Source organism: Ruegeria lacuscaerulensis (genome assembly GCF_013034745.1).
Taxonomy (GTDB): Bacteria; Pseudomonadota; Alphaproteobacteria; order Rhodobacterales; family Rhodobacteraceae; genus Ruegeria; species Ruegeria lacuscaerulensis_B.
This window is the reverse complement of sequence record NZ_WQGP01000012.1, coordinates 54,686-99,129: the sequence shown is the minus strand read 5'-3', so window position 1 is coordinate 99,129 and position 44,444 is coordinate 54,686. Positions and strand designations below refer to the sequence as shown.

The window sequence follows — 44,444 nt, the reverse complement described above, 5'->3', positions numbered from 1 at the left end:
CCATGCCGCTTTCGGCGGCGTGGTCGGCATAGTTCAGGCCGATGCAGATGAACTTGCCCACCTGGCCCACACAGGCCCCAATGCGCGGGTTGCCCTCGACCAACGGCAAGGTTGCCGTGTCGATAGCTCGCAAAGCATCAAGACCGGCATCGGACAACACCTCGCCCGAGATGTCTCCAATCGTGCCCGACAAATCACGGATCGCGCCGTTTCCATCCAGCAGCCCCGGCTTTTCCTGACCAGCCAGGCCATAACGCAGCAGTTTCATCTAAGTCTCTCCTTGCTTACACGGTCCAGCCGCCGTCGATGGCGAAAGTCTGTCCAGTGGTAAATCCACTTTCATCGCTGGCCAGATAGGTCGCCAGCGCTGCAATCTCGTCTGCGTGGCCAATCCGCCCCATCGGTTGCCGCGCGATAAAGTCTTTCAGTGCCTGATCGTAGTCACCAGTTGCCCGCAAACGGTCATGCAAACTGGGGCTGTCTACGGTTCCGGGGCAAATTGCGTTGCAGCGAATGCCCTGTGTTACGAAATCCGCTGCAATTGACTTTGTCAGCCCGATCACCGCAGCCTTGGACGTGCAATAAGAGAACCGGTTCGGCACACCCTTAATCGATGACGCAACCGAGGACATGTTGATGATCGACCCCCCGCCGGCCTCCAACATGCCCGGCAGCACCAGCTTGGCCAGCCGGTACATTGCCTTGACGTTCAGATCAAAACTGAAATCCCACTGGCCCTCGTCACAATCCAAGATCGAGCCCGCGCCCACAAAGCCTGCGCAGTTGAACAGAACATCCAGAGGACCGGTTTGCTCCACCGCTTCTGTCACTGCATCCGCGTCTGTGACATCCAGCTTCAACGCGGTGACACCTTCGAGTTCGGCCAGTTCAGCCAAGGTGTCGTCGTTGATGTCGCAAGCTATCACCTGAGCGCCCTCGGCCACGTACCTCTCGACGCTGGCGCGTCCGATGCCTTGCCCCGCAGCGGTAACCAAAGCTTTTTTTCCGGCCATTCGGCCCTGAGTTGGGTTCATATCGATCTCGATCATTAGTTCAGATGTTATGTGTTGGCCGATGTGAGCGATCAAAGCCAGCCGTCTTTAGCCTGGGTTTAACATTGGACTTCAGCCTCGCTCAGACCAGCAGTGCGTCAGCGCTCTGGAATTTGGCTTGGGCGGTCTTTTCTACCACGATTCCTCCCCACTATATTATTTAAATGCAAATCATACTTTCATTTATAAATCAACATTGACTTCTGATTACGACCCAAGCGATGATCGAACGCTCAGACTCATCGGCCTGACCAGGAGGGCAAAGTGGCAAATTCGTCCGAGAAATACCGCGCTCCAGCGTTAGAAAAAGGACTTGATATTATTGAGCTTCTTGCCCTTCACGGCGACGGAATATCACAAGGTGAAATTGCGCGAGCCTTGCAACGTTCGCAAAGCGAAATTTACCGAATGCTATCCACATTGGTGCGGCGGGGGTATGTCGTTCGATCGAAGGACGGTGATCTTTACTCCCTAAGCCTGAAAATGTTCGCTGTGTCCCAGGGGCATCCACCAATTGAACGCCTGATGGAGGTTGCTTCCCCCAAAATGCGCGCAGTCACCAGACTTGCCTGGCAGTCTTGTCACCTTGGTATGGAAAGCAATGGAGACATCGTCGTCGTTGCTTCGGTTTCGGCCCCAGGAAATTGGGTGTTTTCGTTGCGCGTAGGCACTGTCATTGGCCTAAGCAACACAGGTACTGGCCGCGTTTTGGCTGCGTTTCGAAGCGACCAGCAGATCGAAGAACTTCTGGATATGCATCGGTTGGCACAGGGAGAACCGGAAATCGACCGCAGTGAGTTCCTAGAGCATGTGAGCCGTATTCGGGAAGTTGGTTACGAGCGTATGCCATCTGCAACAGCAGTGGGCGTCACGAACCTTGCCTTTCCCGTCTTCGACCGTGAACGTGTGCCAATTTGTGTCGTGAACTGCCCCTATGTCGAGCGTATCGACAAGTTAGACGTGCCATCGTTGGATGAAGTACATCTGCTGTATCAGTCTTTGGCCGACGAGCTTACCAATTTCTACTCTGGCGAAAGCAGTTTACTGACCGAGCATTGACGGGAAAGGTCATGTGACCCCATTGAAGCTCCGCTGACCCAACAACGGACGCAGGGTACCCGGTGCAGTAATTGCGGCAGCCCTCGGCCGACTGCCGTTGACTTGTTACCGGCTTAAACCGACGCAAAGTTTCCTTCAGAAATCGCTTAGAAACGCGACTGCTCGGGCCTTTTTGTTTCTGGGGATATGGACACCGACGTCGGAGACGCGGCTACCCCACTGGCTGCTTCAGCGTGGGGGACGCTCTCGCGCATTTTGAGGCGGACAACGGTGAACATACCAGCGACCAGCATCAGCACCCAACACATCCATTGGACCGCTCTGTCACTGCCAAGAAGAGATCCGATACCCCCAAAAATTGGCCCGACCACGCTGCCGACGGTGTAAACAAACAACAAGGTGACAGCTGTGGCGCCTACATAAACAGGAACTGTACGGTCCATGGCATGCGCAACAAGGACCGAATAGAGCGGCATGATCAGTCCTCCCAGAAACACAGAGCCGATTATCATGACAACTTGCAGCACGAGCCCGCTTTCCCCGGCGATTGTAAACCCCTCGTTGCGTGAGGCAATTGACAGGATCATGACGGTCAAGGCGGCGCTCAGTGACATCGCTGCGATCATATAGCGGCGGTCCATTCGATCTGATGCGTGGCCGATTGGGAACTGAAACAGAATACGTCCCAAGTAGAAGGCTGCCACGACAAACGCGATCATATTTGCGCTCATCCCTGCGACCGAAGCCTGATAAGGCAAAACAGTCAGCAGCAGCGCCAACACGAAGCCGTTCACGAACACTCCGATGAACGCGGTTGGGGATTCCCGGAAGGACGCGATAAGGCGCAACTGCGCGTGCGCAGGCACACTGGGGGGAGAGGTTCGAGTCGGCACCAGAACGATGATCGCAATCGAATAAAGTGCGGACATCATCACAAACGCTTCGGACAAATCGCCCGAGAACAGTATGATAAAGGCCTGGCTTGCGACAGACGTCACACCCAAAACGATGTAGTAGATGGACAGGATGCGCCCTCTGCTATTTGCGGGTGCAGAGTCGTTGATCCACGCATCCCCAATGGAATACAGGCTGGCCGTCGCCAATCCTGTCGCAAATCGCGCCGCAATTAGGACAAAGGTGTTTTCTGAAATCGACAACAACAGGGCGCACAGGCTGCACAATGCCGCCGAGGCTGCAAATGCCCGTATGTGACCAATCCGGGCCAAAGGCCGAAAGATAAAGAAACACCCAAGCAAGAAACCCATAGAATAGCTTGCAGCGACGAAAGACGCTGCCTCTTGGCTGCCACCGGAATCCGCAATGCGCAACGACACCAAGGTGCCCAAAGCCGCCGTCGACAGGTGGATCATTCCAATGGACACAAACAACGAACGCAGAGACACAATGGATATCGTCATTTCAGCCTCATATTGGTTTGCAAGCTACGGACCCGACGACAGTTATCGTTGTCTACAGCTTGAATTTCACGCCGATAAGCAAACCGTGCTGTTCAACCTCATAGACGAACCCGTCTCCATCCTCGCGATCGACAGAGAAGTACCGGTAGCCACCGACCACATCCAAGGTGTCACTCACCCGATAGCCGAAGCCGCCGAACACATCCGAGGTAAAATCCGATCCCCCGCCACCAACGAATGCCCAACCCGTAACATACCAGTCTTCTGAAACACTCGATCGACCGCGAAGGCCAAAGATACCGTCAAGCCATTCGTCCCCTCCGCTGACCTCACGGCCTGGAACGGTTCCAGCCCTTAGCGAGCCGTCAATGGATACGTCATAATACCGAAAGCCAACAACCAGTTTCAATTCGGATGTTTGAGTTGCTAGTGCCACGTATTCTGTGCCAAGCGTTGCGATCAGAATATCCGTGTCGATAACGGCTGAGCTAAATGCCGGGCCAGGTGTTGAAGCGTTCGAGTCGAAATCGAAATATTGAAGATCACCGAAAATACCGAACCTGTCCTTTGTTGCTGATCCAGCAATCATGAAACCGATTTCCAGCTCGTCCAGCAAGTCACTGAATGACGCATCGACACCCAATGTCGGCGCTCTCGGCCCCGGAGATACATCGCCATTCAGACTAGGCATCCAAAGATATGGGGTCAGTCCGAAATCCCACTCGGATGCCGCCTCCTGAGCCTGTCCGGAAAGAGGTGCAAAAGTTAGCACCAAGGCGACTGCAGGTTTCCATGCTGCGATCTGGGTACGTTTTCCCAGATGGCTACTCCGGTGTGTTTCGGACAAATTTTTCCGATGCATGTTTCAATTTCTCCTCAACCAGCGTCATTTTGCATGTGACAGACTATTTGCGCCGTGGGCCGTCTGCACCTCGCGTAGGCCGGGGTTGCGGCCCCGATCGTTTCGGTCCACTCGATATGTGCGGCCATTTTCTCAAGTGTTTCCGGGAATGCGGTGGCCAACACTGTCACGCTGTCATCCCAACCCTGTTCTTCGATCAGCGTCTTACGGGCGCCTGGCTCTTGGTCCGCGTTATCCTGAACAAACTGATCTGCCTTGGACACTTCAAGCGGGTAGGTCGCCGCGACAAGGATCTGAATCAGCAGCGTACCCGGATAAAGCGCAACCGGAGCGGTAAGTTTCTGAAGCTCTTCCGCCGTAAACTGGGCCTCGTCCGCTGTTTCTGCCGCTTGCTCGGTCGTTGTGTTCTGCGCCGTTGCTCCGACGGGTGCAACCAACACGGCAGCGATCCATAGAAATGCCAAAAAAACGGTCGATCTTGTGCGCATCTCAGGGATTCCTTTTCCGAAATTCGCTGAAGCCGAGGACAAGGCAGTTACTGGCGCGACTGGATGGTCTATTCATCCGCCCACCCTCACAACTTGCAGCAGCCCGTCGATGCCGGTGCCAATTTTGCGACCCACAGGGAAACTGACATCCGATTCAAAACTTGAGTTTTCACTCAGGGCGGTGCCGATCAACTGCGCGATTTCAGGCGAGTCCTTAAATTTCGAATGTGCCAGTGAGCCCGTATTTTTGACTGCGCTCAGGTCGATTGCATTGACTCCCAGTTCGGCCAAATCTTCGGCTGGGATCTGCCCCAGACGCGAGACACCGCCGGCGACCCGTTGGCTGGCCCTGAGCGCCTTGTCATCTTGAGACACAAGCACGACGAACCGTCGATACTGTTCCGGAAACCTGCGAATTTGCGTCAGAAACAGATCTATATCTATATCGGGTGCGGCCAGAACGACGTTTTGGGCCTTCCCCGTCGGGTTCAGCCCGGTCGTCATTGAAATCTGCCGCCCGGCCTCCATGACCAGGAATGTGCCCATCGAATGAGCCACTAGATCGTATCCTTCAATGTTGCTGCTTTCCATGACGGAAAACATGCTGACCAGGTGATCTCGAGCGATCAGGGCGCTGTTTATGTCGTAGACATATTTGACGGTCTGCCCGCTTGAAGCCCAGGTGAACAAGATCGGGACCCCCTTGTATCCGGAATCTTCGACGAATTGGGCCATTTGCAAAACCGCGCTGGTCAGGTTCGTGTTATAGCCATGCACGAACAACAGCACTTCGTGATCATTGCGGGGCAAAGCTCGCACCGAACGGCTGACTTCTTGCCGGAATTGGGTTCCGTCACTGAACAACTGCGGTGCTGTGATCACGAAATGCTTGCGTGGGTCGGCAGGCAGGGATGACGGTCGTTCAATATTCCCTTTCTGATGATCCGGGGGGATGGTGACGTCGACAGCAGCAAAGCTCATGTCAGAGGCGCGGTCGCCTGAAAAGAACTCGGATGGGTCGTCAGACAGAGCGCGCGGCGTCGCAATGTAGATCCTATGGCGGGTGAGTTCCGGAACGCTGGAAACCGGTATTGCGGTTTCGACGCCCACAAGGTTTTGGGGCCCGCCGCACCCCGCGCAAACACTTAGCAGCATGACGATCAAAAAGCGCATTGAAACCAGTCCTGTTACAGGTCTGTCGAGTGGGGCCGCTATATTGGGCGCCCCCCGGAGGCGTCATTGGAACTGAATCTTTATGGATTGTTCGACCGGGGCCGACAGCTTTACACCCGTGGATTTATGGCGCGCAACGATCACTACGCACGCAGCGTTGACCAGCGTAATATCACCAGCCGATTGAACCGGGACAACACCACCGGCCACTCCGAAATATTGCCCAACAAAATCCAGCGGGTCGGTCAGACCATATACCTCACCCTCAATCTCGCCCACGCGAGCACCCGACTCCAAGGCCTTCACGCCGTTGGCCGAGAAGGGGATCTCTTGCCCGTCATTCAAGGTCAGAACACCTTTGCCCCATCGAACCCCAACAAGGATCGAGAAGCTTTGGCCGTTAAAGGTGATCTTTCCGGAAAGCGGCAGGTTTTCTCCGCAGGGGGCATTGGCCGTCTGCGCTGTGGCCGCAGGTATCTGAGTAAAGGAAAGCGCCAGGATGGCAACGGTATTGAGTGCTGTTTTCTTAGAAATAAACGGGATCATTGCGGTCTCCTACTCGGATTAGGGTTTCAAAGGATGTGTCTCGGGGGACTTATTGTTCGGGTGTTTGCCGCATGAAGAAGAACTCCTCGACAACAGCCTTGGTTTCGGGACGTAGGTTGACGATCCCGTCATAAGGGACACCGGTGCCCGGAGGCGTATCGGGGTATTTCTGTTTGCGTAGGAAATGCCGCTGGATCATGTTGACGAATTTCGCGCTGCCCCAGGCACCGATCTCGGTCGAGACGGGATATTTTTCCTGTGGGTCGCGAAACAGGTCGTAGAAATCCGCGAGGATCGCGTTTTCGATGTTTCCGCCGGGGATCGCCAGCTTGTATTGCTCTTTAACCACAGCCTCCAACTTGTCGATGTTGTAGAGGAACACATAGTCCCGGCGGCCATGCGCCTCGCCCTTCAGCAGCAGAGATGTCTGGTCAATACCGTCGATGACCCGATCGCGCGGGATGGCATCAGTGGCCCCAGCCACACGCGCTAGCGTTGTGAACAGATCGGTGACATGGACCATATCGCCAACAACCGATCCGGCCTGGATCATCTCGGGCCAGCGAACAAAGGCGTCCACGCGAACGCCACCCTCGGTCGTGGCACCCTTGCCGCCCCGGAAGATCATGGGCGTGTAGCCTGACTGAGGCGCGTATTTTGTGAAATGGCCGTTATCGCCCATGATGATGACGATGGTGTTGTCGGCGACGCCCAACGTCTCCATCTCGGCCAAAAGGTCGCCGATCCAGCTGTCCACCAGCTTCATTTTCTCGACATAGTGACCGCCATTGGGCGTCGTGTATTCGCTGGTTGTCGTGCGCGGTCCGGTTAACGGATAAAGCGGCCAGTATTGCAAGAAGAACGGCTCGTCCTTGGCGGCAAGGCTACGTAGCTGTTCCATTGCCTGCTCTTGATATCGCACGTTCATTTCATGGTACTTGGCTTCGTTCCAACGTTCGCCCGGTTCCATATGGACCTCGCGCACGTCCTCGTTGCGCACGCCTTCCACTCCAGTGGCCAAACGCGAAGCGTCAGTGCGCAACCAACGATCCATCGTATAGAGATCGTCATAGTTGTTGTCGCCGATCCCAATCGAGACCTCCTCGTCGGCTGCATCGTCGTGATAGATCGTCAACTGACCCTGCTGATGGATCGGAAAAGCCGCAAAATCGAAACCTTGGTAATTTGGCCAGGACTCGCGGATATCGCCCATGTGCCACTTTCCGATATGGGCGGTGTTGTATCCGGCATCTGACAGCAGTTCGGCCAGTGTCACCTCATCTTCAGCTAGGCCGAAGCCCGCTAACTCGACCTGCGTGTTGCCCATCCCATTCCGATGCGGCTGTCGGCCGGTCATAAAAGCCACGCGGGTTGGTGTGCAGGAAGGTTCCGTATACATCCGCGCCAGCCGCATACCTTCGGCGGCGAATTGATTGATCGCGGGGGTCTTGTAGCCACGGATCATGTTCAGGGTTTCACTGCCCAGATCGCCAAAGCCGATATCGTCAATCAAGATATACAGAACATTCGGTGGCTTGCCGTCATTAGCGTCCTGAAATTGGGCCAGTGCTGCGTCGATTTCCTGATCTTCGCGCGCCCATTCTTCGCCGTTCTGCGCTTCGAGAATGTAGTATTCGGCGTCCCTGACGATCGGCCCGCTCTGCGCGCCGACTTGCGTGCCGGTCAACACCGAAATACCTGCGATCAGCGCGGTTGCGAGGGTGTGGCTATTGCGCGGCTCTGTCATGCTATCATCCCGTTTTCTGATCCAAGAACCCTGATCGCCCTGCGGGTCGGAAACTTCCGAAACAGCCTGAACCATCAGATGGTTGTGCAGACAATTGGATGATGCAAAACGCCACCGAACAATGTAACTTGGGGCGTGTAACCGTTACAGATTGTCTGTGAGGCGACCCGCCTATGGCTGAGACCGAAATTGACAGAGAGGAAAAGCAAGCCGCTCTGCGTCGCGTTGTTGAAAGCGACGAATTCGGCGGGGCCGAACGCCTGAGGGCTTTCCTGACCTACGTGGTCGAACAGGAACTGGCCGGGCGACCAGACATGATTTTGGGAAAAAGGATCCTGGAAGAGGTGTACCACAAAGGCCCATGTGCCGATGGTGCGCCAGAAAACGTGGTCAGGGTCGATGCCACCAGATTGCGCCAAAGGTTGGATCTTTACTATGGCACCGAAGGTCGAGAGGACCCGGTGCGTATTTATATCGACAAGGGGGGCTACACCCCTCGTTTTGAACTGAGGTCTAAGACGACCGAGCCGGCCCCTCGGGCTCGTCCCGCATTTCGGGTAAAATGGGTTCTGGGAGGCACTCTTGTTGCAGGGCTTGCGGCAGCGGTCTATTTCAGCTTCTTGCGCACGGACACAACCCCTGAGGCGCTATCGCCTGAAGCACGATCCGCGTTGTTCGAAAATAATCCCACCAACCTTTTGGCCAGAAACATGACCCAAGAGGCGCGGGGCTTGCTGTTTCCTGCGCCCGAACTGGTACGCGTTTCAGCAGCGCTGGACATGTTCGAAGAGGCAATGCGACTGGACCCGAACTACTATGGCAGCTACGCGGGGGCTTCGCAGGCGTCGACCATTCTGGCCGGGCTGTCCTCCAACGCGGAGATGCGTCAGGCCTATATGCAATCAGCTAATGAATTGGCGGAACGCGCGCTCGAACTGGATTCGACCAAATCATGGAGCCATTCCGCCAGGGCCTTTTCGCAAATGGTACGTCGCGATTTTGCTTCAGCGCAAACCTCCAGTCGCCGTGCCTTAGAGCTTGAGCCCGATGACCTATACGCGCTTGAAATCGATGCCATAATTTCGGTGTTTTCGGGCGATTTCGAACGGGCGATAGCCAACGCAAACCCAAAACTTCATCAACATCGCCCCGGGCGGGGGCTGCCTTGGCGCAACACATTGGGGAATGCGTATTTCCACGCGGGTGAATACCAAAAGTCGATCACTCACCTGACGCAAGCGGTCCGCTCTGGCGGTCCCATAAGCGAGATCAACACCGCCCATCTTATCGCTGCCTATCAGGCATCTGGACAGCATGAAAAAGCTAGGGAAATGGTTGTTGCGTTTCAAACGTCGTGGCCGGAAAGCCGTGTTTCGCAGGTCCTAAAAGCCTTGTTCGAGGACATAGCCGATGCCGAACGTGTTTTGCGACAATTGGCGGCTGCTGGATGGATCGATCCGGTCTCGCGATAAGTCCATTCGATTGTAGTATTGTTTTCTTTTTTGATTGCGTGGGTTGAGCTAGCGAGCGGAGACGTGTCGCGGCCAGTTACGATCACGCGGACTCCGCCTACATGCTTCGGAGCTATGTCGATCGCGCAAACATGGTTTGGGCTTCACATAGGCAACAGCGGGCACACTTTTTTGCCGAAGAACAAAAGGGATAACCGAGATCGTAGAACAACCAGCATCCGCTGCAAACCCAAAGGTTTAACTCCGCCTTTACTTATCGATCTTGCTGATCTTTGTCCCCTTAAGACTAGTTCCCGCCATCAAACCTTCCTGACCGAACACTATTGGAACGATATCTCCTTGAAGGTCATTGGTGCCCATGGAAGCAGACCAGCCTTGATCACCACCAACCAGTGTCGGTCCGGTGCCTGCCTCCCAGCCATTGTTGTTGCGAAAATATTCAAGGGCAGCGTCGTTCATGAAGAACATTGCATATGAGAATTGCTGAACACCCGCCTGAAACCCGTATGAGGCACCCGCAATATTGTAGTAGCCCGTTGTGACCCCATTCTCGCGCATAGCGCCTTCACCGAATTGACCTCCGACGACCAAGCCACCTGCGGTGACTTTCGGAAAAATCAAAATGGCTATCGCTTCTTCGGACAAGTCTCTGGCTTCGGATGAGTTGCTGTACAATTGATCAAGTGCCGCACTTGCCCCATTGTCGATTTCGGACGCGGTCAAACCACTGGTCGTGTCCAAAACAGCCTCGCTTGCAGTTTCAGCGACATCACCTGCCTTTTTGGCCGCGTCGGAAACGCCTTTCGTCACCTTGTCCAGAAGGTTTTCCGCATATGCGGATTGCTCGGTGGGAAACCCTAAAATGCCAACAAACAAAAATGCGGCGAAAAATATGAAACGCAACATCTTATCCTCCCTGTTCATCCGAAGTGACTTGGCAAAAAAGCACATGCTGTCACAGATAGCACAGCTGACTTCGGATTAGTTCAAGTATCTATTGCGCAGCTTTTCCAGATCCTGATCTGTCAGCCCAAGGCCCTCATGCAGGTAATTGTCGACCGAACTGTAAGTCTCGTTCACACTGCTATAGAAGTTATTCAAATACTCCATTCGAACACCCAACGAGGGCCAGACCGCTTCAGGGGTCATGCTCGTGCCGCGTTCAGCGTTCACTTGATCAGCAATTTTCACGGATGCGTTGCGGGCATCCTTGAGAACGTTGCTCATCATGAAATCTGCCTCGATGTCTTCTTGGGTGACGCCCAATGCGCTCAACACCAAGGCAGTGGCAACACCGGTTCTGTCTTTTCCACCCGAGCAGTGATACAGCACAGCCTCCCCCTCCGGTTGCTCGATCAGGACGTCAAACAAAGCACGAAATTCTTTTGTGTAGTCAGTGGCGATATATCCGAAGGCCTCGAAAAAGAGAGTGTCCGTTTGCGTCTCGGTCGCCGTCCCTGACTTGATGCTTGCACGCATGTCTTCGATCATCTGAGCCTCTTGTTCCATGACCGGGAAATTGTAGCGTTCAGGCCCTTGTCCATCCGGCCACAAAACAGGGTCAGCGGTCGATTCCAACGTGGTTCTTAGATCCACTATGGAAGTAACCCCCAGATCCTCGACAAGAGCCATTCCGTCGGCACCCATACGATCAATTTCACCGGAACGAATAAGTTGCCCGGTTCGAATGCTGCGCCCGTCTTTGGTCTGCAATCCGCCTAAGTCCCTGGTATTGGCCACGCCTTCAATCGGGATGGCGCGATCCTCGGAGGCTTGCGTTTGCTCAGCATCCCCCAACCCGCATAAGGCGAGAGCTACGATTGCCGCGCGTACAATGGTCATTTGTTTCTCCTTCCGGGTGGTCTTAGGGTGATGATGGGAATGACCGTCAAGGGTTTGGTGAACCTCAGGTTTGGGTCACGTTTCGACCTTAGAAATCAAACCGAACGCCGACGAAGGGACCGTCAAAGGTCAAATCCGAAATCGCCTGCGAATTACCGATGTTCCAATCGAGATACCGATAGCCCAGCACCAGGTCCCAATTGTTGATCTTATAATTTGCAGCCAAGCTAAGCTGAGTTGTCAGGTCACTTTCTCCGGCACCGATATCCGCATAGTAGGACATCCCCCAACGATCACTGAACTGGCGTGTTCCACGCAGACCGGCCACAACGTCCCAGTTGTTGATCTTACCCGACACACGTTGCGAGCCGCCGGAGACTTCGATGTCAACGGTATTGTCTAGGTTCAGGCTTCTTACCCCGCCTAAAACTGTGAAAAGGGTGCCTGGCGCATCAACCAAATCGTATCCAACCGAGCCCGTAAATACGGTCCCTTCGACATCGACATCCGAAGAGGCAGGGATACCCGGACCGACGGCACTATTTTGATCGTTGCTCAGGTTGAGATACAGGGCATCGACAAAGACCGAAAGCTTTGCGCGTCGCGCTTCGACAGCGCCCATCAACCCGAAGTCGAGATTGTCCAGAATGTCGCTGAAACTTACATCGATGCTGTTCCCAGTGGTTGTTTCACCGCTCAATGCGGGCGCCCAGAGATACAGGTAGGCGGTAAAATCCCAGGTCGGGTTATCTGCCTTCGCGGGCAGAGCAAATCCGGCCCAAAACGCGCAGGCAATCGCAGACAAGCGCCATCTCTTTCCGGCGAAAAAGGTACTGTTCATTTTCAGGGCCTTTGTGAAATTTCTAAGTGCCGAGGGGCGCAGAGGTGCAAGCTCTGCGCCCGGCTGAGTGGTTTATTGCCAGCTCATGAACACGTCGCGTGTTTCCTCGCTTTCAGGACGCAAGTTCTCAATACCGCCGTAGGGAATGTCTTTACCAATTTCCGAGTTGGGATATTTGGCCATCATCTTTTGATGTCGCTTGACCATGTCCTGGAACGAGGCACCGGCCCAAAGAGAATACCCAACTAGCGGATGTTCTTCGCGCGGGTCCCTATAGACATTGTAGGTCGGCGCAGCAGCCCCCGGAGCACCCGGCGCAGGCAGATGCATCTTGAATTCCTGTTTGACGATCGACCGCAGCACGGGGCCTTCGTAGACGTAAACATAATCACGCCGCCCATTACCTTCACCCTCCAGCAGCAATGCTGTTTGGTCGACCCCGTCAATCACTCGGTCGCGCGGAATGAATTCTGTCGCCCCGGCAATGCGCGCGATCGTGGTGTAAATATCCGAGACGTGGAAAATGTCCCCTGCAGCGCTGTCGGCTTCGATCACACCGGGCCAGCGAATAAACGCATCCGTGCGCACCCCGCCTTCCAGATGTTGAGTTTTGCCGCCGCGATAGATCAATTGGTTCAGGCCAGAGGTTCCTTCGTAATGATACATCAGGCCATTGTCGGCCATGATCATGACGATGGTATTGTCGGCCTCACCGGTTTCGTCCAGCTTGGCCAGAACGTCTCCGATCCATTCATCTAAAAGCTGCAACTTGTCCGCATGAAACCCGCCGTTACGCGAGAGGGCTTGATCCGGGTACACAAAGTTCAACGGGTAAAGAGGCCAGTATTGCAGAAAGAACGGCTCATCCAACGTCGCAACGCGCTCAAGCTGCTCCATCGCCTGCGCCTGATAGCGTTCGTTCATCTCTTCATATTTGGCCTGTGTCCACTCTTCGCCCGGGGCCATTTCAACCTCGCGCGCGGGCCCGCCTGCTTCGGCCTCAACCCCTGTCACCAAGCCGTAGGGTTTAAAGCGCTCGTCCAGCAAAAATTGGTTGTTCTGACCCGAGGCATGGTATCCCAACATATTGTTGGCCTGCATTGCCTCGCGGGTCATCAGGCTTAGCTGCACCTGTTGGTGCAGCGGAAAGGCTGCGTAGTCGAAACCCTGATTGTGGGGATAGGCCTCTTCGATATCGCCTTGATGCCACTTGCCAACGTGAGATGTGTTATACCCCACCTCTTTCAGAATCTCGGGAAGCGTAACTTCGCTGGCAGGCAGACCCTCACCAACCAGAGCGACCTTGACCTCTTCAACCCCGGCCCGGATCGGATGCCGACCGGTCAACATAGCTGTACGTGTCGGTGTGCAGGACGGTTCAGTGTACATCCGCATCAGCGACATGCCTTCGCGGGCAAAACCGTTGATATTGGGTGTCTCGATCCCCATCACATAGTTCATCTTTCGCTCGCCCATCTGGCCGAAGCTGATGTCGTCAATCAGAATATACAAAAAATTTGGAGGCTTACCCCCGTTGGCCTCACGAATTTCAGCAAGTTTGGCGTCGATCTCGAGATCCTGCGCGTCCCACTCCTCTCCAAACTGAGCACGCAAAAAGCTGAATTCGCCGTCGTGTACAATTGGGTCGCTTTGCGCAACAACCTGCCCCCCGGTTAGGAATGTAAACATGGTTGTGGCCAACGCCATATATCTCAAACTAATCGTCACTGCAGGCTCTCCAGTTGATGGTTACGTCTTGCAACGCCGCCACAAGAAGGTCGTGGCATTGGGCCGATAATGATTGATCGGACTGATGTGCCAGCTCTGTTAGGCGTCGGTACTCGGGCGGGGTGACAAAGGTCACAACCCTTTTGGAACGGGCGTCGGCATTTGGCAGACGTGGTCTGCCCATGCGAGACTTGGAAGCTTGACGCGACACTTGACTTGGCCCCCCTCCAGTTTGTTTTCTTTACCGGTAAACTGTCAGGATGCTGAAATGGACCACATCAAAAATCGGCCAAATCCGCAGGAATTCGATGCCAGCGCCGCTGAAGCGGCCCCTTCTGCGATCGTGCTTGACCTGATGCATCCTAATGATCTTGCCGCGATGACGCCCTGGGAAATGGACTTTCGCCAGCTTGACCCCGGCCCTTTGTCCACACAAATCGCGGTGCGCTCTAGCCCGGCATGTTCTGTTTTGAACATCTCTCTCAGCGGTGCGGTTCACCAACGGGGCGTCTCACCCGACGGGTGGAGCACATTCGGCATTTCCCGCAGAGGTACAATAGACTCCTGGCAAGGATGTGCGCTCGACGACGACGCCTTTCTGACTTTTGGAAACAAAGATGGCTTCGACGGCGTGTCTACGGGACGTTTCTTTGGCAATGTCGTTTCTTTCAACACCCGGCGGTTCCAGAAGCTCGCCCAGTGTTGCGGATATTCTATCGCAAGCGAAGGCCCGGCGCTGCGACTACAGATTTCCGATGTTAATGCGCGCAGAATGGATTGGCTGGAACGAGAAATCGCAAATCTGTTGAAACACTCGGATGAGCCGTGGAGCGAAGATGTTGAAGAAGCGCTGATGATCAAAGTGTTAGCCATCCTGACCAGCAGCGCAATTCATCAAGACAAGAGTTCAGCCCAAACCAGACGCCGCGCGCTTAACCGGGCTTTGGAGATGATGAACGACAATGCGCTGGAGCCCGTTTCCATCGAAGACCTGTGCGCAGCAACCGGCGCGTCATTGCGCACCCTGAACCGCGCTTTCAACGAACGCTTCGGGTATGGTCCAAAAGCATATTATATGCGACTGCGATTGGACGGTGTTCGCGAAGATCTACTGAACGGGGCTGGAGCGAAATCAATTGCCGATATAGCCAACAAACATGGGTTTTGGCACATGGGGCAATTCGCCCGAGACTATCGGCTGTTTTTTGGCGAATTGCCATCGGAGACGCAGATGAGACGCAGTGCGTGACGGTCTTCAAGCGCCTCGGCATAAATTTTGCGGTTAGAGCTTGAACACACGGGCCCGGTGATACCCACCACCTGACACCCAGCCCGCGACGCTCTAAAAGGGACACCATGAACATGTTTCCGGTGGCAAGCACCAACAGGGGAATTCTGTGCGCTTTGAACCTGTCAACTTATTCGTCCGGCTCGGCGGGTGGGGGCAACAGGTTCATCTCGGTTCCGGTCAGTTGGGCGATCAGGCTTTCAAGAGCAAAGTCGCCTGGGTTGGCGCGACTGGCAGCCGCGATGAGTTCTTCGACCTTTTCCTGCTGCCCGGAAACCGCTGCGATGCGGATACGCATGATCCAGGCGTCGACCAGCATGGGGTCCATTTCAACGGCGCGGGCAAAGGCCTGATCGGCGGCGGGAAGGTTGCGGGTGGTCAACGCAAAGCCACCCAGTTGCAAATGGGTTTCGGGAAAGTCCAGCCGCGCAGCCATCGCGTTTTGCCACTCGCCAATCGCCGAACGGAACGCGGCCGCAATCTTGTCAGGCAAATGCGCGATGGGTGCATTATAGAGCCCACGCGCCGCCGCGGTCCGGACATTGCGGCTGGGATCATCCAGCATGGGCAACACTCGCTGTACCCGCTCATGACCGGGCAGGCTGTGCATGGCTTCGACAGCGGCGGATCGGATCACGGGGTCTGCCGCGTTGACCATATCCGAAATGCGCCCGATCTGTTTGGGGTCGCCGGTCTGGCCGATCAGCCAGATGGCAGTCGCCCGGATCAGTGCCGGGCTGCTGGCACTAAGGGCCAGGTCCACCAGATCGTCCGAGGCCAATGTGGGATTGATCTGCGCCCGCGCCAAAACCTGCCCGAAATGCGGCCCGCGGTTGGAACTGTCTGGGAACCAGTCGCGCAGCCGTGCTGCGGCCCAGTCCGGGGTCTGATCGGTGTGGCAGCTGGTGCAGGCATCCGGCGCGCCAGTCTCGGCGCTCAGATCCGGGCGGGGGATGCGGAAGGAATGATCGGCCCGCCAGTCATTGCCCATATAGACCTGCTCTGTCATGTGACAGGACCTACATTGCGCCCCGGCACTGTCTTCTGGGTGATGGTGATGGGCGGGGCTGTCGAATTCGGCCGGCGGCAGGCTGGGAAAGCGCGGGTTGCCATCGGGGTTATGACACTGTGCGCAGACGGCGTTGCCATCAGCTATGACTTCGGCGCTATGGGCATCGTGGCAATCGGAACAGGTGACGCCCTTTCCATGCATTTTCGATTGCAGGAACGACCCGTATACATAGACCTCATCCCGGATCTGACCATCGGGGTAATAGAGGCCGGGCCGCAGCAGCGATAGGTTGTAGGCGTCGTGATAGGCGGTCCCCGGTTCAGGGTTGCCGTCAAAGAACGCCTCGCGTCGGGAATGACATCCGGCGCATTGTTGGATCAGCCCTTGCGGTGTCGACAGGTCAGCCGAGAAGCCAAAGTTCAAGGGGGGCTCGCCAGCGCCCTGGGCCCATCCCACATGATCACGACCGGGGCCATGGCAGGCCTCGCAGCCGACGCCAATCTCGGCCTGAGTGGTCTGATATGTATCCGAGGCCGGGTCGTATCCGGTGTCGTACCCGGTGGCATGGCAGACGCCACAGCGCGCGTTCCAGCTTTTGTACGGCCCCGTCCAGTGCAGCGCGTCCGAGGGTGGCACGTTCTGATCCGGGTAAAGGTGGAACCATTCGGACTTTTCCGTATCCCAGACCACGTCGAAGCTCTGCAACCGGCCGGGCTCGGTTTCCAGCAAGTATTGCTGCAGAGGTTCGACACCGACAACTGAATGCACCGGGTAGTCGGTTGTCACACCGTCGCGCTCAGTCACGGTAACGTGGTGGGTGCCGTCTGCTTCAATCCGAAACCGCGCGGTCATGTCGCCCAACGTGAAAGTTGTCCCGTTGAAATCCGCGCGGATGTTGTCGTGTACGGCCTCGGTCCAGGCCCCCGCGTGGTGCGAGCCTTTCCAGGCAGCAGCCTCGGCGCGGTGGCATTCGGTGCAGGCGTCCGAGCCGACATAATCTGCGCTTTGGGCGATAGCCGGCACAGCAGGGCCAGTAAGGGTTAACAGGGCAGAAATGAGCAGGCGCATCAGAGTCCTTCGGTCGGTCAGGCAGAGCCCGTGGGATTCAGCGCGGGCAAATGCTGTGCCGCGCGGGTCAGAGTGCCCGAGTGCCGGGCAGCGGACAAGGCCGTTGCAAGCGAAGCCCAGGTTGCCCCCGGCTCGCTGTCTGGCGGGCCATAGGCGGCGGCACCGATATTGGTCAGGGCAAGCTGGACGTCTTTGTGCCGACGCGGATCGGGACCCTGTGTCATCGCCGCCCATCGGTCCAATGCACCATAGATGTTGTGAAGATCCCGTGCCTTGACGGTTTGCATCAGGTCGCGGAACAGGCTGGCCTCGGTCGGGGGTGGTGGGGACGTGTCGCGCTTGCGGGCTCTGTGGCGGATCAACCCGATGGCAGCCAGCGTTCCCAGAAGCACGGCGAAACCCACATAGATCAGAGTCGCCCGGTCGGAATCGGCCACGCGCGGCAGGATCGGGCCATCGACGTTATAGGGGATGGCCTCGACCGACGCGGTCTCGATCTGTCCCGTGTTTGTGTTGAACCAACGCAGCTTGATGACAGGCAGGCTGCTTTGAGCGCCGCTTTCCGCCAAATAAACCGTGCGTTCTGAGCGAGTACCGACGGTCTTTCCCCGATTCTCCCGGTCCTGCACCGTCGGGCTGTCAGGATAGGCCGCCAAACCGGGCAAAGCGCCCGTGGGCGCAAGCGCGGGCAGCAGAATAGCGCTGCTTCCCGTAATTTCAGCAGTGATATTGCGGGTCAGAGTATCGCCGGGTTCCAGAGCCTCGGCTGATCCCTCGACGGTCTGCGTCAGGCTCAGCGTTTCAGCGGCGATGAAAGGGTCAAGCGACTCGGACCCGTCCGGCACCGTGGCGGTGAAGCTCTGTGCAGCCAGGGAGAGCGTCGTTTCAACAGGCGCGTTGGTCTCGGGGTCGGCCCATGTAACCGTGATCTCCAGCGACGGAATCCCGAAATTTCCCGCCACCATCGGCGTCACCTTGTAGCGTCTGCTAACACCCGACCAGTTGCTGGCGCCCACACGCTCAGTCACGGGGCCCGACCCGCCTTCAGGCAACGAGATCATCAGGTTCGGCTGATCAAAGGTCGGAAACACCGGAGGGCTGGGCATGTAGGTCGGCACCAAAACGGTCACCCGCATATCCAGCGCCTGACCGGGCACGACGTCCATGGCCGACATTTCGACCCGCGCGACGGGCTCGGTTGGCGTGGCGGCTTCACTGCCGTCGCGGGCGTCTTCCTCGGCCTTGATCTCGGCGTTGGATTTGAAACCTGGAAACGGGTCTTGCGCCGCCGCGACATCGGGTACAATTGATGTGCAAAGAGCTGCTAAGACAGGCCAGAGTTTCATTGCTCGCCCTCCGCAGCCGCCTGCGTCGCTTCCAGCAAGAAGCGACTTTTCAGGAAATCCCCAGTCTCGGTATCAACAGAGTTCATCCATTGTTCGGCGCTCTGCAGCCCGACAGCGGCGTCCTCTTGCGGCAGGTCGACCTGAAGCTCCTGACCTTTGTTTTCCTCGTTGTCATAGGTCACGTCATCGGCGCGCAGCTCGGTCTGGTCCTGCGTATCCTGCGCCTCTTGCGCGGCTTCGACATACGCGACGATCTGTTTTGCGATCTCCAGATTTTCAGCAGCACCCGGATAGTCCGGGTCGCGCGTCAGAGCGGTTTCGAACGACCGAACCCCGTCACGGTAAGCCCGATTTCGGATGTTTGACAGACCCTGGATCATGGCAGCCTGTGCGGTATCCACACGGTCCAGCACCTGCACGGCTTCGGCATAGCGGCCCGCCCGGTACATGGCCCATCCGCGCCACAGCGGGTCACCGAACAGTTCAGAGGCGCGCGTATAATCCTTGCGATCATAGGCACGCTGCCCCTGCTGGTCAGGCGTCCAGAACCAGTCAGCCAGGCCGTCGGCGCGCGCCTGCCCGGGCGCCACCAGCATAAGTGCAAAGACCGCGGCACCCCAATGCATAGTCCAGCCCCGCCGGAACCACAAAAGCAGCAACAGCGCCGCAGGCCACGCCAGCAACGGCCCACGATCAAGCCACGGGTCATCAGAGTTTTCCAGCAGACTTTGCCGGTATGAGGCATTCAGCGTCCGGTCCAGACGCCGGATATCGCTGCCGTCGGGCTGCACCGCGATCACCCGATTGCCGAGCGCATCCAGCCCCCGGTCGCGCGTGCCTTCGGGCAGCATGGACAGAACCGCGACCGGCATCGGGGCGGTTTCGACCGCACTAACATCCGCCGGATCAAGACCATCGGCCACCAGCAACAACGCACCACCGCCTTCGTCCTCGATCAGGGCTTGAGCGCGGCTCAGGGCTTGTGCAAAATCCGCGCCCTCCTTGGGCATCACGTCTGGCGAAAGCCCTTCGAGATAAGGCAGGATGATCGAGGCATCCTCGGTCATTGGAACCACCACATGCGCGCTGCCTGCATAGGCCACCAACCCCGATCGCCCCCCTGCCCTCAGGTCTAGAAAATCGCGGATCTTTTGCTTGCCGCGTTCCAGACGGCTGGGTGCAATATCGATGGCGTCCATCGATTTGGTGACTTTCAGAACCACTGCCACCGGCGCGGATTGCGCCACCAGAGGGTTGGGTTGCCGTGACCAAGTCGGTCCTGCAGCCGCCGCGGCGAGCAACAACAAAGTCAGCGCAACCCCATCTATGGGCCGAATGCGGTGCGCCTGATTGCGTCCGACTTCCATCGCAGCTTGCAGATGCGGTGCGATGCCCTGAGACAGGGTGTTACGCCCGGACCGACGTCGTCGGGTGAGCCACCATAATCCGACGATCACTGGCACCAGCAGCAGCCAGAGCGGCCGTAGAAAATGGAACACCGACATGGCCAGTAGCAGATCGCTCATGCCTGCGCCCTCCCACTACGGTGGCCCAACGACAACCATCCCATCGCGGCGCAACCCAGCAGCGCAGCCAACCCCAGTGGTATCCACGCCAAAGACTGGCGCGGGCGATAGGACAGAGTTTCGACCTGACGCGGGCTTTGTTCGTCGATTCGGGCATAGATGGCGGTCAGGGCGGACTGGTCGGCGGCAAAGAAGTACTGACCACCGGTGCGGCGAGCGATGTCTTCAAGCGTTTTGACATCCACCTTGTCCTCGCCCGAAGCTTCGGGATCGCCAACGCCGATGGTCATGATGGTCACGCGGTTGTCTTTGGCAATCTCGGCTGCGTTCACTGGGTCCATCCGGCTGGAGGTGTCGCTGCCGTCGGACAGCAGGATCAAGACGCGTTCGTCAATCTCACTGGCTTCGAAGGTATGGATCGCCAGCCCGATAGCATCGCCAAGCGCCGTTTGGGGTCCGGCCATGCCAACCTGCGTGCGGTCCAAAAGATCGGTGATCGTCTGCAAATCCTCGGTCAGCGGCGCCTGCAAATACGCCTTGGACCCAAATACGATCAGCGCCACCCGGTCGCCCTCTCGCCCCTGCACAAAAGCGCGTACAACATCCTGAACGGCCGAGAAACGCTGCCGTTTCTCGCCTTGTGCATCCGTGAAATCCACAGTGTCCATCGAGCCAGACACGTCGATGGCAAGGATCATGTCGCGGGCTGATTTTTCGATCTCGATGGGGCGACCGACCCGTTCTGGCCCGGCCAGTGCGATCACGATCAACCCCCAGCAGAACGCTGCCGTGATCATCTGTATCCGCGTTCGGGCCAACACCACAGATCCGGTGCGTGGTTCCTGCCCCAGCGCATGCGAGACCTGACGGAAGAAGGGCACCCGCAGCGCCGTCACGCGTTCTCTGTGCGGTGGCGCGAAACGCCAGATCAACCAGGGCAGTGGCAGAAGCAGAATAGCCCATGGAAACGCCAGTTGGATCATGAGGCCACCTCGCGCTTATGTGCCTTGATCCAGCGGGCGACGCGCGCGGTCAGATCCGGCGAGGCTCCGGTGTTGCCGTGATAGGGTGCATCAAGCAAAAGCGGGCGCAGAGCGTCATTCCACGATGCACCCTCGGTGCGTTCCAGAAAGGCGATCCAGTCCATTCCCTGTAATCCGGCTACCAAGCGCCGATCATAAGCCACCAGCGCCGTGCGACGCAGGATTTCGGCGACCTGCGCGGGGTCATCCGCGGCCTGCGCCAGCTCTGCCAGCGCTGCGCGGCGATAGGCGTTGACGCGGTACCGGGTAATCATGCGCCACAGCACAAGTACCGCCATCGCTGCTAGAAGCGCGCCCACAACGGCCCAGCCGACCGTTTGCGGCATCATCGACACGGGCGGCGGCGGATCTGGCACAACCAGTTGATCCAGCAGGTCGACCAGCGAAGTGCCGGTGGGGATTTCCGTTTCGTTCATTTCGGTCCCAGCCCCATCAGATGCCGGATCTGCGGCAGGGTTTCCTCGGCCGCTGTCAGCGGCAGAACGGGCACGCCGAACCTGCGCTGCCAATCCAGAACCTGCGCCACGCGGGCGCTGGCGAATTCTCTCAGCGCCGCATGTTGTATTGAGTCGGATGTTTTGATTTCAGCCTGCAACGCTCCGTCCGAGATGATCAGTGACAGATCGCGAGGCAGGTCCTTGGCGAAGGGATCCGTAATCAGTCCCAAGATCAGGTCGTTGCGCCGTGACAGGCCTGAGACCAACCGTTCGGTTTCTGCATCAATCACATCGAAATCACTAAGCACCACAATCAGATGATCGCGGGGGGCGATCCGGGCAACAGCGCGCAACACATCGGTCAGGCGGATTGGATTGGTTTTAGGGGCCTCGGCGTGCAGTTGTGCATTTGCCTCAGCCAGAATGGCGACAAAGCGCGACAGCGTGGCCCGACTGCGCGCCGGCTTAATCTCGGCGATTTTGTCGTCGGTGAAGACGATACCGCCCACACGGTCGCCCTGATCGAAAATCCGGTAGGCGGACAGGGCCGCCGCCTCGGCCGCAGTGATCGATTTCATGTTCAGGACCGAGCCAAAGAACATCGACATGCGCTGATCCACCACGATCAGTGTCGGGCGGTCGCGTTCCTCGGTCATGACCCGGATATAGGGCTCACCGGCGCGGGCGGTTACTTTCCAGTCAATCGCGCGGATATCGTCTCCAGGCAGGTATCCGCGCAGCTCTTCGAAATTCAGCCCACGCCCGCGCAGACGCGAGGCATGGCGGCCATTCAGCACCGAGTGCACAGGCTGGCGCGGTAAAAACCGCAGCGCCTTGGCACGTGTCTCAAGCGCCCGCAAATGCGCGATATCAACCCGCACGCGCGGGTCATCGGTTGCGGCGGGCGGGGGCTTGACGCGCCCCAGCCGAAGGGAGGCGTTTCGGTTCATCATCTACGCCTCACGGCAGGGCGACCTGCATCAGGATTTCGGCGATCACTTGATCTGCGCTGATGCCTTCGCCATGGGCCTCATAGCTCAACCCCAACCGGTGCCGCAGCACATCGGGGGTAATGGCGCGGACATCCTCAGGGTCGACATAGTCGCGCCCGTTTAGCCAGGCATGGGTGCGGCTGCATTTATCCAGCGCGATCGAAGCGCGCGGGCTAGCGCCCACCTCGATCCAGCGGCGCAGATCGTCGCTATAGGCCTCGGGCGTGCGGGTAGCCTGCACCAGATCGGCGAAATAGCGGTCGATAGCGTCCGAGACATGGATTCCGCCGATCTGGGACCGGGCGTCAAAGATCGCCTGTTGCGGGATTGGGGCGGGTTTTTCGCCTTTTGCTTTGCTCTGGGCGGCGATCTCTTCTGCGCGGACCAGCCGCACGACCTCAACCTCATCCTCGACCGGAGGGTAAGTGATGAGCACATGCATCAAAAACCGGTCCAATTGCGCCTCAGGCAGGGCATAGGTGCCTTCCTGCTCCACCGGGTTCTGGGTCGCCATGACCATGAACAATGGGGCCATCTTGTGCGTGGTCCCGCCCACCGTGACTTGCCGTTCCTCCATTGCCTCAAGCAAGGCGGCCTGCACCTTGGCAGGGGCACGGTTGATCTCGTCGGCCAGCACGATATTGGCAAAGATAGGCCCGGCCTCGAACCGGAATTCGCCGCCCTTTTCGGTCTGGTAGTAGACATCCGTGCCAGTCACGTCCGAGGGCAACAGATCGGGTGTGAACTGGATGCGACTGAAATCGCTTTCCAGGTTCTTCGCCATCGCCTTGATCGCGCGGGTCTTGGCAAGGCCCGGCAAACCTTCGACCAGCAGATTGCCATTGGCCAGCAAACCAATCAACAGGCGCTCGATGACGTCGCGCTGGCCGATAATGGCCTGACCCATGCGTTCGCGCAGGGCGTCAATATGCGTACGCGGGTTGGGGGTGTCATTCATTCCGGCCATACTTTCGCCCAATCCTCTTTCATGTCGATGATGACCCAGCCGCGGGCGTCCGCCTCATCCAGCCCGCGCACCAGCTTGCCGATATGGCTGTCGCGGTCATAGGCGTATTCGCGGTCGGCATCCGTATGATGCACGATCACGCCAAGCGCCGGGCCGTCGCCTGCGGTGGCATATTCCAGCATCTGGAAATCGCCGTCCGAGTTGCCGCCCACAAAGATCGGACGCCGCCCGATATGCGAGTCGATCCCCACCGGTTTGCCCGCCTTGTCATCCTGAAAGGCGATGCCGGGGCCTTTCATGACCACTGGAACGCCATCCACGACCTCATAGCTGGTGGGCGTGACCGAGCCGACGATGCGGTTGATCGGGATGCCATAGGTCTCGCTGGCGAAGGCGCGCATGAAATGCAGGCCACCGCCCGAGACGATCCAGGTCTGGAACCCTTCGGCCTCGAGGTAATCCAGCAACTCGAGCATGGGGGCATAGACCATCTCGTTATAGGGCCGGTTGGTGTCCGGGTGCCGGGCGGTAGCGATCCAGTCGGCCACATCGGCCTGAAATGCGTCCACCGACAGACCCGAATGGGACACGTTCAGGATTTCCATTAAACCAGCCTCTCCCCCGTCGGCGACGGCGGCCATATCGCCTGCAGCGGCAGCCTTTAGGACATCCGAGGTCAGGATCGACGGGTCCGCCTCAGCCTTTTCCTTCAGGCGGTCGAGTGCGTAGATAAGCTGAAAATAAACCGGCTGTTCACCCCACAGCGTGCCGTCATTGTCAAAGGTCGCAATGCGGGCCTCTTCGGGGACGAAATCGGAAGAGTTCGGATCGCTCACCCGTTCGACAAAGTCGATAATGGCGGCTTTGGTGGCGGTGTCGTTCCAGGACGCCAGCGGATCGGCCAGCGCGGGAAAAGAACCAAACGGCAAGGCAGCCACGGCAAAAACATAGCGTTTCATGAGAAATCTCTTTTGGTGCGAAAATGGCGCGGCATCGCTCCGCGCCATGAAGTTTTGTCCGGTCTAGGCCGTTACTGACTGCCGGCTGTTTGCAGGCTTCTCAGGACCTGATCAATTGAGAAGCTGGCCGGTTCCTGACGTGGCGGGTAGTCCTGGAACGTGCCAAGGAACTGCGCCACAATGGCCTGCGCGGGTACGAGCAGATAGGTGCGGTCCAGACGCCAGCGGGAATAGCCGATGGATTCGTCCTGCGCCCGTTCGAACGGGTCGGAATACAGGTCGATGATCTTGGGCAGACGCAAGAAGGTCAGCGGTTCCTGCCAGACGTCGAACCCATGGGCGCGCTGTTCGGCAAAGACCACTTTCCAGCGGTTGTACCGCAGGTTCACCAGATCGCCGCCATCCGAGAAATAGATGAATTCGCGCCGCGGCCCGGTGTCGGTTTCGCCCCGGAAATAGGGCATGAAGTCATAACCATCCAGATGGACGGGCTCGTTTTCCTCGCCAAAGGGAGCTTCGGTCAGCATCCGTTCCTTCATGTCGGGATCGCCAAGGGCGGACATGAAGGTGGGGAACCAGTCCAGATGGCTGATGACCTGATTGGATTTGCGGCCGGGTTCGATCACGCCGGGCCATTTGATCATCATCGGAACGCGATAGCCGCCTTCCCAGTTGTCGTTCTTTTCACCCCGGAACGGCGTGGTGCCGCCATCGGGCCACGAGAACACCTCGGCCCCGTTGTCGGTTGAATACATCACGACGGTGTTGTCCGCGATGCCCAGCTCATCCAGCTTGTCCAGCATCTGGCCGACCATGCCGTCATGTTCGACCATGCCATCAGGATAGACGCCCAGCCCGGTCACACCCTGACTTTCTTCCTTGAGATGCGTGTGGATATGCATCCGCGTGGTGTTGTACCACAGGAAGAACGGCTTACCCTGATCATGGGCGCGCTGCATGAAGTCCAGTGCCCCGGCTGTGACTTCCTCATCTATGGTCTCCATCCGTTTGCGGGTCAGCGGGCCGGTATCCTCGACCGAACCGTCCGCTGATGACCGGATCACACCGCGCGGGCCGAACTGTTCGCGGAAGGCCGGATCTTTGGGATAATCCTCGTTTTCAGGCTCTTCTTCGGCGTTCAGGTGATAGAGGTTGCCGAAGAACTCATCAAATCCGTGGTTGGTGGGCAGGTGTTCGTCCAGATCACCCAGATGGTTCTTGCCATATTGCCCGGTCATATACCCCTTGGAGCGCATGTATTCGGCAATGCTGGGATCTTTCGGCGACATGCCTTCCTTGGCCCCCGGCAGACCCACTTTCAGCAGACCTGTGCGAAACCCTGACTGACCCGTGACGAAGGCCGCACGCCCTGCTGTACAGGACTGTTCCCCGTAGCTGTGCGTGAACAACATCCCTTCATTGGCAATCCGGTCGATATTGGGGGTTTCATACCCCATCATGCCCTGATTATAGGCGCTGATGTTCCAATACCCGATATCGTCGCCCCAGATGACCAGGAAATTCGGCGTGTCGTTCGCGCCCTGGGCCAACACCGGCGCGCCCAGAGCGGCCAGCGCCAGAACCCCACCGCTGAGCGGACGGGCGGCCCGTTTGACTAATTGTCGGAATAAAAGCAATGTTTGTCTCCCTGAACTCGAAATAACCGGGGGTAGTGCCTTCGGCTTGTGGACATGGATACGATGTCACGCCCCCCGGCTGCCCAAGACGCCTCGGGCTGTGTGATGACAACTTACATCCTGTCCACGCGTATCAAGTGATAGCACATTTCACGCCAGAGCCGTGCAAAAATTTATATACCTCAATAATTTGCTCCGTCTCCAAAGTAATACATAGATAAAATCAGCATTAACGATGTCAAAACTAAAAACCGCCACCACGACCGCAGCCGGGATGGGACATTTGCCGGACCGGCTGCAAAGCTGCGCCGGACCGGCAGCGGTTGAGCGAGTCTTTGAACGAGCCAACATTCCGATTGATGTGCTGAACGATCGGTTTGTGCGAATCCCGCTATCGGCAATGGTCGGTGTTTTTGCCGAGGCTGAACGCGTGTCGGGCCACCCGTTTTTCGGATTGCATGTCGGGCTTGGAATGTCCGGGGCGGAAATTGGTCCGTGGTTCGAATTTGCCGGTCAGGCCCCTACGTTGCGTCAAGGGATTCATCGTCTTGCGCGGGCCATGCCCCTGTTCCAGAACGGCCCCCGCGTTTGGTTGGTTGAAATGCGCCGCGGCGGAATCATGCGCTATTTCGTCCCGCGCGGTGATGACGTCCCCATCTGCGCCCACAGCGACCACAACATCCCTTTGATGCTGGGATTTGTCCGACGCTTCCTTGGTTCTAGCTGGCGACCGCGGTGGATCGAAATTGACTACCCCGACCGAGGCCAAGGGGATGAATTACGCGATTTGTTGCAGTGTCAGCCGCTTTACGGCCGCTCGGCGCTGTCCCTGCCGCTGACCGCTATTGAGTTGGATACGCCGCCATTGCCACACAGCATGACTGGGGCGTCGATATGCTGGGCGGATGTTCAGGCAAAAATGACAGCGCCCGGCAGCGACTTCATTATCGCGTTGGAGGCCTGCATCCTGCTGGATATGTTTGAAGGCACCCCTGAACTGGACTCCGTTGCACGTCGCATGAGCATGAGTAAGCGCACTCTTCAACGGCGCCTGACGCTTGAAGGGCAGTCCTTTCGAAAGTTGCTGAGCAAGGTCCGTCATCGCCGCGCCTTAAGCTTGTTGCGCGATACGGATTTGGGCTTGACCGAGATCGCCCACAGGCTGGGGTATAGCGACATGGCCAACTTTACCCGAGCGTTCAAAACTTGGGTGGGATACGCGCCATCCATTGCCCCGCGCACCAAGGCAACTACGGGCACCAATTCATAAACGACAAGGGGCAGTCGGGGCAGTCGGCACGGCTGATACAATTGATACAACATGCGACACAACCCGGACACCTAGACCACATAGCTTACCACTATTAAACGGCAGATCGACTCAGTGGCGGCCTCGTTGTGCACGCACCCGCAGGAGGATGGCGGGAAGATGCCCTCTGATCCCATTTTGCCAGCTGGTTTGGAGAGGAACGCTTCGTGATTTGGATTTCGCATAAGGCAAAGGACGGCGACACGCTGGCTTCGATCGTAAAGCAATATAAAATCAAGGATCAAAACGCGATCCTGAAATATTCCAAGAACAAGAAAGTCTCGGTGCGTCTGAAGAAAGGTGAAGCGCTCAAAAAGGGAGAAGTCGTTTGGGTTCTTAACCCGAAAACAATGGCTTATGTGGTCTCGGACGGTAAGCGCAATGTTCTGCTGGATGAACGCGGTTACAAAGCTACGGTCAAAGAGGTCCATCGCGTAATGGACCGCGCGCTGGAACATCAACGGATCAATTTTTATGCTGCCTGTGATCGTCACAATGCCCAGATCGAGATCAACAACCAACAGCGCTATGTCTACACGTTCATCAACGCGGTAAGCCGCGCCGAAGATCCGCGCCCCTACTACACCAAAGCAGCGGCGGCCTACAAAACATTGGCAAAAACCGTCAGCGGGCGCGACTACAAGGGGTTCAAGAAAGCCCTGGTCGCCTGCGACGCGGCTGTCGTGAACTACAACAATGCCGTCATCGCATGGGTTCATGGCCTGATTGATGCCACGGCGAAAAAGATCAAACAGGCGGGATATGTGCGAGCGGCGGGTGAATTCGCGACCTGCGCGCTTATTCTGACCGCCTGCCCTCCGGCCGGGTTGGGCGCAGGGATCGTTCTGAACGCCACAGCCGCCACCGTTACAGGGTTGGCCTTTGACGGCTACGACGCCATTGGCCGTGAAATCGCAGGCGAAAAGCAGATGTCGACAAAAGAAATCAGCGAAAGAATGGTGAAGAATGCGATCACCGGGGCTGCTGCAGGGTTGATCGTGGGTGGGGTAGTCAAGCTTGCGCGCCCCTATATCACAACCAGTGCCCTTAGCCCGGCCTTTTTGAAAACGTGGTCGGAACGCGCGGCACCCAGACTCGTGCCCAAGGGCATAATCAACGCCGAATTGAAGATAGCGGCCAAGGTTCTGGAAAAACGCGGCGGGCAGCTTGGCCTTGAAGTCTATGTCCGTTCGGTCGCGCCCGAGCGTCTGCTGCCTCTGGCATTGCGCCGTTTTGCAACCCAGCTTGGAACGTCAGCAATGCTGAAGGTTCTTAGCAAAATGGAACTTGAGAAACTGCTTCTGCCATGGCTCAAAAGCGGCCCCAAAGAGCTTATGAGCGAGGACAACGTCAAATTGGGCAAGGCTGCGGCGAAATTCTTAATGGATGCTGGCCTGGGTAGTTCGTTGATGGAAACCTTGCTCAAACGGAACATGGATAAGTTCCGCGAAATCCTGCGCGTGCTGATCATTAAGGAAATGGAAAAAGCCGAGAAAGCCGCGGCGTGATCTTTGTCCGTCCGTGACAAATCACTTAGGCTTGGCTACCAGCCCAAAGCGGACTGGATGCATCACATCAGAACGGAAACGTAGTTTTCGACACTGGCTTTGTGCAGGCAGTAGGCCAGCAACAGAAAGAAAACAGATGCAGGAACAGCCAGTTCCAGCCCTTTCCGGATGGACTTAGAAGAGCCGTCTCCGGTCGTTTTCAACCCCGGAATAGAAGACTTCCATTCGACCGGAAACAGCTCTGTCAGATATTTGTTCAGCTTAACCATGCTCAACTCTTTAACAACTACACCTGCAATTTACCGGGGGCCAAATTAACCCAATGTTAATCCGTGAACTTCCCCCGTTTTCGGCTGTTTTTTGATCCAAATCTGCGGATAATTTTTTGAAAACGGCTTGAATTGTTCCGCTTGGCGCGACGATCAGCACCTCAAACACCGCAAATTACCCTCAAATTCCCGCATGCACGATTCAATAAAACTGTCAGCGGGGATTTTTTAGATCGTCAAGCTGAGGCGGCCAGTGCATACTGACCGCCTCATTGGATTTTGCCTTAAACAATTGAGAATACGGAGTCTTCGTCGGTGCCATCCACGTATATCGTGAAGCTTGCCGGGCTTCCGTCTGCCACGTCACCGTCACCGGTCGGGTCGACGCCATCCAAGGCGTCTTCCCCTGCCGCCAAGGTAAAGTCCAAATCAAAGTCATCGACTTCGATTGTTGTCAGCGTCTGGAAGTTGTTGATCCGTAGCTTGTCGTTGTTGTCGACGCCATCAAACGCGAGGTAGAGCGTGTCATAGGTGCCACTGGGCAGAATCGCGACATCTTCGACCGTCTTGTCGGTTGTGGTCATCTGGGTCAGGTCAATCCGCCCGCTGTCGATCAAGACGGGTGGAACGACGCTGGTATCCCAAGCCTCCCAAACCAGATCCAGTGGATCATTGCCCTGTACGCCACCGCCATTGCCGGTCACGTCCAGCTCGAACCCTGTGGTTGTTGCCGAGTTGATGTTGGTGATCTCGATGACCTCGTTGATCTCGATATTCCCGTCGCCCATTCCAAAGCCACCGCCACTGTTCGGGTTCAAGCGATAGTCGCCATCGCCTGCTTCGGTATTGAAAGAGGCCCCCAGATTGTATGAGGTCTGCCCATTGGTCATACCTTCAACAACACTCCCGGAACCACCGTCGAACGTAAGATTGCCGAGGTTAGTAAAGATAAACTCATCTTGCGGCGCACCGGCGCTGACCGCGTCAAAATCGAGGTCCAGCAGGTCCGAGGGCGGATCAAGAAGCATGGTGAACTGGTAGGATCCGGTATTCGAACCAGCACTGTCGTTCAGTACCAGAGTGTACAGATCCTGATCATCCAGCGTTCCGCCGTCTATCGTCCCCGTGACGGTTTGTGTCATCGGATCATAGACCGAGTCGACATAAACCTCGCCGCCCGGCGCATCGGGATCGCTGTCGTACAACATGAAACGCGCGGGGACGGCTGTCACCGACAACGTCGCCTCATCGGCACCTTCAAAATAGTCGAACGTATCCGACGTGGTGTTGTTTGTGTCGGACGAGAATGAGACCGGGGCACCCACTGTGTTGCCTTCGACGTCATTGTCACTGGCTTCATCCGCAACCGGAGAATTGCCCAGATAGGGGCTGTCATCCTTGACGTCAATTGTCACTGTCAGCGCCTTGGAGCCTCCATTTCCGTCCAGCACATAGACGGTGAACATTTCCTGTTCGGTTACGCCGTCCGTGTCATGTTCGGCAGAGCCAGTCAGCGTATACGTCACCGTTCCGTCATTGTTGATCGCCAATGTCCCATAGAGCCCCGCGATCTCGTCGCCAGGGGTATAGTTCATCGCGGTTGATGTGCTGGACAGAAACGGCATGTCATTTGCGTCCGGGTCACTGATGTTCAGGTCAATCGTTTGGACAATGTCTGAATTGCTCCCCGAGTCTGGTATTGTGTTCGGTTCGGGCTGTGTTCCAGTGGACAAGCCACGTTCATAGACCGTCGCCGACCCGTTCGAACCGTTCGGGCCGTCATTCTGACCCTGAACCTCAATCGTGACCGTCGCAGAGTCCGAGGCGCCCTCTCCGTCATAGGCAATGTAGTCGAACTCGATATAGGCGGTTTCGCCAACGCCTAGGCTTTCAAACTCACCATTGGGGTCATAGTCGAAGGTGCCGTCTGCGTTGAAATCGACCAAAATACCGGTGTTGCCCGCAATGGGGTTGCCCATGTCATCCACGCGCGTCAGGGCGCTGCCGATATCTGTAGACAATTCAGCAGCAATCAACGGCGCGTCATCGACATCTGTGTCATTGCCCAACACAGTTGCCATACTGGTTTCACCCGCGTCTTCGCTGATGGTCCGTGTGTCGTCCACAGCGTCGGGCGCCTCATTGCCGGGCAAAACAGTGACGCGGACAACGCCCGTATCTTCACCGCCATTGCCATCGCTGACTGTGTATTCGAACGTATCGATGCCAAAGAAGCCTTCAGCAGCGGTGTAGACCAACTCGCCAGTGCCCGCATCCAGTTGAACTGTGCCACCGGTATCGGTCGTGATCATCAACCCGTCGCCCAGTGAATTGTCCGAGCCACCTGCCGGGCCGGCTTCATCCGCGATGTCTGCAATTCCGATGACCTCAAGGTTATCTTTGTCGGCTGTCGGCCAGATATCCACATCCGTGTCGTTGAACACGACATCAATACTGACATTGTCGGTCGTGTCCTGATCGAACTCGGCCGCATCATCGACCGCGTCCGGGTCATCGTTTTCGCCGACGATCATGACGCTGACCGTTGCCTCGTCCCCGTCCTGGCCGTCGTTGGCCTCGTAGGTGAAGGTGTCGTAGACGATGGCCCCTGCCCCCAACGAATCGAACCCGTTGGTCAGCGTGAAGTCACCATCGGCTGCGTCACTGAGCGTTGGGTCGGTGCCATCGGTGTCTATATACAAAACGCCATGATAGCGGGCGTCATAGGTGAAGGTTCCATTCGTCTTAAAGTCGAACAGCGGGTTCTGAGGATTGCCGGTGATACTGGCCGCCAGGCCATCCCCATCGGTATCCGTATCATTGTCCAGAACACTGTTGCTTGGATTAACCTTTAGAACATCGTCTTCGTTGACAGAGAATAAACCGATGTCGTCCATTGCATTAGGAATAGCCATTATTTTGCCCCCAAAATAAAAACAAAAGCGGTCTTGGCCGCACAAGCTGCCAAGCCGTACAGCGCGCAATTCGCCAAACTCGTGACGCGCAAATTTTGTGACTGTGCCGTTCAACATCTGACGCGATGTCAATAAACTCCAGTAAACGGCACCCTGTTGGCTCTTTAGGTCTAATTACCCAGCCTCGCCCCGAGAGTATCAAAAAATCCATTTCAATTCAAATGATTGCAAGCGCAGGTCGAGTTGACAGGCCTTGCAAATAACGCTTGCTCTATACGTTACAAACCATTCAGGGTTCGAATAGGCCCAATCCGAATACCAAGCCAAATTAGGCGCTTACCCCAAATTCCCTGTATCCGACCATCTGCAATTTCGCGGTGCTTCTCAATCTATCCCTGGTTTAGGACTGCCGAAGCTATAGCCTAATTTTTGTCACAATTTTGCCCAATTTTTGCCGAATTTCTCGAATCGATAGCCTCAAATTGATTCGAAACATTACGCATTACTTTATGCCTTTCACACGTCGTGAAATGTCTAGTCAGTATTGCTGTATGCCGTGCCTATTTTTCGCGAATTCAATTCGGAATTCAGCCCCCATATCTGAAGGCTCAACCTTCAGCGTGGCCCGATAGCCTTCGAGGATCGCGGCAATGATCGCAAGACCCATTCCAGTGCCGCCTTCTTCGCGACGCGTTGTGAAGAAGGGCTCGGTTAGCCTGTCCGCGTCGTGTTGTGAAATCCCTTCACCGTTATCCAGAACCCGCAGGACACTATCAGAATAAGACAAGACCACCTCGGTAGCGCCGTGAGACTTCGCATTCTGAGCCATGTGCAGCAAAACAACCCTCCCGTGCTCTTGCGATAATGGCAGCAGCGCATCCTGCCCCTCGGCAATGCGAACTTCCAGCCCGTCTACAGCGGGCAGCATGTCAGGCAACAGGCCCGGACCCGATTTCGGGGCTTGCCGCAATTTACTCAGCTCACGCAACTGGCCCAACAGAGTGTTCATGCGCGCAGCTTCGGTCTGGATATTGTCCAGCAGCCCTGCGCGATCTTCCGGCGACAGGGCAGGTTCGGACAAAAGCTCGGCGGCTCCAGCGATCGAGGTGACTGGGGATTTCAGTTCATGCGTCACGTGATCGGTATAGATCGCAATCTCGCGCGATCGCGCCTGCAACGTATCGGCCATCGACAACATGCTTTCGCCAAGATCGGCCAGCTCCCGCATCCCGTAATGTGTAAGCGGGTCCGAGACAGGGGTATCCCCCGCGGCCACTCGGCGCGCCTCATCCCGCAGGCCCCGAACCGGACGAGACATCAGCCGGTGTAAGAGCCACCCGATTACTGCCGCGCCACTTAGCGTAAACAGTGCCATGATGATCAAAGCGTCGCGCTCGCGATACAGAAACTTGCTAAGGTTCAGCGGCGTGCGGGACAGCAGCACAACCCCGATCACGCGGTTCCGGGCCAGAACGGGATAGGCCACGAACACCCGAAACCCCGTGTCGCGGCTGATCGAGGTCAGCGGATGGCGATCAAACTCATCTGCGCGCGCCCGCAATGTCGTCCCGACGCGACCAGTCAATGCTTGCTGCACTTCGGGCAAATCGGCGAATGTGCGCAACCCGGCTTCGCCATTGCCCTGCCCCACATGATCCAGAAAAATCACCCCGGCCAGAGTGCTCTTGCCTGCTGACCGGGCCAGATCGGCCATACTCGGCAAAACCGTTTCATGGCGCGGATCGGACAGTCCCCCGACCGCTGGTCCGTCCGGCAGAGGGGGCAGAACCCGGTCGCGGCGCACGTTGATCTGGGCCCGGATGGGGCGGACCTCGGCGGCCCAAAACTCTTGCATTTCGGGCGCAAGTTCGGGGCCGATCTCGGGTCCGTCCATGGCCTGAAAGCGGGTGCGATAAATCTCGGCGTAGACTGCAGCCTGTTTCAGCAGCACCTGTTCGGTTTCCCGCACAAACTGGTTCGAGGTTAGCTGCACCGTCATCATGGCCGCCAGCGGTATTGAGACCAAAGCTACACAGACCAGCGCAACGACAAACGCCATCGACGGGCGCCATTTTCGGCGGATCGCGCCTATCCGTCGCACGTACATGCGCCCAGCTTGATACCGACGCCGTGGACCGTCTGGATGATATCGGCGCACCCGACCTGAGACGCTTTGGCCCGAATGTTACGCACGTGGCTATCAATCGTGCGCCCGGATAATTGCGTGCTCGTCCCATACAGTTTTTGGGCCAGCGCATTTCGGTCATGCACCTGATCGGGACGCTCTGCCAGAGAATACAGCAACTGAAATTCGGTCGCCGTCAGATCGACCGGCGTGGTCTCGATGCGGCAGGTGTGACCGGCCATGTCCAGCTCCAGCCCGCCGGTGCGCAAAGGGCGCGAGGCCGAGCGGCGACCACGGGACAGGATTGCCTTGATCCGCAGCACCAGTTCGCGCGGGCTAAAGGGTTTGGCGACAAAATCATCGGCGCCCAGTTGAAATCCCAGAACCCGGTCGATTTCGTCATCTTGTGCGGTCAGAAACAGGATCGGCAGATCCGATCGCGCCCGAATGGCCTTGCAGCATTCAAACCCATCCATCTGAGGCATTCCGATATCCAGCAGCACCAGATCGATCGATTCACGTCCGACATGGGTCAGCGCAGCCTGCCCGTTCGCGGCTTCGGTTGTGCGCATACCCGCCCCTTTCAGGGCGATGCGGATCACATCGCGGATCTTGGGATCATCATCAACAATCAGGATATGCGCTTCCATAGGAAGGTTCTGACAAGCGATCCGGGCGATGTCCATATCAACCTGCATGATCAGCGACCTCATACCCGTCGCGCCCGCCGAGGACGCAGACCCAATGCGGTCATAGCTGCGACCATGATCAGACCCAGAATCGCCTGTGGCTCGGGCGAGGATGACCCGGCAAAGCCCTGCGACGGATAGGCCGCGGCCGTCACACCGGACACCACCGGCAGGGGCACATCAGCTTCGACAGCCTCTTGCCCGCTGTCATTGACGATTTGCTGCGACACGGCCACGAATGAGGTATTTCGAGTTTGCAGCGAATAGGCCAGCCCAAGACGCGTGATCTCGGCATCCGCCTGCCCGGCGCGGTCCCCGACCGCGATCTGTCGTTCCAGCACGCCGATCCGGTCGCGGGCCCAGATCAGCGGCAGCGCGGCATCGCCCTCGGTTTCGGTCAGTGACAGCTTGACCGGCATCTGCGCGGGGCGGCCCTGCACAAGTCCTTTCAAAGTGATTTCGCCCTCAAAAGCACCGTCGTAGCGCGCCATCACACGCAGGCCATTGCCCGCAAACAGATCCGGCAGACGTGCCGGCGTAACATCCTGTACATCCAATCCGCCCCAGTCGATCTGCAAGTCAGTCAGCAGAGGGGATTTGAGGTTTGCAGCCAGAGTCTCTGCCACCTCAAGCGCGTCTTCGTCCAGCGCGACATAGCGGGAATAGCCGCGCCCCTCTTCCGCCATGGCATCCAGAAGATAGCGGTTCACGGCGTTGCCCACCCCGAAAGCATAGATACGGGCCTGACCGATTTGGCCGCGAATGGTTTTAAGAACCCGCGCCTCATTGCCGATATAGCCGTCGGACAGAAAGACCACGATGCGGATCGCGCCCTCGGGCGTGTCGGTCGCAAAGGCAGCGCGAACCGCAGTGTCGATTTCGGTCCCGCCCCCCGTAGACAGGCCGTGCACAAAATCGCGTCCCTTGCGGATATTCGACGGGGTTGCCGGGGTCGATGTGTTCGAAAAATGCCGCGCCGTGTTGGAAAATGGGATGATGCGGAAATGATCCCCCTCCCTTAGCCCCCGCAAAGCCCCATCCATAAACCGTTTGCTGGCCTTCATCGGCTCCCCGCCCATCGAGCCGGAGGTGTCCAGCACAAAGACCAATTCACGCGGGGTGGCTGTGGCCTCGTCCGGGACCGCCGGGGGTTCGATCAGCACCGACAGGAAGCCACCGCGCTCGTCATGATGGGACAGGCTTGCCGCCTGCAACTCCGCCCCACCCAGCGTATAGCGCAGCACCAGATCGCGGTTGTCCATGACTTTGCCTTCGGCAAACCGGGCAGTCAGGCTGTCTTGCTCCTGATCGATCAGCAGCGGATGGGTCGGGCTGTGAAACCCCGATAGCTCAACCCCAGCAGTCAGAGAGACATCCAGCGAGACCCGCTCGGACGTCACAGTATCGGGCAGGTCCAGCCCCGCGACCGGAGGATAGGCGGGGACCGGGCTGACAGACCACGTGGCGTTTTCCAGCGGAATGCCCTCGGCACTGGCCAGCTCAGGCCGAGGAGTGTCTAGCGGGCTTTGATAGCGCGGGCCGACGATCAGAGGGATCACCATCTCATGCTGGCCGTCGATCTTGGGCACCATCTGGACGTAGCGCAACGTTACCTCGACCGGACGCCCCGGCATCAGGTTGGCAATCCTCTGCGTGAACATGTTGGGGCGGTGCTGGGTCAACAGCGCAGCCGCCTTGCCCTCGGACGCGGCCTGATCGAACTCTGCCTCGGCCTGTGCTTTTTCACGGATCACGGCGCGTACCAACTCATCGCCTACGCGCATCTCCATCCCGTAAACGGCGGCTTTTTGATTAAGGGGGAACAGGTATTCGGCCTCGACCGGAACCATCGCTGGGTTCTGGAACGTCTGCCGCAGTTCAACTGTCGCCATATCGCCCTGAACGGTGACATGCAGGGCGCTGTCCAGCAGGGGCAGATCAAACACCCGGTCGCCTGCGTGAACGACAACGCGCCCGGCCACGTCGGCGGGGTCGGGTTTGGCCGTCGCGATCATCGGCCAGAAAAGTAGGATCATCACTGGGAAAAGGGCACGCATTTGGATCTCCTGAGCAAGGGTTACAAATCAAGGGCGGCCAGAACCGCAGCCTCATAGGCGGCGCGGTCCGGATCTGACATGGATTTCGGGGTAATGCGCTGGATCGAGCGCCATTCGCGGGATGAGCCGTTCAGCCAACTCCAGACGGCTTCGCCCACACCTGCCGTGCGCTGACCATCGCCCGAGACAAAGCTGACTGCGACGGTCCAGACCTGCCCGTCTGGGCCCGTTGCTTCGTAAACCGAGCTGGGCAGAGGATCGAACCGGGTGCCTAGAAACCGCACTTGGTAGCCCATACCAAGCAGGCAGGTGGCCGGCGAATGTAGGTGGCGAAGTGGGGATGTGGTCCGCACTACATTCACCCCCATCGGGCCGAACTGCACCTTGCGCGCCGTGCCGCCATAGGTGGCGAAATAGGCGCGTTCAACGTCAGAGAGTGCGACCTCTTGCGCGGGATGCCCAAGCAATTGACCGGGCAGCTCGGTCGGGGGCACGGGTGCCGATTGATCGACGGGCGCACGCGGCGCGCTGATGATTGCCAGAGACAGACCCAACGCCGATACAACCGCTGGGAAATGCAGGACGCGCGGCAGGGAAAACGTCGTGATCCGCGCGGGGCTGAGCCGGGCCGGTTTCGGACGGTACAGCAGCACAATGGTCAAGGCGACCAGCGCCAGTGTCCCCAGCCCGATAAGGCTGTGCAACGTAGGAGCCATCGTGTCGATCCCTTGCGCCAGTCCCGCCGCCAGCAGGGTGATGCGCAGGCCATTGCCCAGCACCGTTGCCGCTGCGATCAACAGACCTCCGCCCAGCGCAGGCAAAAGTGCCGGACGGTAGAGCGCATTCAGGCAGGCCCAAAGGCTGACAAGCTGCAACAGCCCCACCGCGCCCGAGCAGGGCAGATCGACCAGAACATCCACGCCACCCACACGCAGCCGAACTCCTTCGCATAGCAGGTCCGGGAAAAAGGGCGACAGCATTGCGCACGCCACGTGGGCGGACATCACCTGCAACGGAAACCCTGCCACCCGCTCAAGGATCGGTCCAAGCGGCAGGCAGAACAGAAACAGCGCCGCCAACCACATGGGCGACAGCGCAATGCGTCGCTGATCCAGTCGCAGGAAAACGGCCAACGCAAAGACATCCAACGCCAGAGCCAATGCGCTGAGGATATTGACGGCCAGCACCTGCCCCCCCAAGCGAACGCAGGCCGCACCCAGGAAGACGGCAAAGACCCGCCCGCGCCGGTCCGGCCCCTGCGGGCGAGAACTTGTCAGAGACAGAAGCACCAGACCGGCCAGCAGCAGGCCGTACAGCGCGCCATAGGATTGGTAAGACGGATCGCGCCAGCTTTGGATCAGCCACAGGACGGGCTCGATCGCCAATACGGCGGATGCAAGGGCCAACCCGGCCCACAGTAGGTAAGATCGGTTATGTTCCATACCGCCTTGTCACACCTTGATGTGCAAACCAGCGGCGGATGTTGTGCAGGATTTGTGCAGATCAGGCGGGGGTGCCGCCTTGGGTCATGACTATGCCCGACGCTGGGCGCCAACCCAAACAGGAACTGGTTGATCGACCGCTGTAGCTGCCCGCATGGATTGAACCGCCAAGGTGGCCCAGCTACGCAGTTGCAACAAAACCATTGCACCTCCGATCACAATGGTCGCGCCGATCAAAGGTGAGGCCGCAACCTCGTAACTTTGCGTGCCGGCGACCCAAACGGCGAAACCCAGACGCGTTACTGCGACAGCATCTGTCACGCGGGCTAGTTTGGGCAGAAAATACGTGGACACAGCCGTCGCGAACACGATCATCGACATATATAGCAGCCCGGTGAACACCGGCAGGGGCATCCCGAAACGTGTCACCTCGATATGGGAGTACAGGACATATCCGGCAGCAAACGCCAGAAACGCAATCGCGTAGAGTCGCCTTTTCTGACTGTCGACATGTCCAATGATGCGCTTCACAGCAAAGACCCCCTGAACCTTCATGAAGATCTTTGTGCGCCCTGATTTTGCGGATCATCTGACCTAATAAGGGCGGAAATTTGGCTTTATGCCGCGAACCCTGCGAAACCGCTAATAGGATGCCGAGATCATGTCCGCGTAGTTGTCTGCCAGCATTCGCGCATCGGTGCGGTCGAATTTCACCGTCGGCAGGGCTTGCATATCAATCAGCGCCGCGTTGTCGAACAGTTTGGCCAGATCGACATCAAGATTTATCTGCGTCTCCCCTGCCCGCGTCATGTCTGCCGGAACCAGCACCGAGACCTCGCGGGCGTTCTCGGAAAACCCAACATGATAAACCAGCGGAGAAATGGCTCCATCCACATCCAATGCACCCTCGAAGAGAACGAATTTATACCCAACTTCCCAGTTCCACGCCATCTGGCTGTTGGGGTCCAGATCGCCCCGCGCAAGGATCGACCCGTTGGCGTCCGGGTCCACGCCGATCAAAAAGCGCAGTCCCTCGATCCGGCGCAGTGGCACATCGGACAGAGTGATCACATAAGATCTGTCCGCATTGTCGAACCGGGCAAGGTAATAGCTGTCGGGCTCCACGAACTCTTCATCGCCCGAGGTCAAAACCAGATTACTGAGGTAAAACCGAAAATCTCGTACCCGAAACGCGCCGGGTCCAGCGGGGTTGTCATACATGAACTGGTCGAAGGTCAGCGGGGCCCCGTCCATGGTCGCCCGCAGCGTGACGGTGACATCGGTCGTGCGTTTGGGGCCAGGGACGAACACAATCCATCCGATGGCAAGCAACACCAACAGACCAAAACCGGACATTGCTTGCAGGCGGGACATCATGAGCCTCCTTCAAACGGATTGGAAAAGGCAGGGTCGGTCAGAAAAACTTCGTCGGTCAGCGTATGTAGAAAAGCGATGATTGCGTCGATTTCCTCGGGTTTCATGCGCAGGCCCACCGTATCCGACGGGGTGTCAGGGGCGTTATCGGCTTCAAGGATCAACGGGCTGAGCGTGTCGCTGACGACAATGCCGTCATTATAGTGATTCATGACATCTCGCAGCGTCTCGAACCGGCCGTCATGCATATAAGGAGCGGTCACGGCAATATTGCGCAGGGTTGGAACTTTGAAGAACCCTTTGTGAGCAGGGTTTCCCGTGACCGCCATCAAACCAGGTGCCAGCGTGTCCTCTGGGTCGAGCCCATTGTTCGAGAACCCGTCCAGCGCGTCCCGAAACCCCGAGGTCAGGAACTGACTGTGGCAATCAATGCAATTCCCGCCGCGCAGGGACACTTTGGTGTCGGGATGGGCCATGAACAATTTGCGCCCATGTTCTTCTTGCGCGCTCAGCCGCACTTCACCGCGCAGGTATTTGTCGTATTTGGAATTGTCCGAGATCAGCATCCGCATGAAACTGGCTAACGCCCGGGCGATGTTGTCGGCGCTGACTTCGCCATAGGCGCGGCGAAACATGCGACGATAGCTAGACGAGCTGGACAGCTCTGCAACCAGCACGTCGATATCCTGCCCCATCTCTTCGGGGTGCTGGATCGGCATCAGCGCCTGCTCTTCAAGCGAGGTAGCACGGCCATCCCAAAAGAACCTCTCCTGCCCCCAAAGCAGATTGACCAGGCTCATGGCGCTGAACTCCAGCTCACCGCCCGACAAGGCTGGAGATCGGGCACGCCCGTCGGTGAAAGCCATCGCCTGAATGTGGCAAGTGGCGCAGGACACTTCGTTGTTCGCGGATAGAATAGGGTCATAGAACAGGTGCCGCCCCAAGGCGAAACCTTCCTGAGTCAGCGGGTTATCAGGCGGCACGGCAAACCGCCCGAACACAAACGGCGCCGAGAAGTCGGCGATGGGTGTCGCCAACGGATCGCGGGTGAAGTCCCGGATCAGCCACCCCGCCGCGACCAGAATCGCAACGGCGGCCAGCAGAACGATCACCCGAGGCATGGGCCACCCGATCCGTTAGTGGTGATGCACAAAGCCCGAACCAAACAGACCCTCAACGTTGTCCACGCCCTTGTTGTAGCGTTCCTTGAAATTGACTGTCCCGATACGTTCACCGGTTTCCAGATCATGCACCGAAATCGTGTGCGCGTTCAGAGAAGCAATGAAATCCACATCGGTCGGGTCATTGTCCGCACCGTTGCCCAGATTGAGCAGATTGTTCTGAATCGCGATCAACTCGCGCCCTGAGGCGGAGGTGAAAAAGATCATGTGATGTGCACCGGGATCGGTCACGATGTCGGGGCCGCTGGACACCAGGTCCGGCAGTGCGCCCAGTTCGTACCGTTTCACCACACCGGGCAAAGCGTGCGAAATGAACAGCTCATCCTCGGTGCCATAGAATTCCAAGGGCACGGCAGTGTCATTGGCGACACCGCTATAGATGACCTCGGGCGCGCCAAAGGTCTTGGCCTTGGCGTCATAGGGGATTTTCCACGTCTCGAACCCGAACATTGTATTGGCCAGAATGGCCGGTTCGATATCGGGGTGAATGCTGGGCCGCGCGAACAGAACCTCGACCGGAGAAGACGGGAAATTCAGCGGCTTTTCATTCTCGACCGTGATGTTCTGGATAGGCTCCAACGTGTTCAGATCAATGATCGTCAACGCGTTCCCAACACCAGTAGCCAAGTCAGGGTGCACGGTCGATGTCACCACCATACGATCCTCGAAAGCCGAGATGCCGTGCGGGTACATGATATACGGGGCACCTTCGCCGACCTGACTTTTACGGGCTTCGATGACTTTGACCACCGCGTTGGTTTGCGGATCAAACACCCCGACCGAGCCGCCATCATCACCACCAGTGCCCCCCATGAAGGTGACAAACATGTATTCCTGCCCGTTCGAATTGGCCCACATGATATCTTCGCCCACGATCTGGCCCTGCGTGTCCAGACAGGTGATGCCTTCGATCACCGGCGCGCCGCCAGCGTCCCTCGACAAGCCAATCTCGGCCAGACTGCACGCCGGATCGAGCCCGGTGGAATACAGCCTGCCATTCGGGCTGTAGTAAAGGTGATGCAGAGGGTGCTCGATATCGGGTTGCTCAACCTCGCTGAGTATTTCTCCAAAGCGATCAGATTCCGGGTCCAATTCAACAATGGCAACGCTGTGATGGGTATCCAGCGTCGGCAACCCGCGCAGCAACACCATGCCATGGCTTTCTTCACGGGTCTGCGCGTAACTGGCTGAAGTGCTGACGACCAACCCTGCCGCAAACAGAATGGTTGCTCCAAATCCCATGTATTTCATAGCCTTCCCCCTTGTTGCACAGCCCTAAAAAGTTCAGGGTTAGATGTATCTTACGTAACGTCATATCACAGTGAGACGCCTGCACCAAACACCCCGGCGCTTTACCGGAAATCAGTATGCGGCAGTAAGGAAGTCACTGTGTTTCAAAACAGTTTGACCACTGCGTGAGCATTCCCCAAGCGTGGCCCGAAACCGCGCCTAGGGATCACCGAAAACCCCGCGCAGAATTCGGCGAATATCCTGCGCGAACGCCTCGCGCGAAGACGCAACAACCAAAGCGCCCCGTGTGGCGGTTATCAAAATATGCGCCAGATCCTGCGCCCGTTCCGGCGTTGCAGCCAGGTCGTGGCGCAAGATAAATGCCCCCAGCTTCTGGGCATACAGGCTGGGCCAATTTTCGGGCTGGGCGCTTGCGACGGCCAGAGCATCCTCGAGCAGCTCGGACCCGTGCCTGGATTCAGCCAGTTCGACCGAATCTCCGACGACAGAAATCAGCGCCGTTTCCACTACAGCCATCGGCGCGTTTTCAGCCTGATCGAGCATCGCGAAAACATGCTGGTACAACGCTTCTGTATAGGCCCTCAGCGCCCAAGCGTAACACGCGTCCTTCGATCCGAATTTCTTGTAGATCGACTGGCGAGACAGACCCACCGCGCGCGCAATGTCTTCCATTGACGTTTTGCGAAATCCGTACTGGGCAAAGGCGGTCATGATATCTTGTGGGTTCACGCCGGAAATTGTGTTCGCAGTCGCCAAAAATACCCCACTTCCCGGTCAGGCAGGGCACAAACACAAAGTACCGCCTTTGACCAATCAATCACATTTTTACTTTTCTGACACTGTTCGTGAAAAATGACAACTGGCCAGCCGCAGCCAATAGGGAACGCCCTATCCTTGGGAACCACAGCGTTGACGTGACGCTAAGCGTTTTCCGCCAAAATGATCTTCTCGGTCGCGCGAACCAGGTCAGGAAACCGTGATCGTTCGTGGATATATAGGAATACCTGCCTGTGATCTGGCAAGTCGCGGATCAGTCGAAATGCGGTGGCTTCCGGAATGAACCCTGTCACCGTTTGTGGCAAAACCGTCACCCAATCACCGGTCCGAACCATCGCAATCAACGAATGCGTGTTGTGGATGGTCACTCCCGCCCGGTCAATCGCGGCGTGAAACTGCGGCGACTCGATCAGGTCGCACAATGCATTGCGAATGAATGGAACCGAGGCGATTTGGGCAAGGGTCGGCGGCGCCTCTTGCGCGATCAACGGATGCTCGGCCGAGCAGACCAGCCCGAACCGGTCCCGCAACAGCGGCACCGCGCGAATACCATTCAACGCGTGATACCCCGAGGCGATCCCGATATCGGCTCTGCCTTCGACAAGCGCGTCAAGAACCTGCTGCGTATCGGTGTCGCGCAAATCGACTTTCACGCCGGGATACTGCCGCGCAAGATGCGATAACACGCGTGGAAAAATCAAAGCCGCAACCGACGGCACCGAGGCAATGCGCAAGAGCCCCTGCTCGGCGATCGCGGCCTCTTCGATATCCTGCACGGCCTGATCGAACTGACGCACCTGTTTCAGCGCCAGTTCAAACACTTGCGCTCCCAATGGGGACAAACGGCTCTTGCGCTCACCTTCAAACAGCTTTCGACCCAGATGGTCCTCAAACTGTTTCAATGTCATCGATACCGCCGACTGCGTGCGCCCCAAGCGATCCGCGGCCTCGGTCAAATTGCCGGTTTGGGCAACGGTGCAGAAACAACGAAGGGTTTCAATCTTGAGCGCCATATTTCAGTTTTCCTGAACTTTTGTTCATTTG

The 44,444-nt window shown here is 57.5% G+C and carries 37 protein-coding genes and 1 pseudogene; 5 read left to right on the top strand and 33 right to left on the bottom strand.

Annotated features, from left to right (window positions below; translation table 11 throughout):
• Together GOV79_RS20440 and GOV79_RS20435 are read right to left on the bottom strand one after the other, a co-directional pair.
• A pseudogene (locus GOV79_RS20440) lies at nucleotides 1–268 on the bottom strand (2-hydroxyhepta-2,4-diene-1,7-dioate isomerase); the annotation flags it as partial.
• Nucleotides 269–284: 16 nt separating this feature from the next.
• Nucleotides 285–1,049, bottom strand: a complete 765-nt coding sequence (locus tag GOV79_RS20435) for an SDR family oxidoreductase (protein ID WP_214648077.1) — start codon at nucleotides 1,047–1,049, stop codon at nucleotides 285–287.
• A 267-nt stretch (nucleotides 1,050–1,316) separates the two neighbouring features.
• On the opposite strand from GOV79_RS20435, the gene GOV79_RS22605 reads away from it, so the two are divergent.
• Nucleotides 1,317–2,111, top strand: coding sequence for an IclR family transcriptional regulator (locus tag GOV79_RS22605; protein ID WP_170775035.1), 795 nt, complete (start codon nucleotides 1,317–1,319; stop codon nucleotides 2,109–2,111).
• A 146-nt stretch (nucleotides 2,112–2,257) separates the two neighbouring features.
• On the opposite strand, the gene GOV79_RS20425 is transcribed toward GOV79_RS22605, so the two are convergent.
• The 6 genes from GOV79_RS20425 to GOV79_RS20400 form a co-directional block, all read right to left on the bottom strand.
• Nucleotides 2,258–3,529: an MFS transporter gene (locus GOV79_RS20425; RefSeq protein WP_170791508.1), complete on the bottom strand. Its 1,272-nt coding sequence runs from the start codon at nucleotides 3,527–3,529 to the stop codon at nucleotides 2,258–2,260.
• A 52-nt stretch (nucleotides 3,530–3,581) separates the two neighbouring features.
• Nucleotides 3,582–4,391, bottom strand: a complete 810-nt coding sequence (locus GOV79_RS20420; RefSeq protein WP_170791506.1) for a hypothetical protein — start codon at nucleotides 4,389–4,391, stop codon at nucleotides 3,582–3,584.
• Between the two features lie 14 nt (nucleotides 4,392–4,405).
• Entirely contained in the window at nucleotides 4,406–4,879 is a 474-nt protein-coding gene (locus GOV79_RS20415; protein ID WP_170791504.1) for a DUF3300 domain-containing protein, read from the bottom strand.
• Between the two features lie 72 nt (nucleotides 4,880–4,951).
• Nucleotides 4,952–6,052 carry an alpha/beta hydrolase gene (locus GOV79_RS20410; protein WP_170775043.1) on the bottom strand — a complete coding sequence of 367 codons (1,101 nt, stop codon included), beginning with the start codon at nucleotides 6,050–6,052 and terminating at the stop codon, nucleotides 4,952–4,954.
• A 63-nt stretch (nucleotides 6,053–6,115) separates the two neighbouring features.
• Entirely contained in the window at nucleotides 6,116–6,598 is a 483-nt protein-coding gene (locus GOV79_RS20405; protein ID WP_170775044.1) for a hypothetical protein, read from the bottom strand.
• Nucleotides 6,599–6,647: 49 nt separating this feature from the next.
• Nucleotides 6,648–8,345, bottom strand: coding sequence for a sulfatase-like hydrolase/transferase (locus GOV79_RS20400; RefSeq protein WP_170791502.1), 1,698 nt, complete (start codon nucleotides 8,343–8,345; stop codon nucleotides 6,648–6,650).
• A 173-nt stretch (nucleotides 8,346–8,518) separates the two neighbouring features.
• Between GOV79_RS20400 and GOV79_RS20395 the strand changes: the two genes are divergently transcribed.
• The gene (locus tag GOV79_RS20395; RefSeq protein WP_170791500.1) at nucleotides 8,519–9,817 is read left to right on the top strand and encodes a tetratricopeptide repeat protein; all 1,299 of its coding nucleotides are present in this window, start codon (nucleotides 8,519–8,521) and stop codon (nucleotides 9,815–9,817) included.
• 249 nt (nucleotides 9,818–10,066) lie between these two features.
• Here GOV79_RS20395 and GOV79_RS20390 read toward each other — a convergent pair whose 3' ends face one another.
• The 4 genes from GOV79_RS20390 to GOV79_RS20375 form a co-directional block, all read right to left on the bottom strand.
• On the bottom strand, nucleotides 10,067–10,768 hold the full coding sequence (locus tag GOV79_RS20390) for a lipid-binding SYLF domain-containing protein (RefSeq protein ID WP_170791498.1): 702 nt from the start codon (nucleotides 10,766–10,768) through the stop codon (nucleotides 10,067–10,069).
• Between the two features lie 30 nt (nucleotides 10,769–10,798).
• Nucleotides 10,799–11,659 carry a tyrosine-protein phosphatase gene (locus GOV79_RS20385; RefSeq protein ID WP_170791496.1) on the bottom strand — a complete coding sequence of 287 codons (861 nt, stop codon included), beginning with the start codon at nucleotides 11,657–11,659 and terminating at the stop codon, nucleotides 10,799–10,801.
• Nucleotides 11,660–11,747: 88 nt separating this feature from the next.
• Nucleotides 11,748–12,500 carry a porin family protein gene (locus GOV79_RS20380; RefSeq protein ID WP_170791494.1) on the bottom strand — a complete coding sequence of 251 codons (753 nt, stop codon included), beginning with the start codon at nucleotides 12,498–12,500 and terminating at the stop codon, nucleotides 11,748–11,750.
• A gap of 72 nt (nucleotides 12,501–12,572) precedes the next feature.
• Nucleotides 12,573–14,228, bottom strand: coding sequence for a sulfatase-like hydrolase/transferase (locus tag GOV79_RS20375; protein ID WP_331252775.1), 1,656 nt, complete (start codon nucleotides 14,226–14,228; stop codon nucleotides 12,573–12,575).
• A 211-nt stretch (nucleotides 14,229–14,439) separates the two neighbouring features.
• Here GOV79_RS20375 and GOV79_RS20370 point away from each other — a divergent pair, with 211 nt between their 5' ends.
• Entirely contained in the window at nucleotides 14,440–15,477 is a 1,038-nt protein-coding gene (locus GOV79_RS20370; protein ID WP_170791493.1) for a helix-turn-helix domain-containing protein, read from the top strand.
• A gap of 169 nt (nucleotides 15,478–15,646) precedes the next feature.
• Here GOV79_RS20370 and GOV79_RS20365 read toward each other — a convergent pair whose 3' ends face one another.
• The 9 genes from GOV79_RS20365 to GOV79_RS20325 all read right to left on the bottom strand — a co-directional run bounded on the left by GOV79_RS20365 (nucleotide 15,647) and on the right by GOV79_RS20325 (nucleotide 26,503).
• Nucleotides 15,647–17,596, bottom strand: a complete 1,950-nt coding sequence (locus GOV79_RS20365) for a HEAT repeat domain-containing protein (RefSeq protein ID WP_170791490.1) — start codon at nucleotides 17,594–17,596, stop codon at nucleotides 15,647–15,649.
• Between the two features lie 17 nt (nucleotides 17,597–17,613).
• A complete protein-coding gene (locus GOV79_RS20360) occupies nucleotides 17,614–18,942 on the bottom strand; it encodes a BatD family protein (RefSeq protein WP_170791488.1) in 1,329 nt (442 codons plus the stop codon).
• Nucleotides 18,939–20,468 (bottom strand): VWA domain-containing protein, encoded by a 1,530-nt coding sequence (locus GOV79_RS20355; protein WP_170791486.1) that lies wholly within the window; start codon nucleotides 20,466–20,468, stop codon nucleotides 18,939–18,941. The genes GOV79_RS20360 and GOV79_RS20355 overlap by 4 nt, the downstream gene beginning before the upstream one ends.
• On the bottom strand, nucleotides 20,465–21,451 hold the full coding sequence (locus GOV79_RS20350; RefSeq protein WP_170791484.1) for a VWA domain-containing protein: 987 nt from the start codon (nucleotides 21,449–21,451) through the stop codon (nucleotides 20,465–20,467). The genes GOV79_RS20355 and GOV79_RS20350 overlap by 4 nt, the downstream gene beginning before the upstream one ends.
• Nucleotides 21,448–21,927 carry a DUF4381 domain-containing protein gene (locus GOV79_RS20345; protein WP_170787217.1) on the bottom strand — a complete coding sequence of 160 codons (480 nt, stop codon included), beginning with the start codon at nucleotides 21,925–21,927 and terminating at the stop codon, nucleotides 21,448–21,450. Before GOV79_RS20345 ends, GOV79_RS20350 begins: the two co-directional genes overlap by 4 nt.
• Entirely contained in the window at nucleotides 21,924–22,898 is a 975-nt protein-coding gene (locus tag GOV79_RS20340; RefSeq protein WP_237218074.1) for a DUF58 domain-containing protein, read from the bottom strand. Before GOV79_RS20340 ends, GOV79_RS20345 begins: the two co-directional genes overlap by 4 nt.
• Before the next feature lie 10 nt (nucleotides 22,899–22,908).
• Nucleotides 22,909–23,907 (bottom strand): AAA family ATPase, encoded by a 999-nt coding sequence (locus tag GOV79_RS20335; protein ID WP_237218073.1) that lies wholly within the window; start codon nucleotides 23,905–23,907, stop codon nucleotides 22,909–22,911.
• On the bottom strand, nucleotides 23,895–24,866 hold the full coding sequence (locus tag GOV79_RS20330) for an HAD family hydrolase (RefSeq protein WP_170791479.1): 972 nt from the start codon (nucleotides 24,864–24,866) through the stop codon (nucleotides 23,895–23,897). The genes GOV79_RS20335 and GOV79_RS20330 overlap by 13 nt, the downstream gene beginning before the upstream one ends.
• A gap of 71 nt (nucleotides 24,867–24,937) precedes the next feature.
• On the bottom strand, nucleotides 24,938–26,503 hold the full coding sequence (locus GOV79_RS20325; RefSeq protein ID WP_174839520.1) for an arylsulfatase: 1,566 nt from the start codon (nucleotides 26,501–26,503) through the stop codon (nucleotides 24,938–24,940).
• Nucleotides 26,504–26,738: 235 nt separating this feature from the next.
• Between GOV79_RS20325 and GOV79_RS20320 the strand changes: the two genes are divergently transcribed.
• Entirely contained in the window at nucleotides 26,739–27,773 is a 1,035-nt protein-coding gene (locus GOV79_RS20320; protein WP_170791477.1) for a helix-turn-helix domain-containing protein, read from the top strand.
• A gap of 206 nt (nucleotides 27,774–27,979) precedes the next feature.
• Nucleotides 27,980–29,320 (top strand): hypothetical protein, encoded by a 1,341-nt coding sequence (locus tag GOV79_RS20315; RefSeq protein WP_170791475.1) that lies wholly within the window; start codon nucleotides 27,980–27,982, stop codon nucleotides 29,318–29,320.
• A 62-nt stretch (nucleotides 29,321–29,382) separates the two neighbouring features.
• On the opposite strand, the gene GOV79_RS20310 is transcribed toward GOV79_RS20315, so the two are convergent.
• From GOV79_RS20310 to GOV79_RS20255, 12 genes are all read right to left on the bottom strand, one after another.
• Complete coding sequence (locus tag GOV79_RS20310; protein WP_170775073.1) at nucleotides 29,383–29,589, bottom strand: hypothetical protein; 207 nt, start codon at nucleotides 29,587–29,589, stop codon at nucleotides 29,383–29,385.
• Nucleotides 29,590–29,873: 284 nt separating this feature from the next.
• Nucleotides 29,874–32,504, bottom strand: coding sequence for a cadherin-like domain-containing protein (locus tag GOV79_RS20305; RefSeq protein WP_170791473.1), 2,631 nt, complete (start codon nucleotides 32,502–32,504; stop codon nucleotides 29,874–29,876).
• A gap of 538 nt (nucleotides 32,505–33,042) precedes the next feature.
• Nucleotides 33,043–34,563 (bottom strand): histidine kinase dimerization/phospho-acceptor domain-containing protein, encoded by a 1,521-nt coding sequence (locus GOV79_RS20300; protein WP_170791471.1) that lies wholly within the window; start codon nucleotides 34,561–34,563, stop codon nucleotides 33,043–33,045.
• 29 nt (nucleotides 34,564–34,592) lie between these two features.
• Nucleotides 34,593–35,327: a response regulator transcription factor gene (locus tag GOV79_RS20295; protein ID WP_237218072.1), complete on the bottom strand. Its 735-nt coding sequence runs from the start codon at nucleotides 35,325–35,327 to the stop codon at nucleotides 34,593–34,595.
• An 11-nt stretch (nucleotides 35,328–35,338) separates the two neighbouring features.
• Complete coding sequence (locus GOV79_RS20290) at nucleotides 35,339–37,375, bottom strand: VIT and vWA domain-containing protein (protein ID WP_170791469.1); 2,037 nt, start codon at nucleotides 37,373–37,375, stop codon at nucleotides 35,339–35,341.
• 20 nt (nucleotides 37,376–37,395) lie between these two features.
• Nucleotides 37,396–38,817, bottom strand: a complete 1,422-nt coding sequence (gene xrtT, locus GOV79_RS20285; protein ID WP_170791467.1) for an exosortase T — start codon at nucleotides 38,815–38,817, stop codon at nucleotides 37,396–37,398.
• A 90-nt stretch (nucleotides 38,818–38,907) separates the two neighbouring features.
• Nucleotides 38,908–39,348 carry a hypothetical protein gene (locus tag GOV79_RS20280; protein WP_170791465.1) on the bottom strand — a complete coding sequence of 147 codons (441 nt, stop codon included), beginning with the start codon at nucleotides 39,346–39,348 and terminating at the stop codon, nucleotides 38,908–38,910.
• A gap of 111 nt (nucleotides 39,349–39,459) precedes the next feature.
• Entirely contained in the window at nucleotides 39,460–40,191 is a 732-nt protein-coding gene (locus GOV79_RS20275; RefSeq protein WP_170775083.1) for an MbnP family protein, read from the bottom strand.
• A complete protein-coding gene (locus tag GOV79_RS20270; RefSeq protein ID WP_170791463.1) occupies nucleotides 40,191–41,312 on the bottom strand; it encodes a cytochrome-c peroxidase in 1,122 nt (373 codons plus the stop codon). Before GOV79_RS20270 ends, GOV79_RS20275 begins: the two co-directional genes overlap by 1 nt.
• A gap of 15 nt (nucleotides 41,313–41,327) precedes the next feature.
• A complete protein-coding gene (locus tag GOV79_RS20265; protein WP_170791461.1) occupies nucleotides 41,328–42,623 on the bottom strand; it encodes a hypothetical protein in 1,296 nt (431 codons plus the stop codon).
• A 198-nt stretch (nucleotides 42,624–42,821) separates the two neighbouring features.
• Complete coding sequence (locus GOV79_RS20260; RefSeq protein WP_170787187.1) at nucleotides 42,822–43,334, bottom strand: TetR/AcrR family transcriptional regulator; 513 nt, start codon at nucleotides 43,332–43,334, stop codon at nucleotides 42,822–42,824.
• A gap of 209 nt (nucleotides 43,335–43,543) precedes the next feature.
• Nucleotides 43,544–44,413 (bottom strand): LysR family transcriptional regulator, encoded by an 870-nt coding sequence (locus GOV79_RS20255; protein WP_170787185.1) that lies wholly within the window; start codon nucleotides 44,411–44,413, stop codon nucleotides 43,544–43,546.
• Nucleotides 44,414–44,444: the final 31 nt, after the last annotated feature.

What these genes read in the sequence shown, in the direction of transcription:
- GOV79_RS20400 (WP_170791502.1), bottom strand. Translation starts at nt 8,345, where the DNA reads ATGACAGAGCCGCGCAATAGCCACACCCTCGCAACCGCGCTGATCGCA.
- GOV79_RS20290 (WP_170791469.1), bottom strand. Translation starts at nt 37,375, where the DNA reads ATGCGTGCCCTTTTCCCAGTGATGATCCTACTTTTCTGGCCGATGATC.
- GOV79_RS20425 (WP_170791508.1), bottom strand. Translation starts at nt 3,529, where the DNA reads ATGACGATATCCATTGTGTCTCTGCGTTCGTTGTTTGTGTCCATTGGA.
- GOV79_RS20385 (WP_170791496.1), bottom strand. Translation starts at nt 11,659, where the DNA reads ATGACCATTGTACGCGCGGCAATCGTAGCTCTCGCCTTATGCGGGTTG.
- GOV79_RS20275 (WP_170775083.1), bottom strand. Translation starts at nt 40,191, where the DNA reads ATGTCCCGCCTGCAAGCAATGTCCGGTTTTGGTCTGTTGGTGTTGCTT.
- GOV79_RS20265 (WP_170791461.1), bottom strand. Translation starts at nt 42,623, where the DNA reads ATGAAATACATGGGATTTGGAGCAACCATTCTGTTTGCGGCAGGGTTG.
- GOV79_RS20340 (WP_237218074.1), bottom strand. Translation starts at nt 22,898, where the DNA reads ATGAACCGAAACGCCTCCCTTCGGCTGGGGCGCGTCAAGCCCCCGCCC.
- GOV79_RS20410 (WP_170775043.1), bottom strand. Translation starts at nt 6,052, where the DNA reads ATGCGCTTTTTGATCGTCATGCTGCTAAGTGTTTGCGCGGGGTGCGGC.
- GOV79_RS20305 (WP_170791473.1), bottom strand. Translation starts at nt 32,504, where the DNA reads ATGGCTATTCCTAATGCAATGGACGACATCGGTTTATTCTCTGTCAAC.
- GOV79_RS20255 (WP_170787185.1), bottom strand. Translation starts at nt 44,413, where the DNA reads ATGGCGCTCAAGATTGAAACCCTTCGTTGTTTCTGCACCGTTGCCCAA.
- GOV79_RS20355 (WP_170791486.1), bottom strand. Translation starts at nt 20,468, where the DNA reads ATGAGCGATCTGCTACTGGCCATGTCGGTGTTCCATTTTCTACGGCCG.
- GOV79_RS20295 (WP_237218072.1), bottom strand. Translation starts at nt 35,327, where the DNA reads ATGCAGGTTGATATGGACATCGCCCGGATCGCTTGTCAGAACCTTCCT.
- xrtT (WP_170791467.1), bottom strand. Translation starts at nt 38,817, where the DNA reads ATGGAACATAACCGATCTTACCTACTGTGGGCCGGGTTGGCCCTTGCA.
- GOV79_RS20390 (WP_170791498.1), bottom strand. Translation starts at nt 10,768, where the DNA reads ATGTGCTTTTTTGCCAAGTCACTTCGGATGAACAGGGAGGATAAGATG.
- GOV79_RS20350 (WP_170791484.1), bottom strand. Translation starts at nt 21,451, where the DNA reads ATGATCCAACTGGCGTTTCCATGGGCTATTCTGCTTCTGCCACTGCCC.
- GOV79_RS20330 (WP_170791479.1), bottom strand. Translation starts at nt 24,866, where the DNA reads ATGAAACGCTATGTTTTTGCCGTGGCTGCCTTGCCGTTTGGTTCTTTT.
- GOV79_RS20360 (WP_170791488.1), bottom strand. Translation starts at nt 18,942, where the DNA reads ATGAAACTCTGGCCTGTCTTAGCAGCTCTTTGCACATCAATTGTACCC.
- GOV79_RS20435 (WP_214648077.1), bottom strand. Translation starts at nt 1,049, where the DNA reads ATGATCGAGATCGATATGAACCCAACTCAGGGCCGAATGGCCGGAAAA.
- GOV79_RS20345 (WP_170787217.1), bottom strand. Translation starts at nt 21,927, where the DNA reads ATGAACGAAACGGAAATCCCCACCGGCACTTCGCTGGTCGACCTGCTG.
- GOV79_RS20335 (WP_237218073.1), bottom strand. Translation starts at nt 23,907, where the DNA reads ATGGCCGGAATGAATGACACCCCCAACCCGCGTACGCATATTGACGCC.
- GOV79_RS20260 (WP_170787187.1), bottom strand. Translation starts at nt 43,334, where the DNA reads ATGACCGCCTTTGCCCAGTACGGATTTCGCAAAACGTCAATGGAAGAC.
- GOV79_RS20300 (WP_170791471.1), bottom strand. Translation starts at nt 34,563, where the DNA reads ATGGCGTTTGTCGTTGCGCTGGTCTGTGTAGCTTTGGTCTCAATACCG.
- GOV79_RS20320 (WP_170791477.1), top strand. Translation starts at nt 26,739, where the DNA reads ATGTCAAAACTAAAAACCGCCACCACGACCGCAGCCGGGATGGGACAT.
- GOV79_RS20405 (WP_170775044.1), bottom strand. Translation starts at nt 6,598, where the DNA reads ATGATCCCGTTTATTTCTAAGAAAACAGCACTCAATACCGTTGCCATC.
- GOV79_RS20420 (WP_170791506.1), bottom strand. Translation starts at nt 4,391, where the DNA reads ATGCATCGGAAAAATTTGTCCGAAACACACCGGAGTAGCCATCTGGGA.
- GOV79_RS20270 (WP_170791463.1), bottom strand. Translation starts at nt 41,312, where the DNA reads ATGCCTCGGGTGATCGTTCTGCTGGCCGCCGTTGCGATTCTGGTCGCG.
- GOV79_RS20380 (WP_170791494.1), bottom strand. Translation starts at nt 12,500, where the DNA reads ATGAACAGTACCTTTTTCGCCGGAAAGAGATGGCGCTTGTCTGCGATT.
- GOV79_RS20365 (WP_170791490.1), bottom strand. Translation starts at nt 17,596, where the DNA reads ATGCGCCTGCTCATTTCTGCCCTGTTAACCCTTACTGGCCCTGCTGTG.
- GOV79_RS20415 (WP_170791504.1), bottom strand. Translation starts at nt 4,879, where the DNA reads ATGCGCACAAGATCGACCGTTTTTTTGGCATTTCTATGGATCGCTGCC.
- GOV79_RS20310 (WP_170775073.1), bottom strand. Translation starts at nt 29,589, where the DNA reads ATGGTTAAGCTGAACAAATATCTGACAGAGCTGTTTCCGGTCGAATGG.
- GOV79_RS20395 (WP_170791500.1), top strand. Translation starts at nt 8,519, where the DNA reads ATGGCTGAGACCGAAATTGACAGAGAGGAAAAGCAAGCCGCTCTGCGT.